Origin of the sequence: Bacillus sp. IS1, from assembly GCF_032461585.1 — a bacterium.
GTDB classification, from domain to species: domain Bacteria; phylum Bacillota; class Bacilli; order Bacillales; family Bacillaceae; genus Bacillus; species Bacillus velezensis.
In genome coordinates this window covers 56,857-112,480 of sequence record NZ_JAWCWR010000001.1, presented here as the reverse complement: position 1 = coordinate 112,480, position 55,624 = coordinate 56,857, and the positions used below count along the sequence as shown (strand labels likewise).

At 48.0% G+C, this 55,624-nt stretch carries 63 protein-coding genes, 1 riboswitch and 1 other annotated feature (2 of these 65 running past the window's edge); of the genes, 13 read left to right on the top strand and 50 right to left on the bottom strand.

What is annotated here, in order from left to right; translation table 11 throughout:
- On the top strand, positions 1-586 hold the end of the coding sequence (locus tag RUW00_RS00635) for an MFS transporter (RefSeq protein ID WP_014417553.1). The gene continues 599 nt to the left of window position 1, outside the view; the window shows 586 of its 1,185 coding nt (coding positions 600-1,185); its start codon lies off the left edge, out of view; its stop codon occupies positions 584-586.
- Between the two features lie 240 nt (positions 587-826).
- A complete protein-coding gene (locus RUW00_RS00630; protein ID WP_315956434.1) occupies positions 827-2,692 on the top strand; it encodes a BclA C-terminal domain-containing protein in 1,866 nt (621 codons plus the stop codon).
- Positions 2,693-2,713: 21 nt separating this feature from the next.
- Here RUW00_RS00630 and RUW00_RS00625 read toward each other — a convergent pair whose 3' ends face one another.
- The 4 genes from RUW00_RS00625 to ohrB all read right to left on the bottom strand — a co-directional run bounded on the left by RUW00_RS00625 (position 2,714) and on the right by ohrB (position 5,461).
- Positions 2,714-3,841 (bottom strand): glycosyltransferase, encoded by a 1,128-nt coding sequence (locus tag RUW00_RS00625; protein ID WP_095061373.1) that lies wholly within the window; start codon positions 3,839-3,841, stop codon positions 2,714-2,716.
- 4 nt (positions 3,842-3,845) lie between these two features.
- Positions 3,846-4,310, bottom strand: coding sequence for a hypothetical protein (locus tag RUW00_RS00620; RefSeq protein ID WP_021493802.1), 465 nt, complete (start codon positions 4,308-4,310; stop codon positions 3,846-3,848).
- A 21-nt stretch (positions 4,311-4,331) separates the two neighbouring features.
- The gene (locus RUW00_RS00615) at positions 4,332-4,910 is read right to left on the bottom strand and encodes an alpha-helical endospore appendage domain-containing protein (RefSeq protein ID WP_280145048.1); all 579 of its coding nucleotides are present in this window, start codon (positions 4,908-4,910) and stop codon (positions 4,332-4,334) included.
- Positions 4,911-5,050: 140 nt separating this feature from the next.
- Positions 5,051-5,461: an organic hydroperoxide resistance protein OhrB gene (gene ohrB, locus RUW00_RS00610; RefSeq protein WP_022553455.1), complete on the bottom strand. Its 411-nt coding sequence runs from the start codon at positions 5,459-5,461 to the stop codon at positions 5,051-5,053.
- Positions 5,462-5,534: 73 nt separating this feature from the next.
- Between ohrB and RUW00_RS00605 the strand changes: the two genes are divergently transcribed.
- Positions 5,535-6,044: a MarR family winged helix-turn-helix transcriptional regulator gene (locus tag RUW00_RS00605; protein ID WP_014417547.1), complete on the top strand. Its 510-nt coding sequence runs from the start codon at positions 5,535-5,537 to the stop codon at positions 6,042-6,044.
- Between the two features lie 27 nt (positions 6,045-6,071).
- On the opposite strand, the gene RUW00_RS00600 is transcribed toward RUW00_RS00605, so the two are convergent.
- The 8 genes from RUW00_RS00600 to RUW00_RS00565 form a co-directional block, all read right to left on the bottom strand.
- On the bottom strand, positions 6,072-6,497 hold the full coding sequence (locus RUW00_RS00600) for an organic hydroperoxide resistance protein (RefSeq protein ID WP_095061377.1): 426 nt from the start codon (positions 6,495-6,497) through the stop codon (positions 6,072-6,074).
- Positions 6,498-6,610: 113 nt separating this feature from the next.
- On the bottom strand, positions 6,611-7,858 hold the full coding sequence (proA, locus tag RUW00_RS00595) for a glutamate-5-semialdehyde dehydrogenase (protein WP_209388157.1): 1,248 nt from the start codon (positions 7,856-7,858) through the stop codon (positions 6,611-6,613).
- A complete protein-coding gene (proB, locus tag RUW00_RS00590) occupies positions 7,855-8,967 on the bottom strand; it encodes a glutamate 5-kinase (protein ID WP_280145438.1) in 1,113 nt (370 codons plus the stop codon). The genes proA and proB overlap by 4 nt, the downstream gene beginning before the upstream one ends.
- A 69-nt stretch (positions 8,968-9,036) precedes the next feature.
- Positions 9,037-9,250: a binding site (T-box leader), on the bottom strand.
- 86 nt (positions 9,251-9,336) lie between these two features.
- On the bottom strand, positions 9,337-10,239 hold the full coding sequence (purU, locus tag RUW00_RS00585) for a formyltetrahydrofolate deformylase (protein ID WP_280145047.1): 903 nt from the start codon (positions 10,237-10,239) through the stop codon (positions 9,337-9,339).
- Between the two features lie 74 nt (positions 10,240-10,313).
- Entirely contained in the window at positions 10,314-10,628 is a 315-nt protein-coding gene (locus tag RUW00_RS00580; protein ID WP_007407235.1) for a DMT family transporter, read from the bottom strand.
- Positions 10,628-10,966 carry a DMT family transporter gene (locus tag RUW00_RS00575; RefSeq protein WP_007407236.1) on the bottom strand — a complete coding sequence of 113 codons (339 nt, stop codon included), beginning with the start codon at positions 10,964-10,966 and terminating at the stop codon, positions 10,628-10,630. The genes RUW00_RS00580 and RUW00_RS00575 overlap by 1 nt, the downstream gene beginning before the upstream one ends.
- A gap of 66 nt (positions 10,967-11,032) precedes the next feature.
- Positions 11,033-11,141, bottom strand: a riboswitch (guanidine-I (ykkC/yxkD leader).
- Positions 11,142-11,153: 12 nt separating this feature from the next.
- Positions 11,154-11,699: a GNAT family N-acetyltransferase gene (locus RUW00_RS00570; RefSeq protein WP_280145046.1), complete on the bottom strand. Its 546-nt coding sequence runs from the start codon at positions 11,697-11,699 to the stop codon at positions 11,154-11,156.
- Between the two features lie 99 nt (positions 11,700-11,798).
- A complete protein-coding gene (locus RUW00_RS00565; protein ID WP_021493808.1) occupies positions 11,799-12,317 on the bottom strand; it encodes an acyl-CoA thioesterase in 519 nt (172 codons plus the stop codon).
- A gap of 189 nt (positions 12,318-12,506) precedes the next feature.
- Between RUW00_RS00565 and RUW00_RS00560 the strand changes: the two genes are divergently transcribed.
- Both RUW00_RS00560 and RUW00_RS00555 read left to right on the top strand, forming a co-directional pair.
- Positions 12,507-13,367, top strand: a complete 861-nt coding sequence (locus RUW00_RS00560; RefSeq protein ID WP_061862113.1) for a dimethylarginine dimethylaminohydrolase family protein — start codon at positions 12,507-12,509, stop codon at positions 13,365-13,367.
- A 70-nt stretch (positions 13,368-13,437) separates the two neighbouring features.
- Positions 13,438-14,487, top strand: a complete 1,050-nt coding sequence (locus RUW00_RS00555) for a lactonase family protein (RefSeq protein ID WP_267542964.1) — start codon at positions 13,438-13,440, stop codon at positions 14,485-14,487.
- 27 nt (positions 14,488-14,514) lie between these two features.
- Here RUW00_RS00555 and RUW00_RS00550 read toward each other — a convergent pair whose 3' ends face one another.
- The 10 genes from RUW00_RS00550 to RUW00_RS00505 all read right to left on the bottom strand — a co-directional run bounded on the left by RUW00_RS00550 (position 14,515) and on the right by RUW00_RS00505 (position 25,572).
- Positions 14,515-15,486 (bottom strand): ABC transporter ATP-binding protein, encoded by a 972-nt coding sequence (locus RUW00_RS00550; protein WP_007610864.1) that lies wholly within the window; start codon positions 15,484-15,486, stop codon positions 14,515-14,517.
- Positions 15,487-15,489: 3 nt separating this feature from the next.
- A complete protein-coding gene (locus RUW00_RS00545; RefSeq protein ID WP_280145044.1) occupies positions 15,490-16,389 on the bottom strand; it encodes a C40 family peptidase in 900 nt (299 codons plus the stop codon).
- Positions 16,386-17,453, bottom strand: a complete 1,068-nt coding sequence (locus RUW00_RS00540; RefSeq protein ID WP_206695487.1) for a dipeptide epimerase — start codon at positions 17,451-17,453, stop codon at positions 16,386-16,388. Before RUW00_RS00540 ends, RUW00_RS00545 begins: the two co-directional genes overlap by 4 nt.
- A gap of 36 nt (positions 17,454-17,489) precedes the next feature.
- Positions 17,490-18,425 (bottom strand): S66 peptidase family protein, encoded by a 936-nt coding sequence (locus RUW00_RS00535; RefSeq protein WP_038457752.1) that lies wholly within the window; start codon positions 18,423-18,425, stop codon positions 17,490-17,492.
- Between the two features lie 87 nt (positions 18,426-18,512).
- Positions 18,513-20,132: a peptide ABC transporter substrate-binding protein gene (locus RUW00_RS00530; protein ID WP_061862112.1), complete on the bottom strand. Its 1,620-nt coding sequence runs from the start codon at positions 20,130-20,132 to the stop codon at positions 18,513-18,515.
- Positions 20,129-21,157 (bottom strand): ABC transporter ATP-binding protein, encoded by a 1,029-nt coding sequence (locus tag RUW00_RS00525; protein ID WP_095271645.1) that lies wholly within the window; start codon positions 21,155-21,157, stop codon positions 20,129-20,131. Before RUW00_RS00525 ends, RUW00_RS00530 begins: the two co-directional genes overlap by 4 nt.
- Positions 21,158-21,162: 5 nt before the next feature.
- On the bottom strand, positions 21,163-22,110 hold the full coding sequence (locus tag RUW00_RS00520) for an ABC transporter permease (protein ID WP_003154782.1): 948 nt from the start codon (positions 22,108-22,110) through the stop codon (positions 21,163-21,165).
- A gap of 5 nt (positions 22,111-22,115) precedes the next feature.
- Positions 22,116-23,042, bottom strand: coding sequence for an ABC transporter permease (locus tag RUW00_RS00515; protein ID WP_007610853.1), 927 nt, complete (start codon positions 23,040-23,042; stop codon positions 22,116-22,118).
- A gap of 14 nt (positions 23,043-23,056) precedes the next feature.
- Positions 23,057-23,881, bottom strand: coding sequence for a M55 family metallopeptidase (locus RUW00_RS00510; protein WP_007407248.1), 825 nt, complete (start codon positions 23,879-23,881; stop codon positions 23,057-23,059).
- Between the two features lie 155 nt (positions 23,882-24,036).
- Entirely contained in the window at positions 24,037-25,572 is a 1,536-nt protein-coding gene (locus RUW00_RS00505) for an MFS transporter (RefSeq protein WP_151140249.1), read from the bottom strand.
- Between the two features lie 288 nt (positions 25,573-25,860).
- On the opposite strand from RUW00_RS00505, the gene htrA reads away from it, so the two are divergent.
- Positions 25,861-27,210, top strand: a complete 1,350-nt coding sequence (htrA, locus tag RUW00_RS00500) for a serine protease HtrA (RefSeq protein WP_176464747.1) — start codon at positions 25,861-25,863, stop codon at positions 27,208-27,210.
- 99 nt (positions 27,211-27,309) lie between these two features.
- Positions 27,310-27,486 (top strand): hypothetical protein, encoded by a 177-nt coding sequence (locus RUW00_RS00495; protein ID WP_014417532.1) that lies wholly within the window; start codon positions 27,310-27,312, stop codon positions 27,484-27,486.
- Between the two features lie 88 nt (positions 27,487-27,574).
- Here RUW00_RS00495 and RUW00_RS00490 read toward each other — a convergent pair whose 3' ends face one another.
- The 3 genes from RUW00_RS00490 to RUW00_RS00480 form a co-directional block, all read right to left on the bottom strand.
- Positions 27,575-28,546, bottom strand: a complete 972-nt coding sequence (locus RUW00_RS00490; RefSeq protein WP_025649641.1) for a glycosyltransferase family 2 protein — start codon at positions 28,544-28,546, stop codon at positions 27,575-27,577.
- A gap of 11 nt (positions 28,547-28,557) precedes the next feature.
- Positions 28,558-30,735 (bottom strand): ArnT family glycosyltransferase, encoded by a 2,178-nt coding sequence (locus RUW00_RS00485; protein ID WP_280145043.1) that lies wholly within the window; start codon positions 30,733-30,735, stop codon positions 28,558-28,560.
- 183 nt (positions 30,736-30,918) lie between these two features.
- Positions 30,919-31,869: a ring-cleaving dioxygenase gene (locus RUW00_RS00480; protein WP_007610844.1), complete on the bottom strand. Its 951-nt coding sequence runs from the start codon at positions 31,867-31,869 to the stop codon at positions 30,919-30,921.
- A 321-nt stretch (positions 31,870-32,190) separates the two neighbouring features.
- Here RUW00_RS00480 and RUW00_RS00475 point away from each other — a divergent pair, with 321 nt between their 5' ends.
- The 6 genes from RUW00_RS00475 to RUW00_RS00450 all read left to right on the top strand — a co-directional run bounded on the left by RUW00_RS00475 (position 32,191) and on the right by RUW00_RS00450 (position 36,665).
- Positions 32,191-33,507: an APC family permease gene (locus tag RUW00_RS00475; RefSeq protein ID WP_007610842.1), complete on the top strand. Its 1,317-nt coding sequence runs from the start codon at positions 32,191-32,193 to the stop codon at positions 33,505-33,507.
- A 285-nt stretch (positions 33,508-33,792) separates the two neighbouring features.
- The gene (locus tag RUW00_RS00470; protein ID WP_003154804.1) at positions 33,793-34,410 is read left to right on the top strand and encodes a DUF47 domain-containing protein; all 618 of its coding nucleotides are present in this window, start codon (positions 33,793-33,795) and stop codon (positions 34,408-34,410) included.
- 12 nt (positions 34,411-34,422) lie between these two features.
- Positions 34,423-35,421 carry an inorganic phosphate transporter gene (locus tag RUW00_RS00465; RefSeq protein ID WP_003154805.1) on the top strand — a complete coding sequence of 333 codons (999 nt, stop codon included), beginning with the start codon at positions 34,423-34,425 and terminating at the stop codon, positions 35,419-35,421.
- Positions 35,422-35,525: 104 nt separating this feature from the next.
- Positions 35,526-36,272 (top strand): type II toxin-antitoxin system SpoIISA family toxin, encoded by a 747-nt coding sequence (locus tag RUW00_RS00460; protein ID WP_007407256.1) that lies wholly within the window; start codon positions 35,526-35,528, stop codon positions 36,270-36,272.
- Positions 36,273-36,443, top strand: a complete 171-nt coding sequence (locus RUW00_RS00455) for a type II toxin-antitoxin system SpoIISB family antitoxin (protein ID WP_003154807.1) — start codon at positions 36,273-36,275, stop codon at positions 36,441-36,443. It begins immediately after the preceding gene.
- A gap of 96 nt (positions 36,444-36,539) precedes the next feature.
- Complete coding sequence (locus RUW00_RS00450; protein WP_003154809.1) at positions 36,540-36,665, top strand: hypothetical protein; 126 nt, start codon at positions 36,540-36,542, stop codon at positions 36,663-36,665.
- Between the two features lie 34 nt (positions 36,666-36,699).
- On the opposite strand, the gene RUW00_RS00445 is transcribed toward RUW00_RS00450, so the two are convergent.
- From RUW00_RS00445 to RUW00_RS00325, 25 genes are all read right to left on the bottom strand, one after another.
- Positions 36,700-37,578 (bottom strand): N-acetylmuramoyl-L-alanine amidase, encoded by an 879-nt coding sequence (locus tag RUW00_RS00445; protein ID WP_007407257.1) that lies wholly within the window; start codon positions 37,576-37,578, stop codon positions 36,700-36,702.
- Between the two features lie 13 nt (positions 37,579-37,591).
- The gene (locus tag RUW00_RS00440; protein WP_003154813.1) at positions 37,592-37,855 is read right to left on the bottom strand and encodes a phage holin; all 264 of its coding nucleotides are present in this window, start codon (positions 37,853-37,855) and stop codon (positions 37,592-37,594) included.
- Positions 37,856-37,868: 13 nt separating this feature from the next.
- Positions 37,869-38,132: a hemolysin XhlA family protein gene (locus RUW00_RS00435; protein WP_003154815.1), complete on the bottom strand. Its 264-nt coding sequence runs from the start codon at positions 38,130-38,132 to the stop codon at positions 37,869-37,871.
- Positions 38,133-38,183: 51 nt separating this feature from the next.
- Complete coding sequence (locus tag RUW00_RS00430; protein WP_095271625.1) at positions 38,184-38,945, bottom strand: phage portal protein; 762 nt, start codon at positions 38,943-38,945, stop codon at positions 38,184-38,186.
- Between the two features lie 56 nt (positions 38,946-39,001).
- Positions 39,002-39,199 carry an XkdX family protein gene (locus RUW00_RS00425; protein WP_007610833.1) on the bottom strand — a complete coding sequence of 66 codons (198 nt, stop codon included), beginning with the start codon at positions 39,197-39,199 and terminating at the stop codon, positions 39,002-39,004.
- A gap of 4 nt (positions 39,200-39,203) precedes the next feature.
- Positions 39,204-39,629: an XkdW family protein gene (locus tag RUW00_RS00420; protein WP_029973065.1), complete on the bottom strand. Its 426-nt coding sequence runs from the start codon at positions 39,627-39,629 to the stop codon at positions 39,204-39,206.
- 12 nt (positions 39,630-39,641) lie between these two features.
- A complete protein-coding gene (locus RUW00_RS00415; protein WP_029973066.1) occupies positions 39,642-41,231 on the bottom strand; it encodes a hypothetical protein in 1,590 nt (529 codons plus the stop codon).
- A 2-nt stretch (positions 41,232-41,233) separates the two neighbouring features.
- Positions 41,234-41,506: a hypothetical protein gene (locus tag RUW00_RS00410; protein WP_003154822.1), complete on the bottom strand. Its 273-nt coding sequence runs from the start codon at positions 41,504-41,506 to the stop codon at positions 41,234-41,236.
- A complete protein-coding gene (locus tag RUW00_RS00405) occupies positions 41,503-42,081 on the bottom strand; it encodes a YmfQ family protein (protein WP_007407262.1) in 579 nt (192 codons plus the stop codon). Before RUW00_RS00405 ends, RUW00_RS00410 begins: the two co-directional genes overlap by 4 nt.
- On the bottom strand, positions 42,065-43,111 hold the full coding sequence (locus tag RUW00_RS00400; RefSeq protein ID WP_072177385.1) for a baseplate J/gp47 family protein: 1,047 nt from the start codon (positions 43,109-43,111) through the stop codon (positions 42,065-42,067). Before RUW00_RS00400 ends, RUW00_RS00405 begins: the two co-directional genes overlap by 17 nt.
- Positions 43,104-43,529, bottom strand: a complete 426-nt coding sequence (locus RUW00_RS00395) for a DUF2634 domain-containing protein (protein WP_003154825.1) — start codon at positions 43,527-43,529, stop codon at positions 43,104-43,106. Before RUW00_RS00395 ends, RUW00_RS00400 begins: the two co-directional genes overlap by 8 nt.
- Before the next feature lie 103 nt (positions 43,530-43,632).
- On the bottom strand, positions 43,633-43,899 hold the full coding sequence (locus RUW00_RS00390) for a DUF2577 domain-containing protein (RefSeq protein ID WP_259425373.1): 267 nt from the start codon (positions 43,897-43,899) through the stop codon (positions 43,633-43,635).
- Positions 43,899-44,876 carry an XkdQ/YqbQ family protein gene (locus tag RUW00_RS00385; protein ID WP_209388143.1) on the bottom strand — a complete coding sequence of 326 codons (978 nt, stop codon included), beginning with the start codon at positions 44,874-44,876 and terminating at the stop codon, positions 43,899-43,901. Before RUW00_RS00385 ends, RUW00_RS00390 begins: the two co-directional genes overlap by 1 nt.
- A 13-nt stretch (positions 44,877-44,889) precedes the next feature.
- Positions 44,890-45,549: a LysM peptidoglycan-binding domain-containing protein gene (locus RUW00_RS00380; protein ID WP_007610816.1), complete on the bottom strand. Its 660-nt coding sequence runs from the start codon at positions 45,547-45,549 to the stop codon at positions 44,890-44,892.
- Entirely contained in the window at positions 45,542-50,668 is a 5,127-nt protein-coding gene (locus RUW00_RS00375; protein ID WP_315956427.1) for a transglycosylase SLT domain-containing protein, read from the bottom strand. The genes RUW00_RS00380 and RUW00_RS00375 overlap by 8 nt, the downstream gene beginning before the upstream one ends.
- The gene (locus RUW00_RS00370) at positions 50,656-50,808 is read right to left on the bottom strand and encodes a hypothetical protein (protein ID WP_015239684.1); all 153 of its coding nucleotides are present in this window, start codon (positions 50,806-50,808) and stop codon (positions 50,656-50,658) included. The genes RUW00_RS00375 and RUW00_RS00370 overlap by 13 nt, the downstream gene beginning before the upstream one ends.
- Positions 50,809-50,849: 41 nt before the next feature.
- Positions 50,850-51,296, bottom strand: coding sequence for a phage tail assembly chaperone (locus tag RUW00_RS00365; RefSeq protein WP_003154836.1), 447 nt, complete (start codon positions 51,294-51,296; stop codon positions 50,850-50,852).
- Between the two features lie 74 nt (positions 51,297-51,370).
- Positions 51,371-51,814: a phage tail tube protein gene (locus RUW00_RS00360; RefSeq protein WP_003154837.1), complete on the bottom strand. Its 444-nt coding sequence runs from the start codon at positions 51,812-51,814 to the stop codon at positions 51,371-51,373.
- Position 51,815: 1 nt separating this feature from the next.
- Complete coding sequence (locus RUW00_RS00355; protein ID WP_007610810.1) at positions 51,816-53,213, bottom strand: phage tail sheath family protein; 1,398 nt, start codon at positions 53,211-53,213, stop codon at positions 51,816-51,818.
- Positions 53,213-53,422, bottom strand: a complete 210-nt coding sequence (locus RUW00_RS00350) for a YqzN/YkzM domain-containing protein (RefSeq protein WP_007610809.1) — start codon at positions 53,420-53,422, stop codon at positions 53,213-53,215. The genes RUW00_RS00355 and RUW00_RS00350 overlap by 1 nt, the downstream gene beginning before the upstream one ends.
- A complete protein-coding gene (locus RUW00_RS00345) occupies positions 53,419-53,865 on the bottom strand; it encodes a phage portal protein (protein WP_095271599.1) in 447 nt (148 codons plus the stop codon). The genes RUW00_RS00350 and RUW00_RS00345 overlap by 4 nt, the downstream gene beginning before the upstream one ends.
- Complete coding sequence (locus RUW00_RS00340; RefSeq protein WP_280145041.1) at positions 53,862-54,365, bottom strand: HK97 gp10 family phage protein; 504 nt, start codon at positions 54,363-54,365, stop codon at positions 53,862-53,864. Before RUW00_RS00340 ends, RUW00_RS00345 begins: the two co-directional genes overlap by 4 nt.
- On the bottom strand, positions 54,362-54,718 hold the full coding sequence (locus RUW00_RS00335; protein ID WP_022553487.1) for a DUF3599 family protein: 357 nt from the start codon (positions 54,716-54,718) through the stop codon (positions 54,362-54,364). The genes RUW00_RS00340 and RUW00_RS00335 overlap by 4 nt, the downstream gene beginning before the upstream one ends.
- Complete coding sequence (yqbG, locus tag RUW00_RS00330) at positions 54,715-55,098, bottom strand: protein YqbG (protein ID WP_021494026.1); 384 nt, start codon at positions 55,096-55,098, stop codon at positions 54,715-54,717. The genes RUW00_RS00335 and yqbG overlap by 4 nt, the downstream gene beginning before the upstream one ends.
- Positions 55,099-55,114: 16 nt before the next feature.
- Positions 55,115-55,624, bottom strand: partial view of a phage major capsid protein gene (locus tag RUW00_RS00325; protein WP_280145040.1) — the 3' portion only. The gene runs 426 nt beyond the window's last position; 510 of the gene's 936 nt are visible here — the last part of the coding sequence; the start codon falls outside the window, past its right edge — the gene reads right to left on this strand; the stop codon is at positions 55,115-55,117.

Below are 55,624 nucleotides of genomic sequence, written 5' to 3'. Positions count from 1 at the left end.
CCGCATCAAATATTTCGGTCTGGTGCTCGCAATCGTTATCTTACTGCAAGCGGCACATGCATCTTACTACAATTACGGTTATCTCTTTTTGCAGGAAATCGATGCGCCCGCATATGCCATCGGAATCATCATCAACATCGCCGTTATCGCGGAGATTATCTTCTTTGCAATCGCTGACCGATACTTTCATCAATTTACGGCAGGCTCTTTGCTCGCCCTGGCGGCGCTTGGTGCTACCGTACGCTGGATACTCGTATTTGCCTTTCCGCATGTCATCATTTTCTGTATTGCGCAGACGCTGCATGCCTGTTCATTCGCGATGGGACACTATGCATTTATGAAATACTTAATTAAAAATATTTCACCCGCGCAAATCCCGAAAGCCCAAGGCATATATTCAGCGCTTGCTCTCAGCTGGAGCACTGCGGTATTTACTATTTTCGGAGGTTTTTTATATGAAATTGAACCCCGGTATGCCTTTATCGGAATGATTGTTTGTACGATCCCATCCATGCTTCTCGCCCTTTTATACAGAAAACTCGAAATGAAAAAGAGAGTTTTTGCAGGAAACGCTCAAGATATGTAGCCATCGCTTTATAGACGATCACATGTCCCGCTGTCATTTTGACCGATTTGCGAATGCTGTGCGATGTATTTTATCTATATTTAAAGTATTTCCTTCATATATGATGAATTTAATGAAGGGAATTCGTTCAGAAACTTGGACAGAGTCAGTGAATATACTGATACAGTACTGCTTACGCTTATTTCGGGGAACTTTGTTCGTAATAAAATGATTTTCAGCCAACTCATAAGGAGGGACATTGTGTCACAGCCTAATTTGCCTAATATCACCCCTGTCGTTACACTTTCCAGAGACGATACCATTAACCTTCTTCTTTCGTCAATTGCTATGGAAGAGCTGGGAATGGCACATATTCTGAATGCGGAAGGGAAAAAAATCCAATACGCGCTCGGAACGATTCCCGGATTAACAGGGCCCCCGTCAAGTCTTGCGGATATTCTGAACTTGAATGAGAGCGTCCGTGATACGCTTGACAGCTTAATGAAACAGGAGCTTCTTCTCGGTTCAAAATTGGACAGTATCTCAAATATCCCTACACTGGCGGGACCGACTGGTGCTACGGGGCCGACGGGACCAGCCGGCGGGCCCGCAGGACCGACGGGAGCAATCGGCCCGGCCGGAGCGACAGGGCCAACCGGACCGACCGGGCCGACGGGGGTCACCGGTGCGGGTCTTCAAGGGATTGTTGCTTTTAATCCGCTGATTGCTCCCACTTATACACCCGGACAGGTTGTATTGTATAACGGAAGCTCCTATGTCGTGAACACAGCTTCGCCGGCAGGGATTCCGGATACGTCTGCCGATTATACGCTTTTAGCTGCCGCAGGATCAACCGGGCCGATCGGACCAACAGGCGCTACAGGAGCCGGATTGACAGGATTGACAGCTTTTGATCCCGCTGCTGCACCTTTTTATACAGCGGGGCAGGTTGTATTGTATGAGGGTGCTTCTTATGTCGTAAATATCAATAACCCTTCAGGCATTCCCGGGACATCGCCGGATTATACACTGCTTGCCGCCGCGGGGCCGACCGGGCCGACAGGGGTCACGGGCGCCGGACTGCAAGGCATCGTACCGTTTGATCCCCTCGCTGCCGCTGCCTATACCGCTGGACAGCCAGTTACTTTCAACGGCAGCTCTTACGTCGCAAACGTAAACAGCCCGGCGGGAACCCCTGGAGCCTCAGCTGACTATACACTTTTAGCTGCGGCGGGAATCACCGGCGCTACTGGCGTTACCGGACCGACTGGATTTACCGGCGCTACTGGCGGCACCGGACCGACCGGATTTACCGGCGCTACTGGCGTTACTGGACCGACCGGAATCACCGGCGCTACTGGCGGCACCGGACCGACCGGATTTACCGGCGCTACTGGCGTTACTGGACCGACCGGAATCACCGGCGCTACTGGCGGCACCGGACCGACTGGATTTACCGGCGCTACTGGCGGCACCGGACCGACCGGAATCACCGGCGCTACTGGCGGCACCGGACCGACCGGGATCACCGGCGCTACTGGCGGCACCGGACCGACCGGATTTACCGGCGCTACTGGCGTTACTGGACCGACCGGAAGCACCGGCGCTACTGGCGGCACCGGACCGACCGGATTTACCGGCGCTACTGGCGGCACCGGACCGACTGGATTTACCGGCGCTACTGGCGGCACCGGACCGACCGGAAGCACCGGAACAAGTCTGACAGCAACTTCCGGCTATGCATGCAATACGGGCGGCGGTGTTGTCGCAGTTATTGTCGGCGGCACGACCATTTCCTTACCGAATGAGCAAAACCTCTCAGCAGATATTACCGCTAATGCCGCAAATACCATATTTACCGTTGCTCCGGCGGGACGTTACTATATCTCCTACCATATTAATTTAACGGCCGGCCTGCTTGTAAGTTCGCGTATTTTAATCAACGGCACTCCTCCTGCAAGTTCGATTATCGCCCCGGTCGCGTCTTTGGCAAACTTTAATAACTCCTTTATTGTGACTTTGCCAGCAGGCAGCACCATCCAGCTTCAGCTGTTCGGATTATTGGGTGCGGCCACATTGCTTGGAGGAAGCGTCGGTGCAGCTTTAAACATTATTCGATTATCTTAATGGAACATGCAAAAAAAAGGATCAGGCGTTTGTCCGCTGATCCTTTTTTAATTGAGACAGAAGCTCTTGCGCGGGTTTAAATTGAGGATTGAACTTCACGGATTTTTTGGCGTAAGCGATGGCCGTCATATCATGGTTTAATTCAGCATGGCATTTTGCCATATAATAAAAAGCTCTGAAATCGGCGGCACCTTTTAAAATTAAGTGATCAGCGTTTTCTCCTTCAACCTGCGTTCCGTTTTCAAATGCTTTGATTGCCGCTCTGTACTTTTCCAAATGATATAATACAAGGCCTTTATAATAATGAAGATTGCTGTAATCAGGATATAGCTTGAGCACTTTTTCAATCCCTTGTTCGGCTTCTTCATACCGTTTGAGCTCAAGCAATATTGTATATTTCAAATAATACAGGAGAGACGGAGGCATTCGTTTTTCGCTTAAAAATTGAAAAATTGAGCCGTTGACAAGATGTAATGCTTTTTCATAGTCTTTTATTCTGTAGCATTCACTTGCCAAATGATAGACAAGCCACGGATCAGGGTTTTCCTCTGAAAGCTCTTCATTTAAAATGCTGATATTCCGTTTATGTTTTTGCTTGATCTTTTCTTCCTGCTCCAAGTAGCCGTAGTGATGAATCACACATGGGAGCGTGAAAAAAGCATTGTTTTCTTCCTCATTGGGAGCCGAGATATTCTCGTGAATTCTGCCTTGATACAAAAGGCCTTTATGATTGCGGAACAGTCTCGGCTGCATGCTTTCAAACGCTTCGTTTTCATCGAGCTGCTTCCCCGTATAATTGATGATTTTCAAAAGGCCCCGGCTCGGTAATCCGTCATGAAGTAGCGAAGTTAAAAAGCGGCCCGTCTCCTGATCGAGCTCTTCATCCGCGTCAAGCACTAAAATCCAATCTCCTTCGGCATGCTGCAGGGCGTAATTTCTGGCCTTTGCGAAATCATTCTCCCATTCGAAATCAAACACTCTTGCCTGAAAGCTTTTGCAGATATCTTTTGTATTATCTTGTGATCCGGTGTCTGCGATGACGATCTCATCAACGATGTCTTGTACACTTGATAAACAACGGGAGATGTATCTCTCCTCGTTTTTCACAATCATGCAAAGAGTCAGTTTACATTCAGCATTTCCGCTCATTTTCTCACCTTTCCCGATTTTGGAGTTGTTGATTGAACCAAGGCCGTTCAGGAGTGCCGTTCATCGTTATGATGACAGGCCGCACCCATCTGACGGCAGGTTCGGCAGTTGATTCTGCATCCCATTCCTGAAGCTGCCTGACAGCCCGCTTCGTAATGGGATGCGCCCGGAATTCGCGCGGGCTTTCAAAAATGAATTTTTTCGTTCGTTCCGTCACTGTCTTCATTTCATGAAAGTGCCGCTCATACATCTGCTTCTGCTCTTCTTCCAGGCTGACCATTAAAAACAGACGGCCGCCAGTTTCCATCTGCCAGCGGCACAATGCGGAGAACAGCCTGATTTCTTCTTTGTAATTTGAATCCCTTCTTTTATCCACGGTCACAGATAATATATTTAACAGCGCAATCGTGAGGCAATGCATGGCTTCAAAAGATGTCTGTTTCGCTTTTGAGATGCTTGGATACGGCATATGCTTCACCTGTCTCTTTTTTTATGAACGCTCCCCGCCTTTTTTCTTCCAACCGCAGTCCTCACAATCCCCGCACTCACAGCAGCCAATGCGGCCGTAAAACAGGCCGTCACACGGATCTTCAGGATGCGGATTCGGAAAGCACGGGTCGCATGGATCTTCCGGATCATCCGGATCACTGGGATCGTCCGGATTCCACGGGTCATCAGGACCGCCCGGATCACTCGGATTACTTGGGTCGTCCGGATTCCACGGGTCATCAGGATCGCCTGGATTACTCGGATTGCTTGGGTCGTCCGGGTCCATACAGGCTTCAGAATCCTGTAAGAAGATAATGTCCTCAAGCTTCGTCTGCAAAAGGAGTTGTGATTTCATGACGGTGCGCAGGAGCCGTTCAGTGCTTCTATTGATTGATGACAATTCCTCCAAGGAGGGATCGCCGGAAGCGCCGAGAAACATTTGAATCCTTTCCGCTTCCGCCTGCAGAATATGGGATAGTCCGATTTCTTCCATAGCCACGGATGAAAGAAGGAGGTTCAGGGTCTCACATCTGGAGAGTGTAATGTCGGGGGTGATGTTCGGTATGTTTGGAAGAGACATCGATTTCTCCCTCTTTTCTCTTGGTGTCATTATGCAAAAGTGCTATATCGTATTCTTATTCCGGGAGAGAAGAGATCATTACTGATGTTTTCGTTAATAAAATATCCCGGATATGAAATCCGGGATATTCGTTCGTTGATTTATTTTAATTCAAGTTTGACGTCTACATTTCCTCTTGTTGCTTTTGAATACGGACAGAACTCGTGAGCGGCGTGCACTAGCTTCTCCGCCGTTTCTTTGTCAAGATCTTTTGTATCAATGACGAGCGTTACGCCGATTTTGTAACCTCCGTCACTCTCATCTTTTAAAAGGCTGACCTGTCCTTCAATTTCAGAGGTCATGTCGATTTTTTGTTTTTGGGCGGCAAGCTCAAGCGCTCCCCCAAAGCAGGCAGCATACCCTGCCGCAAAGAGCTGTTCAGGGTTTGTGCCGGTTTCTCCGTCTTTTTTTGCATTCGGCATGATGATGTCAAAATCCAGCACCCCGTCGTCGGATTTAATATGTCCTGCTCGTCCGCCGACTGCGGTCGCTTTTGAAGTAAATAATGCCATTATTATCAGCCTCCTCATTGTACTTACTGTATATATTGCCCCTGCTCATATTTTTAAACATGAGGAATAGGAAATGGACCGTTTTTCGGCTACAATAGGGGTAACGTTAACAAACAAAGAGTTGGTGAAAGAAGTAATGGCAGAAAAAGATTTTGAACATATGAAACTGGAGAATCAGCTTTGTTTTTTGCTGTACGCAAGCTCAAGGGAAATGACGAAACGGTACAAACCGCTGCTTGATAAGCTCAACGTAACTTATCCCCAGTATTTGGCGCTGCTTTTATTATGGGAGCACGAAGAACTGAATGTGAAACGGATGGGTGAGCTTTTGTACCTGGATTCCGGAACGCTGACACCGATGCTGAAACGGATGGAGCAGCACGGAATCATCATGAGGAAGCGGTCGGCTGAAGACGAGCGATCCGTGACGATCAGGCTCACAGATGAAGGACGGGCCTTGCAGAAAACAGCGGCGGATATTCCCATTGCCATGCTGGAACAGACGGGACGGTCAAAAGAGGAATTAAAGCAGTTAAAGCAGTCGCTTTATGAGGTTTTGAATACGCTGCACGGCAAAAAATAAGGATGCCCCAAATGGGCATCCTTATTTTTATTCTGCTGCCAGAAGCTTCACTTCAATATTTCCCGCTGTCGCTTTTGAATACGGGCAGACACCGTGCGCTTTTTGGATAAGGGCTTCAAGCTCCTGTTTATCAATGCCGGCTGCTTTGACCTCAAGCGTAACGCCTAGTTTATATCCTTGGTCTGCTTCATCTTTCAGCAGACTGACATGCGCAGTGACCTCTGTTTCAATACTCAGACGCTCTTTTCTTGCTACGAGCTGAAGAGCGCTGTCAAAGCAGGCTGAATATCCTGCGGCAAACAGCTGTTCAGGGTTTGTGGCATGCTCGAGCTTTTTTGCTCTTGGCGTTCCCGGCATGGCAACATCAAGATTCAGCACTCCGTCAGAAGACGTGACTTTCCCTTCACGTCCGCCGGCGGCTGATACGGTTGCAGTAAATAATGGTTTTGTCATGTGAATTCACCTCTATTATATTGTGTACAATTTAATCTTACACAATATAATAGAAACCGTCAATCTTTCCGCATAAAAAAAGCCTACCCTTTTTGAAGGATAAGCTTAAAAGATTATACGCGGATTTGTCCGTTTCCTTTGATGATGATTTTTGTAGATGTTAACGCCGGAAGCCCCATCGGCCCTCTCGCGTGAAGCTTTTGCGTGCTGATGCCGATTTCGGCTCCGTATCCGAATTCAAAACCGTCTGTAAACCGGGTTGAAGCATTATGATACACGGCGGCGGCGTCAACGGCGGTCTGGAAGTAAGCCGCATGCTCGGCGTTCTCCGTCAGAATGGCTTCTGAATGGTTTGTGCCGTACTGCTGAATGTGGCGGACCGCCTCCTGTACGTCCTGCACCGTTTTCACACTGAGAATCGGCGCCAGGTACTCCGCTCCCCAATCGGCTTCTTCTGCTTGTTTCGCTTGAGGCTCCAGTCTGCAAATCACCTGGTCTCCTCGGAGCTCCACCCCTTTTGCTGTCAGCTGATTCAGCAGCTTTCGTCCGTGTTCTTCGGCCCATTTTTCATGAATCAAAAGAGATTCAATCGCGTTGCAGACCGAAGGACGCTGTGTTTTGGCATTGATGACGACCTCGCTTGCCATTTGAGGATCTGCTGACTCATCTATGTACACGTGGCAATTGCCCGCTCCGGTTTCTAAAACGGGTACGGTTGATTCCCTGACAACAAGATCAATTAAATTTTTACCGCCGCGCGGGATCAATACATCCAGCCCGTCATTTAATGTAAAGAGCTGTTTGGCGGTTTCTTTGCTTGTATCTTCTATGAGCTGAACAGCATCAATCGGAAGCTTTGACAGCCCCAGTGCGCGTTTCATCACACTGACAAGCGCTATGTTGCTGTGGATGGCGGAAGAACTTCCTCTGAGCACAACCGCGTTTCCGGTTTTCAGGCAGAGTGTCGCCGCGTCTACGGTAACGTTCGGTCTGGCCTCATAGATCATGCCCACTACTCCGAGGGGCACGCGGATTTTTTCAATAGATAATCCATTCTCTTTTTGAATGGTCTCCAGCGATTCACCGACGGGATCTTCAAGACCGATTAGCAGTTCCACGGCGTCCGCTATATCGAGCAGGCGTTTTTCATCAAGAGTCAGCCTGTCAATAATGTCAGGTGTCAGTCCTCTGTTCCGTCCCGCTTCAATATCTTTCTGATTCTCTGTTAAAATCAGCCGGCGTTCATTTCTGAGTCCGTCTGCAATACATTGGAGCGCTTCGTTTTTTTCAGCCGTCGTTTTCATGACCATTTCGGCAGCCGCTTCTTTTGCCAAGGCTGCTTTTTGCAATACTTCACTCATTTGTGTTCCCCCTCGTCAAATAAATTCACCCAATCATCTCTGTGAATCACTTCCACCTGCTTCGTTCCTGAAAGCTGGTCGCTCCGCTTCCCTTTGGCTCCTATAATTTCATCGGATGAGTACTGCGTCTGCCCTTTGCCGATAATGCCGCCGGGCCCTCTGACTTCCACTACGGCCCCTTTCGGAAAACTGCCGCAGACATCGGCGACACCGGCCGGGAGGAGACTTGACCCGTTATGGATCATCGCCTGCTCCGCTCCCCCATCAATGATGATTTCCCCTGATATCGGAGAATGAAACATGATCCATTGCCGTGTATTATTCACTGAGGACAGGTCTTTATCGCCGATATAAGTGCCGTCGCCTTTTCCGTCTAAAATTCCCATCAGTTTTTCCCGTCCGGAGCCGGTTCCGATAAATACCTTCACCCCGAGCGACAATGCGGTCTGGGCGGCGAGAAGTTTTGACTTCATGCCTCCGGTGCCGACCTTTGAGCCTGCTGATCCGGCATACCCGAGCAATTCTGGTGTGATGTCATTCAGATAGTCGAACCGCTTTGCGTCCGGGTTTTCATTCGGATTGGCATCGTACAGCCCGTTAATGTCTGTGAGAATCATTAATTGGTCTGCATGAATCAACCCGCTTACAAGCGCCGACAGCATGTCGTTATCACCGAACGTCAGCTCTTCGACTGATGTGGAATCATTCTCATTAATAATCGGCACGACGCCCCGCTCCAACAGTTCCATTACAGTGGCATAGGCATTTCTGTACCGCTCTCTTTTTGAGAAATCATTTCTTGTTAATAAAATTTGTGCCGGCGTCAGACCGTATCTTTTTAAATGGTCCATATATTGCTGCATTAAAAGCGTCTGGCCGACTGCGGCAGCTGCCTGCTTTCCTTTTATCGTAACGGGTCGCGACGGATAGCCGAGAGCGGAAAAACCCGCTGCCACCGCGCCTGAGGTAATGAGGATCACTTCATGCCCGTTTTCTTTTAATAAAGAAATGGCTTCCGTATGTTCCTTGATTTTTGCTTCATCAATACTTCCGTTACTGTTGGTGAGCGAGCTGCTCCCGATTTTCACAACAATTCTTTGTTTTTTCATCATTTCTCCTCCGTGGCAATCAATCCAAACCGGCTCTCGTCAATAAAAAAAGCCCATTCCGTCCTGAAAAATAAGGACGAAATGGGCTTTCCGTGGTACCACCTTGTTTGAACGCGTTTTTCACGCGTCCCGCTTTCCTGTAACGCCAGGTTATCGCGCCTGAGTTTTCCCCTCAGGACTCCAAGGCAGGTTCGGCAGGTTTCATGCGGCAAAATGTTTCAGCGGGCCATTTTGCTCTCTGTCACAGAAAGTTCTGCGTACTGATCCTCTTCAACGCTCAATGATTTTTTTATATTATGCAAAGAAAACAGGTTCTTGTCAAGACATTTTCATCCATAAAAAACAGCCCGCCTCCCCGGCGGACCGTCATTAATTAAATACGATCGTTTTGTTTCCGTGAACGATGACGCGGTCTTCCAGATGCCATTTTACGGCTCTTGCCAACACGCTCCGCTCAATCGTTCTGCCGATATTCTTCAAATCCTCTGCGTGATCTCTGTGATCGACGCGTTCAATATCCTGTTCAATAATCGGCCCTTCGTCAAGATCGTCCGTCACATAGTGAGAAGTCGCGCCGATTAATTTCACTCCGCGCTCATAAGCCCGTTTATACGGATTAGCGCCGATAAAGGCCGGCAGAAATGAATGGTGGATGTTAATAATCCGATTCGGATGGGCAGATACAAAATCAGACGTCAAAATCTGCATGTAGCGGGCAAGAACGATCACATCAATCTTATACTGCTCCAGCAGCTCAAGCTGGCGCCGCTCCACTTCGGCGCGGATCTCTTTGTTAGCTTTCATGTAATGGAACGGAATATTCAGCGGTTCGACCACTTCTTTGGCCTCTTCGTGGTTGCTGATGACGACCGCAATTTCGGCCATCATATTGCCGCTTTGCCACTCCCAAATCAGTTCATGAAGGCAGTGCAGCTCCTTCGATACAAAGATCGCCACTCGCTTCAGCTCACTTGCCAGAGACAGGCTCCATGTCATGCCGAATGTCTGGGCGATTGAGGCGAACGCTTGCTGTAAATCCTCTTTTTTCTCACGAATGCCCTTGCAGTCGAATTCGATCCTAAGAAAAAACCGTCCGCCTTCAGGGTCAGTCGTATATTGATTTGATTCAATAATGTTTGCGCCATGTTCAAACAAAAACGCCGACACGGCCGATACAATTCCCGGCTGGTCGGGGCAGCTGACAAGCAGGCGCCCTTTTTCCTCATTCCCGCGGCGGTATTCTTTCAGCCGCTGTGTCATATATGAATTCATCTGTTTTAATCCCTCGTATCTTCATAATTCGTAACTTACTAATAGATTATACTGAAGATTTGATAAAAATCAATTTACGAAAGAATTTTCAGCCCTACGGCAGCGCATAAAATAAGCGCAATGAAAAAGATGCGCTTCGCATCCTTCTGCTCGCCGTAGAAAAGAATGCCGGCTAATGCGCCGCCCGCTGTGCCGATACCGGTCCAGATCGCATAGGCCGTGCCCATCGCGATCGTCTCCATCGCATAAGAAAGCAGGGAAAAAGAAGCCGCAAATCCGGCGATAATGAAAAGAATCCATTTGACTTTCTTTTCTTTTTGAAATTGATTCATTAAAATGACCCCGAGCATTTCACAAAGACCCGCGGCTATCAGGCTGATCCAATGCATTACGCCTTCTCCTCCTTCGTCTCAGGCTTATCCTGTGTGACCAGCTTTAATCCGATGACACCGATCAGCAAAACGCCGATCAGTACGATTTTCACCGGATCGGCCTGTTCTTTGAAAAGCAGGATTTCACTGAGCACGGTGCCCGCTGTCCCGAGTCCGGTAAAGACCGCGTATACCGTTCCTACGGGCAGGCTGTCTGTCGCCTTGATTAATAGATAAAAACTGATAATGATTCCCGTAATCGTGCCGCTCCACGCCAGTGCTGAATCAGCATGTTTCAGGCCGGTGACCCATACCACTTCAAATACGGCCGCTATGACCACTAAACCCCATTTCATGTTCTTCACCCTTTCTGTATCCGGACAATACAAAAAAGCCCGGATAGTCGTCTCTCATGAGATTGACTCTCCCGGGCTTTTTTCCCTCCGTGTGCATATGCGGGATATGTCCGCATATGTGTTTTCTCTCGGACCAGGCCATGTATGAACATGCGGAACCCTAGAAAACATGTCTGTTCGTATCATACTACATTTCGCCGAAACGTTCAACGTCAGATGTGATGTCAAAAACCGTCAGCTGCCTCTCCCATTTGGTAACGGTCTCACCGGGCACCATGCCGATTTTTTCCGCGACACGGACGGAGGCAGCGTTTTCCGGATCAATCAGCGCCGCTATGCGTCCGTATTGCTGCATATGAAAACCGTAGTCCAGACAGGCGTTCGCCGCCTCTGTCGCATAGCCGCAGCCCCAGCGGCGGCGGGCAAACATATAGCCGATTTCCATCAAAGTGTTTCCGTTTACCGTTTGCGGAACGATTCCGCATTGACCAAGAAATGCGCCCGTCTCTTTATCCTCTGCGATCCAAAGACTGACGCCGTATCCTTTCGCCAATCGTTTGTTCCAGGCAATCCATTCCTTCGTTTCCCGTCTGCTTTTGAGAGAAGGATAATATTTCATGACCTCTCTGTCGGTAAACAGCCCGTACAAATTTTCTTCATCGTCATCCCGCATAGTCCGCAGACGGATACGCCCGGTTGTCAGGATGGTGTCGGAAGACTTATGTTCCATCATGCACGCCACGTCTCCTTTCCCTGTAATAGATTATGGATCCGGCAGGAAAAGTCCTTTCTCAGCATAAAAAAACCGCTTTTTAAAAAAGCGGTTTGACGATTACCAAGGTTTATCTGTTCCGAGCGCCTCGGCCAGGGCCTTGCTGTGTTTTAAGCGGTTTTTTCGTTCTCCGGCGCGCTGAACTGCCGTATTGTGAAGCATGACTTCTTCCTCGGTTTCCGGCACGATCCGCGGAACGGGTACCGATTTCCCGTTTGAATCAAGCGCGACAAAGGTCAGAAACGACGTTGCCGCAAGCTCGCGTTCGCCCGTCATCAGATGCTCTTTAATGACTTTGACAAACACCTCCATAGACGATGTGCCGACCCATGTGACGTAAGATTCAAGGCATACGGAATCCTGTTGGCCGATGGGGCGCAAAAAATCTACAGAATCCATTGAGGCCGTGACTGTTTCACACCGGCAGTGGCGGGCCGCGGAAATTGAAGCGATATCATCAATGTAGCTCATCAGCTTTCCGCCAAACAGCGTATTGTGATTATTCGTATCAAGCGGAAAAACCCTGCTTGTTTTAACAACCCTTGTTTCTTTGCAAAATCTTGATTCTGGCAACTTCATATTATTTAAACTCCCCTTTGGTGTCTGGTCGTTTTGACTCATTCATCTGTACCCTATTAAACAATACTTTGACCGTTTTGTCTAAAATTTTAAATATTAAGTTGGTTAGATATTCTCTCAGAAATGTTTCATTATTCACCACATCCGGGAATAATAAACGCACATTGAATACCGATAGGAGGATATCACATGGACGTATCCATTCCCAAATCCACGCGGAAACCGGCTTGCCGCAGTGAGTTTGATGCTTTGCAGACAGTCATCTTATGCCGGCCGGAACACATGGCCATCAAGGATATTATTAACGGAACGCAGAAACATTTCAAACAAGAAAATATTAACATACCCGTTGCCCTCAAACAGCATAGTGAGTTTATTGACATTTTAAGATCTCATCAGATTGAAGTCGTCCTGCTGCCTGCCGATCCCGCATTGCCTGAGCAGGTATTCACCCGGGATATCGGATTTGTCTTAGGCGAGACGGCGTTTATTTCAAACATGGCGGCTTCAGTCCGGCAGGGAGAAGAAACCGTGTTTCAAGGCCTGCTTGACAATAAGAAAATCCCTTATACGCGACTGAAAAAAGCGAACATTGAAGGCGGCGACATCTTGATCGCAGACGGCACCGTTTACGCCGGGCTGAGCAAGCGCACGGATAAAGCGGCTGTCCGGGAGCTGCAGGAGGCGCTGCCGGAGATGACGGTTGTGCCGATCCCTCTCAAGGAGGATTTCTTACATTTGGACTGTGTATTTAATATGATCTCGGAAACGGAAGCGCTATACTGCAAAAATGGCTTGCGGCAGAAAGAAATTGATCTTCTCGCCGAACGTTTTGAGATGATAGAAGTGCCTGAAGAAGAGCAATTCACGCTCGGCCCGAATATCCTGTCAATCGGCAATCAGACAATTATCAGCCTGCCGCAGCACCGTCATACGAACCGCGAGCTCAGAAAAAGAGGTTATACGGTCATTGAAACCGAGTTTTCCGAAATTATTAAATCAGGCGGTTCCTTCCGCTGCTGCACCTTGCCGCTTGTCAGAACATCTTAAACATTTACAAGGCAGTTTCCTTCAAGATACGTTAATATAGAGAAGACAAGACTCTAAAGGGGGAAACCGAATGGCTAAGTACATAGGATACGCGGGAACATATACAAAAGGCGGAAGCGAAGGCATTTATTGTTTTGAACTTGATACAGAAGCGAAACGGCTCAGCCGTCCGAAGCTGGCAGCAAAGCTCGGCAACCCGACATACGTCACTCCGAATTCTGATAACAGCATGCTGTATTCCATTGAAAAGGCAGACGGAAAAGGCGGTGTCGCAGCCTATCAGATTCATCAGAACAGCGGGGAATTAACTTTTGTGAACCACCAGCTGATTGAAGGCCCGTCTCCATGCCACGTCAGCATTGATAATAAACATGAATATGTGTTAACCGCTAATTACCACAGCGGAAAAGTGCACGCCTTTCCCGTCAATGAGGACGGAAGTCTGCGGGAGCCGGCTGCCGAAGCCGCTCATACGGGAACAGGTCCTCATGAAAGACAAGAGAAACCGCATACCCATTTCGCAGGCTATACACCTGAGCATAACTACATTGCAGCCGTCGATTTAGGGACGGATACGCTTTATACTTACCAAATGAAAAACGGTTCGCTCACAGAGGTGAAAACTCATTCTTTCGCACCGGGTTCAGGGCCGCGCCATATCGTTTTTCATCCGGCGGAAAAATACGCCTATGTCATGACGGAAATCAGTAATGAAGTCATCGCGCTTGAATACAACCCGACCTTAGGTGAATTCAGAGAGCTGCAGGTCATTTCCGCTTTGCCTGAAGGCTTTACGGACAAATCGCAAGGCAGCGCGATACGCATATCTAAAGACGGCAGATTTCTTTATGCCGCCAACCGCGGACATGACAGCATCGCCATCTATAAGATCAACCAATATTCCGGTGAATTGTCTCTTATTGAATGGGTGCCGACAGAAGGAAACTGGCCGCGTGATTTCGCGTTTGACCCTTCCGAGACATTCCTTGTCGCGTCAAACGAAGAAACGGGAAATCTGGTTTTGTTTGAACGTGATCCGGAAACAGGCAAATTGACTCTGCTTCAATCTGACATTCCGGTTCCGTATCCGGTCTGCGTGTCATTTCTGCATCAGGTTTAATCAAAAAAGAAAGCTGACTTTATATTGTCAGCTTTCTTTTTTGTATAAATGGCAGGCGACAAAACGCCCCGCCTTCACTTCTTCAAGCTCAGGCGTTATCTTACCGCAGAGCTCCATCGCTTCAGGACACCGCGTCCTGAATACACAGCCGCTCGGCGGGTTAAGGGGGCTCGGCAGCTCCCCTTTCAGAATAATCCGTTCACGCTTGTCCTCAAGAAGCGGATCAGGAATCGGGATTGAGGATAAAAGCGCCTTCGTATAAGGGTGAAGCGGTTCCCGGTAAAGCGCAGCGCTTTCTGTAATTTCCATCATGCGGCCCAAATACATCACGCCGATCCGGTCGCTGATATGCTTGACCATTGATAAATCGTGGGCGATAAATAAAAATGTCAGTCCTTTCTCTTTCTGAAGCCTTTTTAAAAGGTTGACGACCTGAGCCTGTACCGACACATCCAGCGCGGAAATCGGCTCATCCGCCACGATAAATTCGGGATGCAGAGAGAGCGCTCTGGCAATCCCGATTCTCTGCCTCTGTCCGCCGCTGAATTCGTGGGGATACCGGCTGCCGAAATCCGGATGGAGCCCGACAGCTTCAAGCAGTTCATCCGCCATCATCAGACGGGCCTTTCTTGTATTGTAAAGATTGTGGATTTCCATCGGCTCCATAATAATTTCCCTTACGGTCAGGCGCGGATTTAACGAGGCGTAAGGGTCTTGGAAAATCATCTGCAGCTTGCGGAAGAAGACCGACCGCTGTTCTGCCGCGGCACGGTGTATATCCGTCCCTTCATATGATACCGAACCGGCCGTCGGGTCATACAGACGGAGAATAACCCTTCCGAGCGTCGATTTACCGCATCCCGATTCTCCGACAAGTCCGAATGTTTCCCCTCTTTTAATGTGAAAACTGACACCGTCGACTGCTTTTACGGCTTTCTTTCTTCCTGCGTCAAAATGCATTTTCAGCCCGCTGACTTCAAGGAGCGGAGATGCCGTCATTTTCTATTCCCCCTTTTCGCTTATACAGCGGCGTACGGTGCATAATTCTTTTTCATAGACGGTTCCTTCCAAAGACAGCACTTCGATTGTTTTCCCCGTTTTCGGGGAGTGCAGCATTCGGTCGTCTCCCAGCGCCAAACCGACATGGTGGATCGCGCCTTTTCCTTCTTCATAGGCGAAAAACAAAAGGTCAGCCGGCCGGATATCGTTTACCGCCGCGCCGCATCCGGCTTTTGCTTGGTCCTTTGCATCACGGGGAAGGGTATAGCCGTTTGCTTTAAATATCGAATACATAAACCCGGAACAGTCAAACCCGAAACCGCTCAGTCCTCCCCATAAATACGGAAGCCCGAGAAACATCATGCCCGTTTCGATGACATCGGCCGCCCGTCCTTCCGTATGCCGGCACTCGTCTGCGTCAGCTTCATTTACGAACCGTTCTCCGAGGGGCGTCAGCACCCGGAAAAAGCCTTTCTCACGTCCTGATGCCGGAAGACGCGTTAAGAAACTTACTTCCAAGTCCGGTTCGCCGTTTGTGTGATATAAAAAAGCTGTCGGTTTGGTAATCCATACGGCGGGGGAAGATGTATGAAAGCCGTCTTTTGAAAGCTGGCTTTTTTTCATCCAGCCCGGATATCCGCGCGCATCCTTGTTTGAAGGCTGGCCGGAAACGGCGACAAAAGCCCATTCCCCTTCCTCTTTGAGAATGATCACTTCTTCCCCGAAAAGCGCTTGCGTTTGGACAAGGTTGTCTGTGCATAATTGCAGCCGCTCTTCATATCCCATAAACGCTAACCATTTTCTGATCTGCGGCGGGTTTTCAAGCATCGGCGCATCATCCGAACGGGGAGATGACGGCAGCGTCCATACGTTGGCTGCCGCCGCTGTAACGGCTGCTCTCATCTTTTCGCCTCCTCTTGTATCGACACACCGGTAATGCCGAGACCCGGTTCGTCGGGAATCGTAATCTGACTGCCGCTGTATGTGATGCCGCCTTGAATCAAATCATCTTTCAGCATAAGCGGCGCATCAAAATCAAACCTTGTCACATTCCGTTTGCCCGCGGCAAAATGAGCCGCGGCGGTGATGCCGAGCTTGGTCTCAATCATGCTGCCGACCATGCATTCCACGCCGCACGTTTCGGCCATCGCATTGATTGTTTCCGCCTGCTTTATGCCGCCCGCTTTCATCAGCTTAATATTAATTAAATCGGCGCTTCTCGTCTGCAGCACGTGAAAGGCCTGACGAGGGGTAAAGACGCTCTCATCCGCCATAATCGGCGTGTCTACGGCATCGGTAACCTGCTTCAGCCCGGCGATATCGTCTTTATGAACAGGCTGCTCGACCAGCTCAATGCCGAGGCCGGCGTCTTCCATCTTTCGGATCGCAGTCACGGCTTCTTTCGGCGTCCAGCCTTGGTTGGCGTCCAATCTCAGTTTGACGTTTCCGCCGACACGTGATCTGATCGCCTGAATCCGGGCAACATCGTCCGATATGTCACCTATGCCGACTTTTATTTTTAAAATATGAAATCCTTTGTTCATATAACGGTCTGCATCCCCCGCCATCTCCTCAGGAGAATTGACGCTGACGGTAAAATCTGTTTCCAGTGTATTCCGATAGCCGCCGAGAAGCCGGTAAAGCGGCTGTCCGTGCATTTGCGCCCATCCGTCATATACAGCCATATCCACCGCGGCTTTTGCGCTTTGATTTCTTTCCAACAGCCGGCTGATATCATACAGAACAGCTTCCGTGCCGAAAAGGCTCCGCCCCAAGAGAACGGGCTTCAGCACATCGTGGACGGCGCTTTCAATACCGGCCGTGCTGTCGCCTGTAATGACAACCGTCGGCGGCGCCTCCCCCCAGCCGGTCAGACCGTTGTCAAAAGTGAGCTTCACAATGACCGATTCAGCATTGTAAACCGTGCGTAAAGCGGTCTTAAACGGCTTTTTCAGCGGCACGGACATCCGTCCCGTTTGAATATCTGTTATCCTCACGCCTGATCACTCCCTTCCGGAAACCCCCGATTCAATCGTTACCGCTTTGGCCGCCGTATCCATAACCGCGCGGGCTCCGATCGGAACGGCGAAGCTCGGTGAACAATGGCCGATTTTAAAGCCTTTAAGCGCGGGCTTCCCTGATTTGACAATGTAATCATTCAGCACTTGCTCTAAGGTAAGGGACTTTTCTTTGTTTTTCGGTTCGCATTGGTGAAAATCACAGACCAGGATTCCGGCTGCGTCTGACAGTTTTCCTGCCATCTTTAATTGATTCAGCATTTTGTCGATTTGATACGGCTCCTCATCAATATCCTCGATAAACAGCAATTTGTCTTTCGTATCAATTTCAAACGGCGTGCCGAGCGTGGACGTAATGAGCGACAGATTGCCGCCCGCAAGCTCTCCCTCGGCCCTTCCGCCTGTCAGCACCTCTAAGGGAGAAATGTCCTCCGTATAGGTGAATTCCGTTTCTGTAAAAAGCTGATGATACGACGCTTTTGTCAGGGGATCAGCGTCTTCAAGCCCGACATCCGTGCTCAGCATCGGGCCGTGAAATGTGACGAGCCCTGTATTTTGATGAATGGCGGTATGTAAAAACGTGATATCACTGTATCCCCAGAAAATTTTCGGATTGCGGCGGATTAAGCCGAAATCGATGTCGGCGGCAATGCGGCCCGTGCCGAATCCTCCGCACGCGCATATCACCGCTTTGACATTCTGATCGCTAAACATGTCATGGAGATCATCGAGACGCGCCCGGTCTTCTCCCGCCAAATAGCCGTGACGGGTCTTCAGCGCCCGGCCGAGTTTCACATGAAGGCCAAGCTCATTCTCTAAAAACAGCAGCGCGGTTTGCAGCGTCCCGCTCTCAGGCGGGCTTGCGGGCGCAATCACACCGACCGTGTCGCCTTTTTGCAGTGCTTTCGGTTTATGGTTCATAACTTTTTCAATCTCCTTTCCGGATTGAAAAGTGAAACACGCCGCTCCTTTAATGGATAAAGAGCGGCATATGTTTCCGCTGTAAGATCAGGACTTTTCCGCCCATTTCAGATCAATGTAACCGACGGGGTGCCGAACAATGCCCTTCACGCCGCTGTTCTGCAGATGCACCTGATTGTAAAAGTAAATCGGAATGATCGGAGCCTCATTCATGAGCAGCTTTTCCGCTTTATGCATGAGCGCAAAACGTTTTTTGGCATCGGCCTCCTGTTTTGCCTGCTTGATGTAGCCGTCGTATGCCGCGCTGCCCCAGCCGGTGCGGTTCATGGAATTATCCGTTTGGAAAGCCTCAAGAAAACTGATCGGATCTGCGTAATCCGGTAAAAATGAGCTTTGAGAGAACTGGAACTTCAGTCCTTTCTGCTCTTCTAAAAAGACGTTCCATTCCATATTGGCGAGCTTAACGTCTATACCGAGCACACTTTTGAGCTTCTGCTGAACCGCTTCCGCTATTTTCTTATGCTCCGGTTTTGTGCTGTATGTCAATGTAACGGCGGGCAGCTTGTCATAATGCTCTTCCGCCATGCCTTTTTCCAGCAGTTTTTTGGCTTCTGATTCATCCGGATTTAATAAACTGCCGCCCGCTTCGCGGAAATCTTTCCCGTCAGGCTGAGTAAATCCCGGGGATACAAAGGCATGTGCCGGTTTTTCACTGTTTTTGGTCACATAATCCGTGATTTCTTTCTGATCAATCGCTGCCGCGAACGCTTTTCTGATCTTTTCATTTTGAAACGGCTCCATTTTTACGTTAAAACGATAGAAATAGAGTCCGGCCTGATCCCACGTGCGGACATTTTTTCCTCCCATCAGCTGCTCGCTCAGCTCTGCCGGCACAAAGGCGGTATCCAAATCCCCCGACTGGAACATCTGATAGTCGGTATTCCGGTCACTGACCATCGCCCATGTGACTTTATCCAGTTTCACCGTCTTTTTATCCCAATACGTCTCGTTTTTGACCATCGTCATGCTGTCGTCATGCTTCCATTCCGTCAGTTTGAACGGCCCGTTGCCGACAAAGGTTTTTGCTTCAGTGAACCATTTCGGATCAGCCTTGGCGACCTTCTCATTAATCGGGAAATACGCCGGATTGGACACGACGCTCAGAAAATAATCCTGCGGTGCCGCCAATGTGACGACAAGCGTTTTTTTATCTTTTGCCGTGATTTTCACGTCTTCTTTTTTGCCTTTTCCGCTGTTAAATTCCTCCCCGCCTTTGATCATATAGCCGAGAAATGCGGAAGATGCGCCCGTTTTCGGATCGAGCATCCGTTTCCAGGCGTACACGAAGTCTTCCGCCGTAACGGGATCGCCATTTGTCCATTCGGCGTTATCACGGATATTGAAGGTATATGTCAGCTTATCAGCGGACACCTTCCAGCTTTCCGCCATGGCCGGTTCGGGTTTATTATCTTTTCCGAGCCTCGTCAATCCTTCCATGATGTTATTCAGCGGCTGCCAGGAAACATTATTAAATCCGATCGGCGGATCAAGTGAGGTCGGCTCATTTTCGTTATTGAGCCGCAGCACCGTTTCACCCCCCTGTTCTTTTGCTTTGCCGGGTTCTGTCCCCGCCTGTTCATTGGCTGTACAGCCCATCAAAGCAAACGAAACAACAGCAATCACACCGATCGCCCATCTCTTTTTCATTTCAATCCCCCTTTTTCCTCTGCTGCCGTCAGCTGCTGCTTCAGCCGCTCTGCACGGTGATCCTGAAGCCAGCAATTAACGATATGGCTTTTGGATGTCACGGTTGTTGCCGGGTATACCTTTTCACAGACGATCATCCTGTCCGGGCAGCGGGCGGCAAACGGGCAGCCCGGCGGCGGATCGAATAAATCAGGCGGCGTCCCGTCAATCGGCGAAAGCTCACTATCCTCCATATCCAGCCGCGGCACTGAACGAAGCAGCCCCTTTGTGTATGGATGAGCCGGACGGTAAAAAATATCATGCCTCGTGCCGATTTCGGCGATTTTCCCCGCATACATGACGGCGACTCTGTCGGCGGTCTGAGCGACGACGCCGAGATCATGCGTGATCAGAATAATAGACACGCCTGTTTTTCTTTGAATCTTCTTAAATAATTCAAGGATTTGTGCTTGAATCGTCACATCAAGAGCCGTTGTCGGTTCATCGGCGATCATAATTTCCGGCTCGCAGATCAGAGCCATCGCGATCACGATCCGCTGCCGCATGCCCCCGCTTAATTGGTGGGGGTACTGCTTCAGGCGGGATTTCGAGTCCGGGATACCGACCAGATCCAGCATGGCGAGAACTTCGGATTCAGCTTGTTTTCTTGTCATGGCGCGGTGTTCCAACAGCGCTTCTGAGAGCTGATCCCCTATGGTCAAAGTCGGATTGAGCGCCGTCATCGGGTCCTGAAAGATCATAGAAATATCGCGCCCCCGGATTCCCCGCATTTCCCGATCCGACATTTGGCAAAGGTCTTTCTGTTTAAATTGTATGCTTCCGGATTCAATCTTTGCCGAATGTTTCGGAAGAAGACCCATCACGGCTTGTGACGTCACGCTTTTTCCGCAGCCCGATTCACCGACGATCGCAAACGTTTCACCTTTATATAAATCGAAGCTGACGCCTCTGACGGCTTTTACAGTGCCTCCGTATGTTGAAAAAGTAACATGCAGATTTTGAACGGAAAGAACTTGCTGCGCCATTTTTCCTACCTCCTCAGTTTCGGGTCTAACGCGTCCTGCAAGCCGTCTCCAAGTACGTTAAACGCGTACATCGTTAAGGAAATGAAAAAAGCGGGAAAAAACAGCCGCCACCAATGGCCTGATAAAATCGCCGGCAGCCCGTCGTTTGCCATGACGCCCCAGCTTGCAAACGGCGCCTGAATGCCGAGTCCGAGAAAACTTAAAAATGATTCCGCAAAAATCGCCGCCGGCACCGTAAGCGTCATTTGGACAATAATGGCTCCCATCGTATTCGGCAGCAGATTTTTCTTAATGATCCGAAATGTTTTCGCTCCAAACGTTTTCGAAGCCAATACGTGTTCATCATGCTTCATCCTCAGCACCTGCCCTCTGACAATCCGCGCCATGCCGACCCATCCCGTCACGGTCAGAGCGACGATAATGGAACTGAGCCCCGGCCCCATCAGCACCATTAACAAAATGACAACGAGCAGATACGGCAATCCGTAGAGAACCTCGATGATTCTCATCATGGCGCTGTCTGTCCGGCCCCCTTTGTATCCGGCGACGCCTCCGTAGATAACGCCGATCAAAAAGTCGATCAGCGCCGCCATCACACCGACAAATAAAGAGATCCTCGCTCCGTACCACGTTCTTGTAAACACGTCCCGGCCAAGTTCATCGGTTCCGAACCAGTGTGAAAAAGACGGCGGAAGATTCTGCTCGGCGAGCGTCTGCCTTGTCACGCTGTGCGGTGATATCAGCGGACCGAACACAGCCGATAGAAACAGGCAGCATAATATCACAAGGCCGGCCATCGCCAATTTGTTCTTTTTAAGCCGCCGCCACGCATCCTGACTGTAAGACAGGCTCGGACGCTTGACCGACTCGGTTTCACCCTTTCTTTCCGCGCCCGGCTGAAACCAGTCATCAGGCACTTCTGTGTGTTTTACCGTTTCTTGCGGGAGATTCATCAGGATCACCCTTTCTTATGAAGTTTTATGCGCGGGTCTAACAGGCCGTATGCCAAATCAACCAGAAACAGCAGGACGATCAGAATCACACTGTAAAATACGGTCGTTCCCATGATGACCGGGTAATCACGCTGATTGATGCTTTCTACGAAATATTTGCCCATTCCCGGTATGGCAAAAATTTTCTCGATGACGAAACTGCCCGTTAAAATACTTGCGGCAAGCGTCCCGAGTACTGTCACAACAGGCATAAGAGCGTTTTTTAATGCGTGTTTGATCACAATTTTGACGGGAGAAAGCCCCTTTGCTTTTGCCGTGCGGATGTAATCCTGAGTCAGCACTTCGGCCATGCTTGATCTTGTCAGCCTCGCGATAATGGCCATGGGACCGACGGCAAGCGCAACAGTCGGCAGGACCATGTGAACGGGACTCGTCCAGGTAGCTGCCGGAAACCATTTCAGATGAACCGCAAATTGCTGAATCAGCAGCGTAGCCATAATAAAATTCGGAATAGAAATCCCGAGCACCGCAAGGCTCATGGCCGCATAATCGAGAAAGCCGCCGCGCCTGAGAGCGGCCATTATGCCGAGCGCGAGTCCTGAAATAACAGCGATGATGATCGCCGTTATCCCAAGCTCAAATGAGACCGGAAACCCGCGTTCAAGCATGGCGTTTACACTGTCTGACGGTTTTTTAATTGAAGGACCGAAATCAAAGGTAAGAATGGATTTTAGATAGATGGCGTATTGAGTGATAAGAGGTTCGTTCAGATGGTAGTAGGATTCGAGATTTCGCTGGACCGCTTCGTTTGTGCCCCGCTCTTCGTTAAAAGGCGAGCCGGGTATCACTTTCATCATGACAAATGTCAGAGTGGTAATGACGAGGACGGTCATAATCATGGCGATAAAACGTTTGATAAAATACCGCAGCAATGCCGTTCACCCCTTTAACAGAATGTTGTTCTCATGGCGAGTTCTGTCATGACGAGCATGGCCTGATAGGCTTCCGGCATGTCTTTTGCCTGAAATTGAACGATTGTCGTTCCCGGGATGATTTCTGTGCCCGGCATTAAATGGGCCCATTCAGCCTGTCCGTAGTTGGCAAATTCAATGCCTAATACAGGTCTTTCAGGCGGAGTCAGCGGTTTGACCTTATCTTTATTTTTGAGCGCATAGGCTGTTTTTTCCGTCAGGAGCCGTCCGGCTTTTTGAGGGGACAGGCATTTGACCGCGGTTCTTGAAATGGTTTGTTTGACGGCGGCAGTCGTCACATTCGGGATCAGCTCCTCCGCTTCTTTTGCGGCGCAATCATCTCCGGCAGCCATGATGACCGGGACATCGTAAAATCCGGCGAGATAGGCATTTAACCCCAGTTCACCGACCGGCTTATCATTTATGTAAAAGTGGCGGACGCCGAATATCATGCTGTGCGACATGACGCCCGGCATCGACGCTCTCGCATGATAGCCGATAAACATCACACCTGAATACGATTCATCAAGCCCCTGCATCATGGAAAACGGCTTGACATCCCCCGTAATCAGCTCTGCCTCAGGGTGAAGTTTTTCCGCGAGCAGATTATTCATCTTTGAGTGGCTGTCATTCACGGTCACTTCCGTGCATCCGTTATTAAACGCTTCTGCGATGCACCAGTTTGCTTCTTCGGTCATCAGAACCCTGCCGCGCTCATAATTGTGCATGCGGGAATTGACAAATGTTTCATCAGGCAGTCCGGAAATCCCTTCCATATCCACAGATAGATACAGTTTCATGTAATGCCTCCTTTTTTACTTAAAATTTCGATATTAAATTATGAATATTCTAACAAATTATATTAAAAAAGGATGAAACATGCAATATACCATTCTGCTATTATGGGAAAAAACAAACCCTTTTCACCGGGAAAAGGGTTTGCTGATAGAAAAAGTTACATACCGTTTTTGCTTATATGATGACGCTGAAACTGTCTGACCGCACTTCTGTATTCACGATCGGGAATGACCTGATGCCTGATCGGTTCAGCCGCCTGCTTACGGACGGCATGCGGTTTATGCGCCAGCTTATGTCCCATGCCGGTCGCATTCATGACAAATGATAAACACACTAAAAGCAAGCTTAAGATGAAAGCAATAAGAAACAAATCGCTGTATGTCCCCATCAGCAGGTCATGCGGCGATTGTGTGCCGCGCGCGCCCCGGAGCATGCCGGAAGCATCTCTTTTCGTAAAATACCCTATTAAAACAGGTGCGCCCATATAAATGAACAGCCTTAAAAACTGAACTGCCGTCATGCGTTTCACCAGTTCCGGAAGCGGTCCGCCCAACGCGGCTCCCATCAGTCCGGCTGCCACAATAAGCCCTGTCCCGGCCGCCAGCATCACGAAAAGCCCCGCAAATAGAATAAGCGGTATATGATGATCCGCCGTCATCCATTGGAAATTCACGAACACCAGTATAACAGAGCCTGTTATGCCGAGCATGCCCGGACCGACTTTATCATATGCTAATGCACTGATGACAGCGGCGATGGCCACGCCTCCCAAAAGGCTCGCATAAAGGAATATCTGTTGAGTTTGTGACATATGATATGCGGTCTGAAGCTCCCCGTGAAATGCAGAAAGACTGACCGCTATGGAAATACTGCCCGCAGCGATCATGAAAACACCCAGAATCGGCTTTGGAATCAGCATAAGTTTAATCGAAATCAGCGCATGTTCGTTTCTGTACTGCATGATCAGCAAGATCAGAAGAATGACGATGCTTCCTCCAAATCCCGCCAATGTCTGCCATGATGAAAAGCCCCATTTCGGCAGATGAATAAATGTATAGGCGGTCAGCACGGCTGATACACCCGCTAACAGAAAACCGATGCCGTCAAATGGAGATTTTTCAGCATTTTTATGAGCGTCATCCCGCAGCCACATATAACTGAAAATGAGGCCGAAAAAAGACAGCAGGCCAAAAATGCCGAACAGCCAATGCCAATGGCCGGCGCTTGCCGCCGCCGTGCCTAAAACGGTCCCCATAATGACGGACCCGTAAAATCCGCCGATTAACACAAATAATGCGTAATTCCGGCGCTCAATCGGAAACGAAAGCACCAGCATCGGGATCATAATCATCAGCATAGTGCCCGCCGCAGCTCCCTGTAAAAAACGGCCCGCGGCGAGCGGGTAAATATCATTTGTCACAGCAGCAAGGAGCGCTCCGATGACACCCGCGGCCATCGAAATCATATAGACAGGCCGGGAGCCGAATCTTTTTCTTAAATACGGCCCCGCCGGCACGAATAAGGCAAATGCCATATTACCGATAATAATCGGATGAAAAGAGTCAAAGTTTTCACCGCCGACCGTCTGCCGGACAAGGCTTTGGACAGCCGAAAGTGCGGTATTCGACATCAGCCCCGGCCCGACCGCCAATACAGCGAGCAGAGAAATAATCCAATGATGTTTTTCTTTCATTTGACAACTCCTTTCTGACTATTTAACAAAGTGAAAAAGCTAACAGATTTCCCCCATTAGCTTGACAGAATTTTTCATATCTTTTCATGTGAAGGATTGAACATAATATCTCATTTATTATTTCAAATCCGATGGAAATTGTCAATATAAAGCGCCTCCGTCCGATTACGCCTTTTTCACAATTTCCCACAATCTTTTCATTATTATCCCACACTTTTTGTTTAAGATGGAGTCAGTAATAATAGGCAAATCATGCTATGATGAAAATAGAGAAACGGAGTGAACATGATGGATAACTATCGTGATGAAAATCGGACAGACCAAAAAGAACAGGAAGTCCTTTTAGTAAAAGAAAACCCGCAGCCGGCCAGATATTCCGCGTCGGACGAGGACAAGAAAAAACGAAGCTTCGGCTGGTTCAGACCGCTTCTCGGCGGAGTGATCGGCGGAGGGCTCGCCCTCGGCATCTATACATTTACGCCGCTTGGAGACCATCAGACTCAAGATACTTCCAATACGGCTCCCGCTCAGGAAACGTCATCGGTAACCGCCAAGCAGACATCTTCTGATTCCGGCAGCAGCAAATCGTCAAACAGCTCATCAGCAAATTCAAGCAGCATTTCGAATATGGTGGAAGACATTTCACCGGCGATCGTCGGAATCACCAATCTGCAGAAGCAGCAAAGCAGTTCCGATTTATTCGGATTCGGATCAAGCTCAGATTCAAACTCAAATTCATCGGGTGAAGATGCGGAAACGGGATCGGGTTCAGGCGTTATTTTTAAGAAAGCAAACGGCAAAGCGTATATCATTACGAATAACCACGTGGTCGAAGGCGCCTCTTCCCTTAAAGTGTCATTATATGACGGCACCGATGTAACAGCTAAACTCGTCGGCAGCGACTCTCTGACAGACTTGGCCGTTTTAGAAATCAGTGATAAACACGTGACAAAAACGGCAAGCTTCGGCAGCTCATCCGCTCTCAGAACGGGTGAATCCGTCATCGCCATCGGTGATCCGCTCGGAAAAGACCTTTCCCGCACCGTCACACAGGGCATCGTGAGCGGCTTAAACAGAACCGTCTCGATCTCTACGTCAGCCGGTGAGTCAAGCATCAACGTCATCCAAACCGATGCCGCCATCAATCCCGGAAACAGCGGCGGACCGCTCTTGAATACAGACGGCAAAATCATCGGCATCAACAGCATGAAAATCAGCGAAAGTGATGTAGAAGGCATCGGCTTTGCTATCCCGAGCAACGATGTAAAACCGATCGCCGAAGAGCTTCTCACGAAAGGACAGGTGGAGCGCCCTTATATCGGCGTGAGCATGATCGACTTGGAACAAGTGCCGCAAAACTATCAGGAAGGCACACTCGGGCTTTTCGGCAAACAGCTGAATAAAGGCGTTTATATTCGCGAAGTGGCGCAGGGCTCACCTGCAGCCAAAGCCGGATTAAAAGCAGAAGACATCATTATCAGCTTAAAAGGGAAAGAAACCGACACGGGCAGCGAACTTCGCAATATTCTCTACAAGAATACGAAAGTCGGCAGCACCGTTGACGTGAAGATTATCAGAAACGGCAAGGAAATGACGAAAAAAATGAAACTGACTCAAAAAGAAGAAACATCTTCTTAACAAAAATCCAAGGCGGCCGCCTTGGATTTTTTATATACGGATGAAACTTTAGGCCTGGATCAGCCGTATGACTTAGTGTACAAAGGAGGATACATACACATGAAACAAACCGGACTTTTGCTGGTCGTTACCGGTCTGATCTTGCTGCAGCTGAGCATTCAGCTTCCTCAGCAAAACGCTGCTTGGGGAATGACGCTTGGTGCAAGCATTTTACTGAACCTTTCGGGAACCGGACTGATCATGCGCTCTCTGCACACGCAGACCGGCCGCAGATGAATAAAAAAAGCCGCGGGACATTCTGTCATCCCGCGGCTTTTATTTCACATAAAAGCACCCTGTCCGCTGGCCGGACAGGGTGCTTCGGTTAAGACATATGCTGGTCCCGATAAATCTTTTCGTTTTTAATGCCGTACGCTTTTTGCACGATATAGAGCGGACGGTCTTTTGCTTCGTCATAAATCCTTCCGATATATTCGCCGATCATTCCGAGCATTAATAGAACGATGCCGCTGAATAACAGCTGTATCACAATCAGAGAGGACCAGCCCGTAATGGTGCTGTTCGTAAACAGCTTCATGTATAAAACGATAAACATATAGAGAAAACCCGCTCCGGACATGATCATTCCCGCATAACTTGCCGCCTTGAGCGGTTTATGAGAGAACGTTGTGATCCCGTCCATGGAAAGCTTCAGCATTTTTTTAAGCGGGTATTTCGTTTCCCCCGCAAGCCGCTCATCTCGTTCATATTCTACAGCAGTCTGCTTAAAGCCAACCCAGCTGACGAGCCCTCTGACAAAAGGATTTTTTTCTTTTAATTTTTTCATCTCATCACAGACTTTTCTGTCCAGCAGGCGGAAATCTCCGGTGTCGAGCGGAATATCAATATCAGTCACGTTCCGCAGCAGCCGGTAAAACATAGAGGCCGTCTGTTTCTTGAAAAAGGTTTCTCCCTTTCGTTTCGTTCTGACGGCGTACACCACATCGTAGCCTTCTTTCCACTGCTCAATCATATCAAGGATTAATTCAGGAGGGTCCTGCAAATCGGCGTCAATGACGACGATTGCATTCCCCTCTGCATAATCCATACCCGCTGTGATCGCGATCTGATGTCCGAAGTTTCTGGAAAAATCAATAATTTTCACTCTCGGATCAATCAGACTTTGCTCTCTTAAAATCTCAATACTGCGGTCTTTGCTTCCATCATTGACAAAGATCAATTCATAATGCTCTTTTGTTTGATCCATCACTTCTTTCAGACGCTGATAGGTTGTCTGAATGACGAGTTCCTCGTTATAAACCGGGACGACTATTGAATATTGAATATGTCTGCTCATGTTTTTTCCTCCTATTCATCAGATTGAAGTTCGTATAGTGAAGCTGATTGATTCATTCCGCCCGGCCCGCCGCTCATTCGGCTGTTTTTACCTGAGGTCTTGCTGCTTTTTTTATCAGCTGCATCACTATTTTTCGTTTTCTGATCTGTGTTTGATTGCCATTTATCTGAAGATACTTTCTTTCCGTTTTTCTCAACCCACTGCACAATATCGTTATTTCCGCCTTTGCCCATTCCGGATGCTAAGAAGTATTTTACTTTCCCTTCTTTTACGAGCTTTTTAAATTGGGCCAGCGTAATGGCCGGGTCAGACCCGCTGTATCCGCCGATCGCCATGACCGCTTTTTTCGTTTTAATAATGTAAGGCGCCGCAGTGTTGGAATCGGTTGTTGCAAATAGATAGTCCGCTCCGGCGTTGTGCTTCTCTAAATAGTTGATCAGTTTTGTATTGACAGATGCGTTATCCATTCCCATGCCTTTTCCGCTTGTTGAAGCGAGCTGAGGGCCTGTTTCAGGCAATGAGCTGTTGCCTCCGTACAGAAGCGGTGTGCTCGCCCAATAAATCGGCATGACCATCAAGACGAGAAGGGCTGCAAGTGAAACATAATAACTGAGCGGTTTTTGGCGCTGTTTGAATACGAACAGAGCGATTGCTGCCACTGCGCCGATAACGCCTATTCCGATGCTCCAGCCTGCGCCGATTTGATCATTGTAGTTTCTGAGGATAAACAGCTCAAATCCGGTTGTCACAAGAATAGCGGCCGGCAATAGCCAAGTTTTCCATCCCGCCTGCTTGCGGTACAGATGAACGAGGGCGACCCATCCCGCACCGACAAGTGCCGCGATCGGAGGCGCCAGCATAATGAGATAATAATGGTGGAAAAATTCTGCGACACTGAAGAATCCGGCAATCGGCACAAGCCACGCTGCCCAAAAGATCGTTTCCTTCTGTTCTGCTGATAATCGTCTTCTTTCTCTCGCCCCGGCGATCAATAAACCGGCCATTCCAAAAATCGCAAACGGCAGGAGCCAGCTGATCTGATCAGATAATTCCGTTTGGAAAAGGCGCAGCGGACCAGGGGTTCCCGTACCGAACATTCCTGAACCTGATTGCATTTTCGAGCCGGTGCCTGCACCGCTTTTTCCTCCGCCGCCGGGACCGCCTCCGCCGCCATCTCCGCCGCTTGGAGGGCCTCCTTGACCGCCGCTTGGCATTTCGCCGCCGCTTGGCATTTTCCCGTTAGATGGAGGTGCCGTCATACTGCCGTTTTGTGATTTGTCTCCGCTTGCTGAACTGCTGCTTGAAGACTGGCCAGGCGGTTTTTGCATTTGTGAAGAACCGCCGGAAGAAGACATCTCTTTCGATGCGTTTCCGTCCGGCCCGCCCTGGCCGCCGCCGGAACTTTGCCCTGTCAGCCGCTGAATCCCGTTATATCCGAAAGCCAATTCCAATACGGAGTTTGTCTGGCTGCTTCCGACATATGGCCTTTTGCTGGCAGGAATATTGTCAACAATGAGCGGCCATGACAATGAAACGGCTGCTAAAACGGCTAACGCGCTTACCAATGAAATGATTTTTTTCTTAATCGTGGTGTTTGCCGCAATCATATAGAACAGCAAGAAGGCCGGCAAAATCATATAAGCCTGAAGCATTTTTGTGTTAAAGCCTGCTCCGACGACAAAAAATGCCGCCAAAAGCCAGATCAGTCTGCCCTTTCTGATCGCTTTAAAGAGAAGCCATGTGGCGAACAAGAGGAAAAAGACCAGTAAAGCATCGACATTGTTCGTCCGCGCGACCGCTACTGCGATCGGTGTACACGCCATGACAAATGAGGCGATGCGCGCCGCCGTTTTTCCGAACGTCGGCTTTATTAATAAGTACATGAATAGAACTGAACCTACACCCGCCAATGCCTGAGGCAGGATGACGCTCCACCCGTGCATACCGAATATCAGCGCGCTGATCGTTTGAATCTGGTATGTAACAGGCGGTTTATCTACCGTGATAAACCCGGCTGCGTCAAATGAAGCGTAAAAGAAATTATGAAAGCTTTGAAGCATACTCGTTACCGCTGCGGTGTAATAAGGATTCACCGTATCGTCATTCCAGATGTTGTACATATTCAAGAATGCGGAAGCGAGTAAAATGAGAATTAAGACTGCGTCTATCTCGCGTTTTTTCATTTTCACCTGTGTTTTCACTCCTTTTGTTTAACTTTGAACAAGTGTAACAACCAAATGTGAAAAATTTATTAATAAACAAAGACAATTATTTTGCCGTTTACAAATAGGTAAAAAGAATGACAAAACGGGTAAAAAAGAAAAAAAAAGATGCCCCCGTCAAGCCGGGAGGCATCTGTCATGATTTCTGATTTACTGAATCGGTTTCAGCCGCGCTTCTATTTCAGAACGGCGGTGTTCGAGATAAGGCGGGAGCGCAACCGTTTTGCCCAGCTCTTCAGGTTTTTCATCAACCATAAATCCCGGACCGTCCGTTGACAATTCAAACAGAATTCCGTTCGGCTCGCGGAAGTACAGCGCTTTGAAATAATAACGCTCTACAATGCCTGAGTTGCTGAAACCTTCTTTCGTAATGATGCGGTGCCATAAAGCAAGCTCCTCTTCATTCTGGACGCGGAAGGCCACATGGTGCACGCTGCCTTTTCCAGGACGCTCGCGCGGAAGATCGTTTCTTTCAATGAGATGGACTTCTGTACGCGCGCCTCCGTTTCCGGATTCGAGCACCGTAACCGTGCCCCGGTCTTCATGCGTTTCTTTCCCGATTTCAGTGAAGCCCAGCACATCGGTTAACACACGCAGCGTCGGTTCTGCATACGGGACGGTCAATTCAACGGGACCAAGACCGCGGAAAGAATATTCTTCCGGTATGCCGCTTTGCTTCACCGCTTCACCGATGTCTTTTCCTTTTTCGTCAGCTGTCAGCACAAGCCGCTGTCCTTCATGATCCTGAAAAGCGAGTGTGTCCCTGCCCGCTATTTTCACGATCTCACTGTGAGAGACCTGATGCTCTTCAAATCGTTTTTTCCAATATTGGAGCGCTTGTGCATCCGGGACACGCAGCCCGATTGAAGAAATACTGTTTGTTCCCGCATGAAACGGCGCAATCCGCGGAATCTCGAAAAACGTCAATTCAGATCCCGGATTGGCTGTTTCATCACCGTAAAACAAATGATACATCGTCGGTTCATCTTGGTTTACGGATTTTTTCACAAGCTTCAGTCCCAGGATATTTCGATAAAAATCTAAATTTTTCTGCGCATCAGCCGTCAATGCTGATACATGGTGTATTCCATTAACTTTCATTATGTTATCCTCCAGTCAATTATCTCGATTTCGAGATATTTATATATACAATTTATGTTATCCGGATCGTAAAGTCAACCCATCTGCTTCACAGACGGTCTGCAGACTGCCGCTCCCTAAATAACGAACTTTTGATATAAAAAAACCATTAATGTTCGCTTTTAAAACGGTATTTTTTCCTTCTCAAAAGCAGAAACCTTTATCTTTTAGGGAAAACAACAAAATCAGAAAATTTATTTTATTCGTGTTTCAGCAATTAGGGTTTACAATATGGAAAATAGTTTTTTCATCATGACGATTTTACATCTGGAGGGAAAGGATATGCAGATTGAAGAGAACGGACTTAAAAAAGAGATCGGCCTTACCATCGCCCTCTCACTTGTTATCGGCACCATCATCGGTTCCGGCGTATTTATGAAACCAGGCGCCGTGCTTGCCTACTCCGGTGATGCGAAAACTGCGCTTATCGCGTGGCTGTTAGGAGGTATTTTGACGCTTGCAGGCGGATTGACCGTTGCGGAAATCGGCACTCAGATTCCGAAAACGGGCGGACTTTATACATATCTCGAAGAAGTGTACGGCGAATTTTGGGGCTTTTTGTGCGGATGGGTTCAAATTATCATTTACGGCCCCGCCATTATCGGAGCAATCGGCTTGTATTTCGGCTCTTTGATGGCGCACTTGTTCAATTGGGATTCCGGCTGGTCTAAATTGATCGGGATTTCAGCCGTTTTGTTTTTAAGCATCATTAATATTATCGGAACGAAATATGGCGGCATCGTCCAGGGAATTACGACTGTCGGCAAATTGATTCCGATTATCTGCATGATCGTGTTCGGCCTTTGGAAAGGCGATCAGCATATTTTTACAGCCGTTACAAGCAGCATGTCGGACATGAATTTCGGCGCTGCCATACTGGCCACCTTGTTTGCTTATGACGGCTGGATTCTGCTTGCGGCACTCGGCGGCGAGATGAAAAATCCGGAAAAGCTGCTCCCGAGAGCGATGACGGGCGGACTGCTGGTCGTCACCGCCATTTATCTTTTCATTAACTTTGCGCTGCTGCACATTCTTCCTGCGACCGACATCGTCAAACTCGGTGAAAATGCGACCGGCACCGCTGCCGGAATGCTGTTTGGCGACATCGGAGGAAAATTGATCAGCGTCGGAATCATCGTCAGCATCTTCGGCTGTTTAAACGGAAAGATTCTCGCTTTTCCGCGTGTCTCGTTTGCGATGGCGGAACGGAAACAGCTGCCGTTTGCCGGACAGATTTCGCGGGTGCATCCGACGTTCCGCACCCCGTGGATTGCCGTATCATTTCAGATCGCGCTGGCCATTATTTTTATGATCGCCAGCAATCCCGATAAGCTGTCTGAAATCTCTATTTTCATGATTTATATTTTTTACGTCATGGCCTTTTTCGCCGTGTTTATCCTCAGAAAAAAAAGCGGCGGAAAACCGCGCGCCTACAGCGTGCCTTTGTATCCGATCATTCCTGTTTTGGCCATCGCGGGTTCACTGTTTGTGCTGATCAGCACGATCATTACAGATACACTGAGCTGCGCGCTGTCCCTCTTGATCGGCCTCGCCGGGCTGCCGCTTTATTTTTGGCTGAAAAACGGCAGAAAAAACTGATAAAAACGGTTCCTTTTACGGGAGCCGTTTTTTTTCTGGCAAAATCACGTGCAAAAGTTGACAGCAAATTCACATCTTTTGTTATACTTTTTAAGCAAGATGTCTGAATTCGAAGTATGTTACGTTTTTTTGGCGAAGTGGGTAACATAAGAAAAACAGGATGAGACACGTTTTTACGAAAAAATCAAGAGGCGTTTTTTTCGACTTTATCTGTTTTTTTTCGACAAAAGGCTATATAATAATTTGATGTGTGCATTGTCTCATTCAAACAATGGAGGGTTTTTAATGATAAAAAGAAAAAAAGATAAGTTCTCACTCCTTTTAACAGAAATCGCAAAAAACATAGACGAAACCGCAGAATACTTTGTCAACTTTAAAGTGACGAACCAGACGACTTTAAAGGAATTTGCCGATACGTTAAAAGAGTTTGAAACAAAAGGAGATAATCATGTTCATGTCATGATTAAAGAGCTGAACAAAGCTTTTATCACTCCCATTGAACGTGAAGACATCCTTGAGCTGACAAACAGCCTCGATGACGTGCTTGACGGGATCGAACATTTTTCAGCAATGATGGAGATTTTCTCGATCACTTCTTCCGATGAGCATATCGATAAGTTCAGCGGATACATCAGAGAGTGCGCGAAGGAAATTTTAATCACGATTGAGCTGCTTGCAGAAAACCGATTGAAGGACATTCACCCTCACGCCATTAAAATTAAGGAATACGAGCACAGCTGTGATAACCTGCACCGTAAATCATTAAAAAATCTGTTCGGCACAGAAACCGATCCGATTAAAGTGATTCAGTACCGCGAGATTTACGAAACGCTTGAGGAAATTGCCGACTCTTGCCAAAGCGTTGCCAATAACCTTGAAACCATTATTATGAAAAACGCGTAACGAGGGGTTATAATGGATACTCTATTACTTTTAACGATATTAATTGTCATATGCGCTTTGGTATTTGACTTCATTAACGGATTTCACGATACCGCAAACGCAATCGCCACCTCAGTTTCGACAAAAGCTCTGAAGCCGCGGCACGCAATCGTCATGGCCGCCATCATGAACTTTCTCGGAGCGATGACATTTACCGGTGTGGCGAAAACCATTACAAAGGACATTGTGAATCCTTATACATTAGACAACGGGTCAGTTGTCATTCTGGCGGCTCTACTCGCCGCAATCGCCTGGAACTTGATCACATGGTATTTCGGCATTCCGAGCAGCTCTTCACATGCGATTATCGGAGCGATCGCCGGTGCGGCCATTGCAGCGTCAGGTTTTGCGACGCTTAATTATAAAGGGTTCATTAAAATTATCGAAGCACTTATTTTATCACCGATCATCGCCTTTGTTCTCGGCTTTATCGTATATTCGATCGTGAAGCTGATTTTTAAAGACAGCAATCTGGCGAAAACAAATAAACGCTTCCGCAGAGTGCAGATTTTGACGGCTGCCATTCAGTCCTATACACACGGAACGAACGACGCGCAAAAAGCGATGGGTATCATTACGATGGCGCTTATGACGGCCAATTTACATAAAAGTGATGCCATTCCTTTTTGGGTGCAGCTCTCTTGTGCCCTGGCAATGGGTCTCGGCACATCCATCGGCGGCTGGAAAATCATTAAAACCGTCGGCGGGAAAATTATGAAAATCCGTCCGGTAAACGGCGTATCTGCCGACTTAACCGGCGCAGCCATTATTTTCGGGGCCACGTTTATTCATCTCCCTGTCAGCACGACACACGTCATTTCGTCTTCCATTCTCGGTGTGGGCGCTTCCCACCGCGTAAAAGGCGTAAACTGGGGAACGGCTAAACGGATGCTCATTACATGGGTCATCACCCTGCCGATTGCAGGTACACTCGGCGCCATCGCCTTTTTCATCTTAGATCTGTTTTTCTGATGACATCCGCTTCTTTACAGAAGCGGTTTTTTTTGTGACAGGAAAATGATGTCATGACATAGAATGAACATAGCAGACCATTTTTCAAATTGTGAGGGATGCTCATGCTTTTGTTTTTTCAGATTATGGTGTGGACGATGGCGGCCGCACTCATTTTATATGTGTACGCATCCTGGCGGTATGAGGCAAAGGTAAAAGAAAAAATGTTTGCCATCCGTAAAACGTGGTATTTACTATTTGTACTGGGCTCCATGGTCTATTGGACATATGATCCTGAATCGCTCTTTGCCGCATGGAGACAATATTTGATTGTTGCCGTCTGCTTTGCCCTTATTGATGCGTTTATCTTTTTGAGCGCGTATATCAAAAAGCTCGCCGGCAATGAATTAGAGACGGATACGCGGGAAATTTTAGAAGAAAATAACGAAATGCTTCACTCCTATCTTGAAAAACTGAAAACCTATCAATATCTGTTGAAAAATGAACCGATCCATGTATATTATGGAAGTACAGAAGCTTATGCGGAAGGCATCAGCAGACTGCTGGCCGCTTATGCCGAAAAAATGAATGTCACGGCTTCCTTGTGCGACTATTCCGCACAATCGGATAAGGACCGCTTGACGGAGCATATGCCTGATGCGGCAGACGTTCAGTCCCGTCTTAACCGTAAAGACGTCTACTATGATCAAAAAGGCAGGCTTGTGCTTATTCCGTTTACAGTCCAGAACCGCCATTACGTGATCAAACTCACGTCGGAAAACCTGTTGACGGAATTCGATTATTTGCTTTTCACATCGCTAACGAGCATTTATGATTTAATGCTGCCAATAGAAGAGGAAGGTGACGGTTAAATGGAGCAGGCATTTCAAAACGGGCAGCCGGAACAAAGAGCGAAACCGTTCAAAATGTTTAAAAAACGTTCAATGACAAGTATCGCAAGTTACCAGGTCAGCCCTCATACCGCCAGAATTTTCAAAGAAAACGAGCGGCTGATTGACAAGTATAAACAAAAAAAAGCTTGATTACACTAAGGACAGGAGACACGGCTCTTGTCCTTATTCCTTTTTTCCTTTTCTTTCATATAATAAAACTAACAAAGAGATGCGACAGGTGATGATGTGAAGAAAATTGTCAGGCGCGTAAAGTTTGTGGATTACGGACGCTTCGGGCTTTCCGCTTATTCGCTGAGGATGCGGGCGAGGAATCTCGGGCTATTGAACCGGTTAAAAAAGAAAAAAGGCTGAATCCCGCAATGTGAACGGGACTCAGCCTTTTTTGTTAAAGCTGCATCAGAATTTTCGCTTTTACAGCGGGACCGTAGACGCCGTCAGACGTCAGTCCGTTTACAGATTGGAAGCGGGCCACGGCATCTGCGGTTTTCGGACCGTAGATACCGTCAATGCCGTTATTGACAGCTCCTTTTTCAGGATAGAAATAAAGCGCGGCGAGCGCGTTTTGCACCTGGTATACCTTTTCACCGGACGTGTACGGCTCTGTCAGCTGAATCACCTCGTCCGGAAGAGAATACAGTGCTTCAACCGGCGGGCTGACGATCAGTACTTGTCCGACTTTAATCAGGTTCGGGTCAGCGATGTTATTCCATTTCTGCAGATCGGCCACGCTGACGCCGAATTTCCGCGCGATCGCTGACAGCGTATCTCCTTTTTGGACGGTATACGTCTGTCTTTCCCCAGAACCGATTCCCGCTTTAAACTCATCCCATGTATCCAACAGTCTTCTCGGACAAAGCTTTCCTGACCAATGCTTGTGCGCAACGACATTTGCAAGCGGGATGCCGTGCGACGTCATTAATGTGCGGATGAGCCATTGGGCGTTTGCCACGGCCTGTGAAAAGTTGCCGTCTGCGTTTTCACAAATTTCAATACCGATGGATTTACGGTTGCCGTCCCCGTTTCCGTCACCGGCATGCCAGCCGTTTTCGTTCAGCGGAAGATGCTGATAAATTTCCGTATCATCGACTGTGAAATGCCAGCTTGTCGGTGTATCGGGATTTTTCACATAGCTTGCGTGACTTTTGGCGTTAGCTCCGACTGCGGTATTGGCTGTATTGTGCACCGTAATGTAAATCGGTGTCATTGCATAGCCTGGGCGGTTATTGTTTCCTGCCGGGATAAAATCCTGTGTGATTTTTACCATATTCTCATCTCTCCTATTTCGATAAATTGTTTATTTTTAATAAAGCCTGCTGTTTTTTCCCTTTTGCTGTAACGTAATTGTTTTTAAACCAGGCGGCGGCAGTCGTTATGATTGTAAAAACGGCCGACCCGGCGGCATACAGCGTATCTGCAAGCTGGCTGACCTGGTCCTCCTGAATATTCAGCGGCGATTTGCCGAACATCAGCAAAGTTTGATTCAATAAAGCAAGCAAAAGAAGCACCGTCCTGACGACCGTGCCTTTGTCCGCGAATTTCATATCGGTTTCCCCCCTACTTTTGCAGCAGATTGTACATGATGGCGATGGCTCCGCCAATGACGCCCGTGCAGATTGCTGTCACGATCGCTCCTGTAATGGTCCGCTTAATCCATGTTGTGTTTTCGTCAATTTTGTTCAGTTTTTCATTCAGCGTCATGATTTGCTGATCCTGCCGGTCGGATACCCGCTCTAATGCGGCCACCCGCTGTTCAAGCACCTTTTGTTCACCTTTGATGCCTGCGAATTCTTTTTGCACCGCTTGTTCATCCAGAAGCACTTCCGCTCCCCCCTCTTACATTGTTCTCACCTCCCTTCGGAAGTTTCATTCTTAAGAAAATGCCGTGCCTTTGACAGAAAGGCTCCCGCCGGAAATGCTTTTGATTTCCATGACGATTTCCTTAAAGCCGGCAATATCAAATAACCACACTTCTTCTGTGCCTGACGTACCGGCGGCTGATGTTCCGTCTTCAGACCTGATTCCTCTGATCGGCACATTTCTTCCCGAGATGGATCTCCCCCAAAACGCGATATGGCCCGACTCAGCCGTGCCGGTGATTTCGACGAGAAGTTTTTTCCAAGCGCCAGCTGAGAAGATGCTTCCCTCGCCCGCCTCTGCTGCATTTTCATGAAAAATCACGTCTGTATATGAAAACGCCATATCACCGCCCGTACCGACAGATTGGTATAAAACAAATTCGGACTGCTTTTGATTTCCATTTTCAAAACGGAACCGGTAATATCTTTTTGTCAGACTGACCCACCCCGAAGCGGTCAGCACTCCGCCTTTGACTGCGACAGAATGTGAAGCCGTCCACGAATTGTTATCCTCGCTCTCTTCGATAAAAAGAGTTCCGCTGCGGTCCGAATAAGCCCACCCCTGTGCTCTGTCTATTAAGACGGCTCCTAAACGGTCTTGTCCGAATTGGCTGTATACTTCAATCGCTTCTAGCGGCGTATTGGTAAGAAGCTCTGTCATTCCGGACAAATCAGCAACCGGTGTGACATAATCGTTTTTGTTACCGCGATAAGCTTTTACTGCGCCGGGTCTGCCAAGTTGATCGGCGGGAAATTCAAATGAATGCTTTTTCATCGGCCGTCCTCCTTTTCTGATTTATTAAAAATGACAAATAAAAAAAGCCGTTCGGCTTATGACACAGCATTTTTATAGTTTTCGTATGTTTCACCCGTTATTTCTTGAAATTCCTCAGGCGTGATATACTTCGCGGCCACACCTTCAGCCAGATCTTCGGCAGAGCAGTCATCATAGCCCATAGCCTGTTTTACCATTTCTATTGAGGCCCACTTATAAAACAAAGCGTAAACCCAAAAGTTAAGTCTCTTCATTTTTTCATTCTCCTTTTACGTTTAATAATTCTAATTTTAAAGATACTAATTGTTCACCTAAAGCTTTATTCAGCATCTCTGTTTTCTCCCTTGCCACCACTTCGGCAGACAATTGTACACCTAAAGCATTTTGAGCTTGTTCTGCTTGTTTTCTCACAAGTTTTTCATCTGCCAGTTGCTGTCCGATTTCTTTCAACTGTTCCACGATGGGATCCGGCTCCACCACATCCTGATACTTGTTTTTTTGATTTTCCTTATATTCTTTATCAGCAGATTCGTTCCAAATTTTATTTACTTCATCAAACTGCGGTCTCCATAAGCCGTCCGGAGGTTTTATGGTTGTTGAGTTTTGCGGCATTGAACTTGATGTACTGTTTAAGATTTCAGGCCTTTGAAAATAAAAATTCTCATCATACAAAAAGACTTGCATATTCATCCCCCATTACAAAGTGAAATTATTATCTATTGAAATCCCTGTAATATTCCCCTCTATTTTGGCGTATTTTCCGTTAATTCTCAGTTCTCCCGTTGGTTCGGCATAATATTTTGTTATCCCGGTTGTTCCAAAGAGTGGGGCAGCCATTGATTTCTGTGTTGAAGGGTGAGCTTCAGAAGGAAGTACAGCGAAAATGCTGTCGAAATCTGGAGGAACCACTTCACCACGAGTGAATACCTGGTTGCCCCACACTGCATACTGAGGATTTCTTGCGCCAGCCTTATGCCCATTAATTAGTGTTAAATCATACCAGGTCATTTTATTAAATTCTTCTTCAGTAAATAGACGTTTCCACCCCTTAAAAACACCGTCTGTATGAACAGTCGCAATCCATACATTATTATCGTAACTTCTCCAAGCCAAAATCGACTTTCTACCTGACTCACTCTCAATCACATCATAGTTAAAAAAGGAATTATCATTTTCAACCGGATTGTTTTTCAGCTGAGCACCCATTCCATAATAAAATCCCGAGCTCAGTGCCAGTATGTCTGATCCGCTTTCTAAGCGTGTCCGTTTCCCATCATCCTTTGTCAATTTCGCCAACTGGCCGCCGTTCCATTTGTCTCTTTCGATAGGACTTATATGAATTGATGAATCTATCGCATGTGCATCGACCTTTGACTGCGCTCCAGCTATGGATTCAATTGGATACCAATTGATTGCTGTTTGATTAGAGTTATAGTAAAACCACCATGCGTTACCCTTTACGTCTACAGCATAACCATTACCTATTCCCGGCTGCCCCACTAACTGCATACCGCGCAGACTCGTATTTGACGGGTTGTCTGTTACTGCATTGGTTCCGTAAAATGTTACAGAACCAACGTCTTTTAACGAGTCATAAAACGAGCCGGAAGTTAAATTGATTTTTTGGGTGCCATTATCGGCGGTGATTTTAAACAGCTGGCCTGCGTTCCATGTATCCTTCTCAGCTTTCGTTACATGGATATCAGTCTGCTTTGTGTGGGCATCGACTTTTTTTTGGGCGCCTTCCGAAGTTTCTAACTGAACCCAATCAGTCCAGCCGGAAGCTTTAAGGGTTTTTCTCCATGTGCCGCCTTCATAATCCATCGCCAGAGCCTCACCATAAGACTTGAATCCGATATATAAACCTCTGGCGGATAGCGGGGGAGTATGAACTCCCGTGTTATTTGTGTAAAAGAAAAAAGATTGATTAAGCTGATCTACAATTTGATGAAAATCCAAGCCATCTTGTATACTTATTAAATATTTCCCTGAATCATCCGTCAGCTTTGTTAATTGCCCGTTATTCCACTTCTGGCGCTCTTCCTTCGTCACATGCCGGTCCAGATCTTGATTGTGCCGGTCGAAATCTTTTTTTGCTGCCTGCTGGACATTGTCCACGTTTCCGAGACCGATTTGGGCCTTTGTCGTTTTGTGCGGGTTGTTCATGTCGTTTTTATGGGCCGCCAGATCCGTGTGGGCGTCTTTTATGCCTTTTTCCCAGCGGTTGACGTCATCTTCGTTAATCGGATCGTCCGGAAGCCAGTCTGTTTTTTCTTCGTAAGCCATCGTTACACCACCTCAAAGGTAAATCTTAAATCAAGCGTTCTGTTATTGCTGAGATCTAAATTTGTTTTTCGTTCTGTGATGACGCTTCCTGTTTCGTCAAGCATCTGCACGGTTTCAATGTGTTTGACGTCTTCTTCCCTGCGTGTGAGAACGGTGACTGCGGCATCTTTTACGGAAATGTCCGCAATCGGAGTTTCTTTGCCGTTTAACAGCACTTTTGTGATCCTGTTTTTCAGATCGGCTGCGGCACGCTGTCTGTAAGCGGCTGATATCATGGTAAGACCACCTCGTTATTGTTGAGTGTGACGGAATAACCGACCTTCAGTTCACTGACTTTTCGGTATCTCCGATTGTTGAGAATGACCCGGTCTTTGATTTCCAGTGTTTCGTTTAATGCGGCTCTCAGTGTATACGCCAAATGAGCGGGTTTGATTTTTTCAAGCGTTTCAATCAGCTCGTTCATGTGCTGCAGGTCATCAAGCCCGATATCGGCATAAAAACGATACTGCCCCGGAAACATCCGAACGTAAGCTGACGGATGTTTTAAAAAACGGTTTAGCGCCTGCTCGATCGCTTGATGTGTGATGGGCGGAATATTCGACATCTTCGAAATCAGCCTGAGCCGTCTCATATCCTCCGTGTCACCTGATTCCCGCGGTATTTTTAATATTTTTTCCCAGCGGTCAAGCCCCCACGTCGCCGTCGTGATAAAGAGCTGATCTGTCAAATCGAAAATATCGTTATTCTGCCGCTCAAACTCAGGAGCTTCCGCCTCAAGCAGCTGTGCCATCTCTTTTAATCGGGTTAAAAACGGCGGGAGGTACGCCGTCATCTCATCGAGTCTGCTCAAGGATTGTCACCTCTTTGAGTTTAGGAATTTCCACGTCACTGAGCACGAGGTTTTCCGCCGCACCGTTCATTTTGATATCGGCGTAGTCACTGACGGATGCCGAGTTATAAACGATGTTGTTAATTTGTGATAAACGGACGGTGTTTTCTTCGAAGGCCATTTTCTTAAATAAATTCAGGACGCCTTTTTCAATCTCCGCTTTTACGTCATCGATCGAGCTGTTCAGCTCAGGCAGCACGGAAGCGGAGATTTCGATTTCCTTCCATACGGCGCTTTCCACCGTTACTGCCGCTCCGATCGGCGCCTGTCCTTCTCCCTGCTCTTCGTCCGGATCAATATAATCCTTTACTTTCTTGATCAGAATATCTGATGCCGGTTCCAAATTCGCATTTGTGATGACAACCTTCACCGTTCCGGCTCCGTTCCAAAGCGGGAAGATTTTCGCCCTGCCGACGCCGTCAACCTCTTCGGCCCATTGTTTATAATGCTGTTTATTTGCGCTGACTGCCTCCCGGCGGACACGGGTAAAATAGCGCGCCCTTAAGCTGTTGTCGTCTTCTTCCTCACGGCCGGGAATTAATATATCGCGCATGACTGCTTTCTCAAGCCCGGGTATCGTATCAAGCGGCAGCAGGTTCTGCCCTGAAATGCCGGCATTGCCCGCTTCACCGGCTGTTTCACATTCAAGCGTTCCATCCCCCGTATATTGAAAATACAGGTTATCAACGAAGAAACGGGAGCCTGGCGGAATGGTGATGCCCGCTGTGAATTCTCCGGCTCTGACCGCTTTTGTGGCAGGTGTTCGTTCAATTCCCGCTTCAGCAGCACGCCTGTCCAGAAATTCTCCCTGAGCCGTATCGGAAAACACGAGCTCCAGCACGGTATCAAGCCAAATATAAGACTTTGCGAGCTCAGCGGCCGCAGGCGCGAGCGCATTGTAAATGACGCTGCCTTCTCTCGTATCAATATCCGCCGTAACGCGCGCCAGCATTCTGTCCATAATGTCGTCAAACGTCTGAGCTTCAAACATCCTCACCCAGCACCTCCTCTATCTCAAGCATGCCCTCATCAGTTTCAACGGTAAAAGAGACGATGAAGGCATCATCTTTTTTCTCAATCTCAAAATTGGTAACGGCCAAAATACGGTCATCATACAGCAAGGCTTCTTCTATCAGTCTTGGAATCTCCATTTTTTTATAAGCATCCGTCGTGTTCTGATCTGAAAGCACTTCCTGAAGTTCGTTTCCGATATCATGACTGAAAACCGAATATGAATACCGTTCTGTGTGAAGAGCGATATAGACGAATTGTCTGATTGCGTCCAGTCCGTTTATCAGTTCATTGGTAATCCGGTTGTTTTCAAAATCAATTCGGTAGGTTTGTGAAGTCTCAACGGCCTCACTCGCATCCTCCAAATCTTCAAATTCGATTTCCGGTGTCAGGGCCATTGCACCCGCTCCTTTTAGATTTGATCATGTAAAAAAGCCCTCTTCGGATGATGAAGCGGCTTTAATAGGCTGATATTCTCGTACATTTCCGTCCGGATGCCGGTTAAATTTTGTCCAGTACAAAGAAAGACTGTCCTCCTGTTAAAGCGGCGGTCATCACCCGATCTCCCGCCTGGAGCTGATCCTCTTCTCCGGATCTCAGCCGCTTCGGCAAAATAAGTGCATCAGACGGAATCAAAAGTTTGTCGTGATCTTTCAGTTTCAGCTCGAGCGGCGAAACGGAGGTCACTTCGGCCGGCATCAGCTCCACCGGCGCTTCGGCGTCAACCGCTCCGACGGCTAAATGTTTAATGGCATCACTTAATCTCATCAGGATGTCCCCTCCGGAAGTGAATTTTTCTCCGTGACGTCAATCGTCATGGTATGTTTTGTTCCTTGGAATTCATGGCGGTCCGTATCTACATAATAGGTTTTCTTCAGCCCGATTTCCGGAATTGAGATATAGACCGGCAATCCGCTTTCCAACCCAGGAATACCGATCGCCTGTATATTTTTCAGCTCTTTCTTAACGCCTTTTTTCTCAGCCTGCTTCACTTTTGCGCGCTGTTTCAGCTGGGCTTCATTAATGTCGTCAGAAACCGTTTCGGTATACTGCAAAACGCCGAATGTTTTCATGCCCGCGCTGTCTGACGCGGAAGCCTTCACGGTTTTATTGTCTTTTTGCAGCCGCATGACGACACGGGTTGCGGTGTCATCAATTGAGGTGCTGTATTGATACCCTGTGATATTAACTCCTGTTTCCAGCACCCATATGTCAGACGGCTCCGGCCATTCACGCAAGCCGAGCCTGCCTTTTTCTGAATAGAGCTGATAATTGCGCCCCGTCTGGCTTTTTGTCTGCTTTAAAGCTTTTAGCATCATATCGTAAAGGCTTGTATCATTTTTAAAAACGAGTGATTTAATGGTATGGCCTGTGTTGGCAATGGATGTGACGGGAATTTGAAAATCGCTGGCGATCCTTTTTAATATTTGATCGGCGCGCTTGTTGGAAAACACGTAAACGTCCTGGTTTTTCACAAGGTATTGAAGCATATCGTATGCGGTGAAGGCGACGGTATGCTCATCGGGCGTTCTTGCAAAAACAACGCCGCGGAACAGCTCTTTTCCGTTCCATTTGAACAAAACCGTGTCCCCTTCTGATACGCCGTAATACGTCTGGCTGCCCTGCTTTACGACAATCTTCGCTTCGATGGAGCGGGGCGCCTGATATCTGTGTCCTTCCAGCGTGACGCTTTCTGTGACAAGCTCGAGCCACTCCGTTTCTTTTATGACAAATAGTTCAATCATCTTTTCACCCGTTTCATTGCGGTATCTTCAGCTTCTGCCCCGGGAAGATCCAATGCCCCGGCTGCCGGATATTCCGTTTGCTGCGCTTAATCATGGCGGTTTTATTCGCGTTCCAGATTTTCCGCCACTCCGTGTGTTTTCCGTAAAACTTGCCGGCGATGTCCCAAAGCGTATCCCCTTTTTTGACGGTATATGTTTTGGGTGAAGCTTTGGACGGGCGCTTCGCTTTCGTTTTTTTCTTTTGTTTGATTTTTCTTGGCGAAGCGGTTTTATATTCTTTCAGTACGATATCAAAATTCCGGTCGCCGATTTCATTGTCACCTTCGCTGTAATTAAAGCTTTCAATGCTGCATGTGACATTGATTTTTGTCCCTGTAATCAAAAACTGAACGGGTTTTTTCGCTTTCATCCATGCTTCAATGGCTGAAATGGCTTTTTCCGGCGAAGGGATGCTTTGATATTCGGCAATCGGGCTGTACCGTTTCGGAAAAAAAGAAGAGAACGAAATTTCTTTCGCTCCCGGTTCTTCGATAAACGTCACCTCTCCAAGTCCGGTGACTTTCACGGAATCATTCTGCACGCTGTTTGCGATATCAATCGCTTCAGGGAGAACGGGAAGCCGGAGCTTGTCCTTTCCCTGAGACAGCCAAAATTCGTAAACAGATTTAGTCAAAAGCAACGGCCCCCTTTGCTCCGGTATAAATGTCTTTTTGCAGTTCATCAATCAGCGCCTGTTTGATTTTGGCGGCGAGGCTGTCGGCGTCCTGTCCGTTATGGAAATGCTGATCGCCGCTGAATTCGATTTTAATTTCTTTTGTTCCCGTTTTTTGAACGGTTTGTCCGCCGCCTTTAACGGCTGCGGAAACCGTGCCGGCTGAAAGCGCCGCCGGTTCCGTCTGTGACGGGTCGGACACTTCCATGCCGAGCGCTTGAGCCGCTTTTTGCAGCAGATAACGGCCGCGGATGCCCCGCTCTTCAGGGATGATCCACTCCCGTTTGTTCCCTTCGCCGACACGGGCGATCTGCTCCTTGGTAATCAGACCCCCATTGGCATAACCGACGTAAGGGCCTCCATGAGCCATACTTTTAATCCCGGGGACATTGCTGATCGAGCCGTATCGGCTTTTAATATAGCCGATAGCGGCAGCGGCGTTATGAATTGGATTTCTGATATCATTCATGCCCGGCGCTTTGTGATCTTCAAAGGTGCTCGGAATCGTCTGCATAAGCCCCTGTGACGGGTGTCCGGCTTTGGCGTTGCTGTCCCATAGATTAATGGAATTAGGGTTGCCGCCTGACTCATGCTGTGCGATCGTCATTAATCCCGGAAGCCAGCTGATCGGCGTATTGGTTGCTTTCATTGCGGCCAAAAGCCACTCTTTGACGCTTCCTCCCGCTGCACCCATGCCGGAAAAGGCTGCTGCAAGCGAGCCTGCCTGTTTTTCGGCGTATTTTTTCACGTCAACTGAGCCGAGCCCTTTGACGACGCCGACTGAAGCAAAGCGTCCGAGACTCATCATGACACGGGAAGGAGAGTGAATATCAAGCTCTTCCCTGAATGCGTCCTCGACTTTTTTGGCCATTTCTTTGGCAGCCTGTTTGACTTCGCTTCCTTTTGCAGTCATCCCTGATACGAAGTGTCCGATCAGGCCTGACCCCCAGCCGTTCGCGGAATCTCTTGATTGCACAAACGGTTTATTGATATGTGTGCTTACGTATTGCGACGTTCCCGTATCTTTTGCATTCTGTCCGGCCGAATATCCTTTCACCGTTGCGGCGCCCCATGATGACGATTGATTAACCGCCGATTGATAAGGTGTTTTCACCTTTGTTTTTAAAAATGAATCGGTGCCCGTCGGCGAAGTATTCTGACCTTTGGCATAGCCCGCAACGACTTGCTTTCCGTAACCGGATGAAGACGAAATGAGGGCATTGAACGGCGTTCCGATGTTTTTTTCCTTCCAGCCGTCCATATCCACCGCTTTTTTGCTGATTCCGCTGTCAAAGCCTTCAGTAAACTGTTTGCCGAGTGATGAAGCCGTACCGCCAAGTCCGAATGCCTCTACAGACGCCGCGGCCGATACAGATGCGGAAGAAGAAACACCGCCCGCTCCCGCCGGCACAGCAGAAGACTGAGCCGAAGCCGCGCCCATATCATCGACAACACGCATGCCGAGCTTAGACGCAGCTTGTGAAAGCAGCATCTTCCCGCGGCCGCGATTGTTGTCGACGGGGATGACAAATTCTTTACCGGCTTCACCGATCCAGGAAATGGTCGGCTTTGTAATGTAGCCGCCCGTGGCGTTTTTGTCCGTTTTTTTCTTTTTATCTCCGCCGCCTCCTGTGACAAAGTTCATTATGCCTGAAATCATTTTGCCGCCGGTTTTATCCCAAATCTTTTTCACCCAGTCGAATGCTGCAGAAAAAGCATCTGATATGGCTGTTCCCACTTTTACAAGAGGTTCTTTTATATGTTTCTCAAACCAGCCGCTTAACCCTTTCCATATACCCTTTACCGTATCTAAAGCAGTCTGGAAAGCATCTGATATTCCTTTACCGACATTTTTCACCATGTCTTTCACCGGATTCCAGACAGTATCCATGAACCAGCCGGAAACCGTACTGAAAACGGATTTAATTTTATCCCAAGCACCTGTGATTTTACTCCAAATGGACGTCGCCACTCCGACGACAGCCGATTTTACGGGCTCCCACACCGTGCTCATAAACCAGCCGGATACTGTGCTGAAGACACCTTGAATCGTCGTCCACGCATTCACGATATTTGACCAGATGCTGGTCGCCACTCCGACGACAGCCGATGAAACCGGCGTCCATACATTTTCCATGAACCAGGATGACACCGTGCTGAAAATCCCTTGAATCGTCGTCCACGCATTCACGATATTTGACCAGATGCTTGTCGCCACTCCGACGACAGCTGATGAAACCGGCGTCCATACATTTTCCATGAACCAGGATGAAACGCTTCCCCAAGTATCTTGTATTGTTGTCCAAGCACTTTGCGCCGCTTTGGAAATATCATTCCACGTGTCTTTCAAAGCCCCTGAATCAAAGGCCTCTCCCAAGCTGGAACCGCCTAAACTGCCGGCGATGCCGCCTACCGCGCCGCCGATTAATGTGCCCACTCCGGGAACAACGCTGCCGATTGCCGCTCCGGCCGCGGCTCCGGCAAGACCGCCGCCTGCTGAGCCGACCTTCTCTCCTGCATTATCTTTATTGATGCCGGCTAAATCAGTAAGTGATAACAATTCACCTATGCCGGGAATTCCTTTAGCGGCACCTTTTAACCCTTTCAAACCGCCTTTTAGCGCCTTTGAATCTCCTAAGCCTTTCAAAAGCGCGCCGATGCCTTTACCTGCCCCTTTTGTTTTCGGCGTGTTTACGGATGCCTGTTTGCTTCCCTTTGCGGATGAACCTCGTTTTGAAGATTTATTCCGCTCTTCGACTTTACTGCTTTTACCCCTCGTCACTCCGGTACAGCAGCAGCAGCCCCCCAAAGCCCCGCCGGTTTTTTTGGCTGACTTTCCTGAAGATTTTGGCGCTGTTACCGTGCGCTGTGAACCCTTTGTCAGATCAGGACGCTTCGGGCTGTTGGTGCCGCCGGCAGAAAGGCCGCCCTTACTCTTTTCTTTTTTCGTGCCGCCGCCTAATAATCCGCCGATATTGAGTTTGCCTAATTTTTCAGCGATTCCTGAAAATATTTTTTCTATTAATTCCCCGGCTTTTTCGATGATTTTGTCCGGGCTGAATTTCTCAAATTTCTTGGCAATCTTGCTTACAATTTTATCAACAAATGCCTCGGCTTTTTCGATGATCGCATCAGGACTGAATTTGCCGAACTTTTTATCAATGCCTCCGAACAGTGAGGATGTAAACTGCTCCACTTTTTCCAAAATCTTATCCGGATTGAGAAAATCGAATTTCTCAGAAATTCGGTCAATCGTGTCATTTACAAATTGTTCGGCGCGGTCGATTAGCTTATCAGGACTGAATTTACCGACAACGTCGTCGACTTTCTTCATAAACGAATCAGTAAAATGATCCAGCTCTTTCAATATGGTCTCCGGACTGAATTTGCTGACAACGTCATCTATCTTTTTCATAAATGAATCAGTGAATTTATCCAGTTCTTTCAATATGGCTTCCGGACTGAATTTACTCACGACCCCGTCTACCTTTTTCATAAACGAATCAGCGAATTTGTCCAGCTCTGCTAAAATTGTCTCAGGGCTGAATTTACTTGCGATCTCATCTACTTTTCCCATGAATGAGGTCGTGAACTTGTCCAGCTCTGCTAAGATTGTTGCCGGACTGAATTTGCTTGCGATTTCGTCCACTTTCCCCATGAATGAGGTCGTGAACTTGTCCAGTTCGGTTAATATCGTTGCCGGGCTGAATTTGCTCGCGATTTCGTCTACTTTTCCCATGAATGATGTCGTGAACTTGTCCAGTTCGGTTAATATCGTCTCCGGGCTGAATTTGCTCGCGATTTCGTCTATTTTTCCCATGAATGACGTTGTGAACTTGTCCAGCTCTGCTAAAATCGTCTCAGGGCTGAATTTGCTTGCGATCTCATCTACTTTTCCCATGAATGAGGTCGTGAACTTGTCCAGTTCGGCTAATATCGTCTCAGGGCTGAATTTGCTCGCGATTTCGTCCACTTTCCCCATGAATGAGGTCGTGAACTTGTCCAGCTCTGCTAAAATCGTCTCAGGGCTGAATTTGCTCGCGATTTCGTCCACTTTTCCCATGAATGACATTGTGAACTTATCCAGTTCGGTTAATATCGTCTCCGGGCTGAATTTGCTCGCGATTTCGTCTACTTTCCCCATGAATGACGTTGTGAACTTGTCCAGTTCGGCTAAAATCGTCTCAGGGCTGAATTTGCTCGCGATTTCGTCCGCTTTCCCCATGAATGAGGTCGTGAACTTGTCCAGCTCTGCTAAAATCGTCTCAGGGCTGAATTTGCTTGCGATTTCATCCGCTTTCTTCATAAAGTTTGCAGCGAATTTATCCAGTTCCGCTATGATTGTTTCCGGATAAAATTTGGATGCGATGTCATTGACTTTTTTCATGAAGGTGTCTGCAATGGAGTCAAGCATTGAAAAATCGTTTTTCGGCGAAGCAGGAGCAGCAGATGCAGAAGCTTTTCCGACGTCCGGCATATTCTTTTGCATTGCAGCCAGCTGTGCTGTCACCTTTTCGTTTAACGATAATTGAATGACATTGTTTTTTCCCGTCAGCGAATCAATGCCCGCTGAAATTCGGCCGACTGTTTTCATGACGTGATCTATGACGCGTATAGTGACAGAGTACCCGTTCTTTAACGCAGATTGCATATAGCGTTTGATGCGTTCCATGGCAGGGGTCACTTCGTCTGACGCATACAGTGAAACGGTAAATCCTTTAAAACCTGCAGCCAGATCCCGCAATCTCTCTAATGCCGCTGTCGCGCTGTCTTTTGCTCCTATTTTAATGGTTAAAGACGCAGGCAGACCCGCTAATTGGGTTTGCACCTTTTGAATGACGGCACTGGCTCCGTCTTCAGCTGAAATAGAGATCATTTGTGCGCCCAGCTTTCTTTTCATAGAGCGCTGGATGCGGTCAATTGTTCTTAAAACAGATTTACTCTCTTTGCGTATATCAATTTCACTTTGGCGTTTTGTCATTTTCCTGTATTTCTCAAGCGCTCTGAAGCCATTTTGGATTTTCCTTATTTTCTTTGAAACCCGATCTTCCAATTCAAAACGGGCGGTCAGCTTTGCCATGATGTCGCTCCCCCTTTCTTCGCTTGTTTTTCAAGAATGTCCAGCTTGTAACCGATTAAACCGTACAACAGCGCCTTAAAATGTCTCGGTGCTTCATATAACTCTTTCAGTTCTGATGGAGAATAATGAAGCTCATGCATCGCGTAATAGAGATACACGGCTTCCTTATTCCCATCTTTTATCAGTTTTTTGCTTCTTGCTCCAGATCTTCTAATTCATCTTCAAAACCGTTGATCTCAATCGCTTTATTCAGCCAATTTGCATACTCACCGCCGACTGAAAGCACGCGTTTTGCCACCTCGACCGGATCTGCCGTTTTGTAAGCGTCGCGGAGCTCCTTAGACCGGAAATCAGGGTAAATCGTAGATTCAACCGCGATCCGCGCATAGAAGCGCTGGCTGTCTAAGTCTTTTACGCGGCCTCTGCCTTTCACATTTTTATATGTCGTGCTTTCCTTCTCCAGTTCGTCAATGCGCTCAGTCGTAATGGCTTTAAAAATAAAAGGCACGATGTTTCCTTTTTTATCGACAAAACGCTTTGAAAGCGGAACCCGAATCTCCTCAGCCTCGACTGTTTTACCCGGCATAAAAAATGACAGATCATATACTTGTTCGTTTTTTTCGCTCATGATGAAAACTCCCTTACTTTTTTTTATAAAAAACAGGCCTGTAAAAAGGCCTGTTTCACTCATACCGATCTTAATTAAAACGTTTCAGAAAGCTTTTCCGGCACATCGAAATCTTCAAAGGTAAACGGCACTTCTTCTTCGAGTGCTTCTGAGTCTACGTCCAGTCCGGCGATTTTTGCAGAATCAAAGTTGACGTCATACAGAGTGACGCGTTCTGTTCCGCGGCCCGATGATTTGTCATCAAGTACGGCTTGCAGCGTAAAATACGGGTCGCTGCCTTTTTTGACGTAATCCATCATAAGGACGGCGAATTTGGATGTGACCTTATAGAATGTTGCCGTGCCCGTTCCGTTGGCGCCTGTTGTTTTATGTCCCGTCATGCGGCGGCCCATGATGTTTACTTCTGATTTGTTTTTTTCCACGTTTGCTTCAAACGTTTTAATATGCGCCATCTCTTCTCCGTCAAGAAATAAACGGCCTTCTTTTCCTGAAATCGTGTTTTGCGCTTTTAATGCCATCTTAGTTTACCTCCACGTTAAAGTAGAATTTTTCTGCCGCATCCACAGGCTGTACGGCGAGATCGATTAAAAAGCCGTCGCGGTCTTCATTCAGCCCGATTGTAATGTCTTTGTCTGAATCAAAATTTGCGATGCCGCCCGCATCCTGAAGCGTAGTCAAATATTGAATGATCATCGTTTTGACGAATTGAAGGCCGTCATTTGTCGCAGGAAGATCGCTGCCCGTGCCTTTTTTCGATTTAATTAAGGCTTTCAGTTCACGTGTCAAATCGTTATTCACCGCATCAAGCACACGGACGATTTTGTTTTTCGCGAACTTTTTGTTTTTCTCTGCCGTAAATGTCACCAATGAGTTGATATCTTTTTCAACGCTGACTGACTTATCACGGGCATCATAAGAGAAAAGGAATTCACCTTTAGAAAGACGTTCGATCACTTCATCATGAGTCAGGCGGTGCAGCACATCGACGGCGCCTTCGTATTCAACGAATGTTAAGGATTGATTAAATGCGGCGCTGGCACTTGCGCCTGCCACCCAGGCGGTCGCATCTTCAGCTTTAATCTCGGTTCCGTCTTCCAGCAGCACACCTTCAGTAACATTGATAATGCCTTCATAATCTCCGCTGTAATGGGCGGTCACCCCTTGCACTTTCTGTCCCTGCGCATCGCGAAGGCGTTTAATGAATGCGGCAAATGTCGCTTTCAGCTGATCGTTTTCCGCGACAGGAAGAGCGATGACATCGAAATTCTCCGTTTCAGCCGCAGCTAAAAAATCCGTATAGTCTGAGTTGACCGGTGCTTTATCAGTTCCTCCCGCAAGACGGATGCCTGCCTGCGGGTTTAACGTTTCCCCGGATTCTTCTTCAGTGCCTGTCAGCGGGATGGAAGCCGACAGTTCGCCCGTTCCCGTGAATGTGACATAGCCGTTTGCTTTTAATTCTTCGGCTTTTTTCACCGTTTGTTTGTCAACTTCCGCTTCATCCATGTAAGTGGTCACATCGAAAGCGGTCTGATCAAGGACGTTTTCACTGATGCGGATGATGATGTCATTTCCTTTTGACCCGCCGTACAAAGCGGTTGCTTTAACACCTTGCGAAAGATCGGCGCTCGCTCTGATTCCCTCTGTCAGACGGTACATCAAAACGGTTTTTGCTTTCTTTTTCGCCTCACGAAGCAGAATCAGTGACGGATCTTCAATACTGAGCCCCACTTTTTTATTCAAATCTTCAATGCTTGAAATGGAAACGAATGTTTTCGCTTCCCCCCAACCGGATGCGACGGGGAGGGCGACAATCCCGCGTTCACCGATCGATACCCGCTCCTGGGCGGTTGTTTTAAAGTTAAAATAGATTCCGGCACGTTCTTTTTCTTTTCCTTGCGTAAATGTTCCGCCGTTCATTATTGCATGACCTCCTTGGTTAAAAATGCTTCAATGTAAGACTTGGCTTGCGCTTTTGTCATTTGTTTTTGCTTCACGCCGAATAAAGCCCCCTGGAGAATCTCAGGTTTTACGCCGAAAAGCTCCTTCGCGTGCTTTGTTAAATCCGCCGTGTCATAAAGAACCGCTCGTTCCGCCGCTGCGGCGTTTTTCTTTTTATGTTGTTTCATTTTTGTTTCACCCCGCTGTTAATGTCCACATCCCGCAGTGCGGGAGATGTTTGTTTCTGATAGTAGTAGCGGCTCGTCCAGCGGATTGTGATCACTGCCTCGCCTTTGTCTCCGACTCTTGTTTCGATACGGCTGATGCGGACGAAATCACCGGTATCCTCCCCTGATTCCGTTAGCAGCGGAATCAGCTGTCTTGATTCTCTCACCGCATCGGCGATCCGGTCGGCTGCATAGAGCGCCTGCACCGAGTCGGCATGGAACAGCTTCACATTCAGACTGTACGTTTTCCTGTAAGTGGAGACTGTGTCATTTTCGTCAAAAACAAATGGGGACGGAATGTATAGTGACGGCACCTGAAATTGTTCAGGCAGTTCATTTTCATATACGGGCACGCCGCACTGCTGATACAAAAAAGCGGCGATTGAACCGGTTTCGCGATTCATCCGATATCTCCCCCCAACGTGTTAAGCCACTGATCGAAACGCTTGTCCAGCGATTCGGCGAAGAGTGTTTCATACAAAAGAAGGGCTTTGTCCCAAAACCCATTCCCGCTGATCCACTGTTTTTTGAGCGCCATTCCCGTTGAAGCTGACGGATCATAGATGAACCGGGAGCCTTGAAAATACCCGGGCACCCATCTGACATTTTCATCTGAGACGGTCCAATGTCCGTCGTTTATGAATGAGGCGTACTCTGCATTGGTGCCGATTTCAAGGGTCAGTCCCCCGTTTTCAATGATCCATATATGATCCTGCGCTCCTTTTCGGAAAGAAGACAGCAGGCTTTCTGTATCAATCCCTCCCGAATGAATAAGCTCCTCCCGTACCAAGTCGAGAAAATCCTTCCCTGACTGCTCCAGCCATTCGCCTGCCTGTCGGGCAAATTCTCCGGATGATGCCTTTTGCAGCGACCGATTCCATTGTTCAAGGTTTTTTATGCTCATAGTCTGTCATCTCTCACAGCGATAACCTCCCAATGGTGCTGTCTTGCTTTCTTCGGCATTTCCAGAATATACGCCTGTCCTTCCCAAATGATTTTGTCATTGACACGCACAACGGCCTCTTTCGGAAAATGAACGAGAAACCGCTGATATACCTTATGATCAGGATCAAGCTGAATAAGCTGCTGCTGTTTTTCAACAAACAGACACGGCACGTCTTCAGCATCGGGAACTTCCCGATAAGAAAAGACAGGCTGGAGCTTTTCGGCGGGAATCCCGAAGCGTCCGGCCTTCGGAACTGACACCGTCTCATGATAAATATCGCATCTGTCAGTGAGCAGCCGTTCGTAGCTCATAACGGTCTCACCTTTGCGTTTGCAGAAACCGGGGAATAACCCGGCGCGATATATTCACAGAGAAGATGGCGCACAGCCGGTTTTCTGATCCCGCCTTCACCTGCCACCGTATAGGAATAGTCACCTATCTTTTCAGATTGATAGGCGGAAGCGGCTGCTTCATTCTGGTTGATCAGCGCAAAATATTGAGAAAGCTTTAATAACGCAAGCTTAATCTTTTCGGGAAGCGGTGAGTAAATAGGGTCAGTGAACGAATGCCCCGCCATTCTGGCCGCTTCCGCCTCCGCCTCCAGAATGTCCTGTATAAGAAGCGGCTCCGGCCTGTTTTTGACTTGATCATAAACTGAATATGAAACAACGTCAGACGGCTGAATTAACATAACTGCCACCCCCGTCTTATTCTTTAACGTTTACGATTTTGGCGCTTGCATCTTCTTCTTCAAATTTGCTGTCAAGTTTAGCCGTCAGTACGATAATAAATTTGCGGCTGCGAATATCTTTATCTACTTCGATTCGGATATTCCGTGAAAAACCGAGAATGATATTTTTCGGGTGAGTCAAAATGATGTCAGACGCATCGTACTGGGAGTCACCTTCTCCGACCGAGTACGGCTGCAGATTGGACACTCCTTTGACCGGAACGCCGAATGCTGAAGACAAACCGCCCTGCACCGCAAGATCCCCCAGATTGGTCTGACGGTCAGCCACACGGTCTTTCCATTCAATCTCCATGCCTTGAGATGTGTAAAATCTGAATTCCTGAGGCAGGCGCAAATATTTTGCCGGAATGGCTTTTAAGCCCTTTTTAAATGTGGCTCTGGACAGCTCTTCCCCGTTTCCGTCAATGACGTGAGATACAGTCTGCTTACGGATTCCGTCAAGCTGTGCCAAGTACGGATCAGAAGA

Excerpts from the sequence above, each read along its gene's own strand:
- RUW00_RS00625 (WP_095061373.1), bottom strand. The coding sequence starts at position 3,841 with ATGAGCGGAAATGCTGAATGTAAACTGACTCTTTGCATGATTGTGAAA.
- RUW00_RS00620 (WP_021493802.1), bottom strand. The coding sequence starts at position 4,310 with ATGCCGTATCCAAGCATCTCAAAAGCGAAACAGACATCTTTTGAAGCC.
- RUW00_RS00615 (WP_280145048.1), bottom strand. The coding sequence starts at position 4,910 with ATGTCTCTTCCAAACATACCGAACATCACCCCCGACATTACACTCTCC.
- ohrB (WP_022553455.1), bottom strand. The coding sequence starts at position 5,461 with ATGGCATTATTTACTTCAAAAGCGACCGCAGTCGGCGGACGAGCAGGA.
- RUW00_RS00605 (WP_014417547.1), top strand. The coding sequence starts at position 5,535 with ATGGACCGTTTTTCGGCTACAATAGGGGTAACGTTAACAAACAAAGAG.
- RUW00_RS00600 (WP_095061377.1), bottom strand. The coding sequence starts at position 6,497 with ATGACAAAACCATTATTTACTGCAACCGTATCAGCCGCCGGCGGACGT.
- proA (WP_209388157.1), bottom strand. The coding sequence starts at position 7,858 with ATGAGTGAAGTATTGCAAAAAGCAGCCTTGGCAAAAGAAGCGGCTGCC.
- proB (WP_280145438.1), bottom strand. The coding sequence starts at position 8,967 with ATGAAAAAACAAAGAATTGTTGTGAAAATCGGGAGCAGCTCGCTCACC.
- purU (WP_280145047.1), bottom strand. The coding sequence starts at position 10,239 with ATGAATTCATATATGACACAGCGGCTGAAAGAATACCGCCGCGGGAAT.
- RUW00_RS00580 (WP_007407235.1), bottom strand. The coding sequence starts at position 10,628 with ATGCATTGGATCAGCCTGATAGCCGCGGGTCTTTGTGAAATGCTCGGG.
- RUW00_RS00575 (WP_007407236.1), bottom strand. The coding sequence starts at position 10,966 with ATGAAATGGGGTTTAGTGGTCATAGCGGCCGTATTTGAAGTGGTATGG.
- RUW00_RS00570 (WP_280145046.1), bottom strand. The coding sequence starts at position 11,699 with ATGATGGAACATAAGTCTTCCGACACCATCCTGACAACCGGGCGTATC.
- RUW00_RS00565 (WP_021493808.1), bottom strand. The coding sequence starts at position 12,317 with ATGAAGTTGCCAGAATCAAGATTTTGCAAAGAAACAAGGGTTGTTAAA.
- RUW00_RS00560 (WP_061862113.1), top strand. The coding sequence starts at position 12,507 with ATGGACGTATCCATTCCCAAATCCACGCGGAAACCGGCTTGCCGCAGT.
- RUW00_RS00555 (WP_267542964.1), top strand. The coding sequence starts at position 13,438 with ATGGCTAAGTACATAGGATACGCGGGAACATATACAAAAGGCGGAAGC.
- RUW00_RS00550 (WP_007610864.1), bottom strand. The coding sequence starts at position 15,486 with ATGACGGCATCTCCGCTCCTTGAAGTCAGCGGGCTGAAAATGCATTTT.
- RUW00_RS00545 (WP_280145044.1), bottom strand. The coding sequence starts at position 16,389 with ATGAGAGCAGCCGTTACAGCGGCGGCAGCCAACGTATGGACGCTGCCG.
- RUW00_RS00540 (WP_206695487.1), bottom strand. The coding sequence starts at position 17,453 with ATGTCCGTGCCGCTGAAAAAGCCGTTTAAGACCGCTTTACGCACGGTT.
- RUW00_RS00535 (WP_038457752.1), bottom strand. The coding sequence starts at position 18,425 with ATGAACCATAAACCGAAAGCACTGCAAAAAGGCGACACGGTCGGTGTG.
- RUW00_RS00530 (WP_061862112.1), bottom strand. The coding sequence starts at position 20,132 with ATGAAAAAGAGATGGGCGATCGGTGTGATTGCTGTTGTTTCGTTTGCT.
- RUW00_RS00525 (WP_095271645.1), bottom strand. The coding sequence starts at position 21,157 with ATGGCGCAGCAAGTTCTTTCCGTTCAAAATCTGCATGTTACTTTTTCA.
- RUW00_RS00520 (WP_003154782.1), bottom strand. The coding sequence starts at position 22,110 with ATGAATCTCCCGCAAGAAACGGTAAAACACACAGAAGTGCCTGATGAC.
- RUW00_RS00510 (WP_007407248.1), bottom strand. The coding sequence starts at position 23,881 with ATGAAACTGTATCTATCTGTGGATATGGAAGGGATTTCCGGACTGCCT.
- RUW00_RS00505 (WP_151140249.1), bottom strand. The coding sequence starts at position 25,572 with ATGAAAGAAAAACATCATTGGATTATTTCTCTGCTCGCTGTATTGGCG.
- htrA (WP_176464747.1), top strand. The coding sequence starts at position 25,861 with ATGGATAACTATCGTGATGAAAATCGGACAGACCAAAAAGAACAGGAA.
- RUW00_RS00495 (WP_014417532.1), top strand. The coding sequence starts at position 27,310 with ATGAAACAAACCGGACTTTTGCTGGTCGTTACCGGTCTGATCTTGCTG.
- RUW00_RS00490 (WP_025649641.1), bottom strand. The coding sequence starts at position 28,546 with ATGAGCAGACATATTCAATATTCAATAGTCGTCCCGGTTTATAACGAG.
- RUW00_RS00480 (WP_007610844.1), bottom strand. The coding sequence starts at position 31,869 with ATGAAAGTTAATGGAATACACCATGTATCAGCATTGACGGCTGATGCG.
- RUW00_RS00475 (WP_007610842.1), top strand. The coding sequence starts at position 32,191 with ATGCAGATTGAAGAGAACGGACTTAAAAAAGAGATCGGCCTTACCATC.
- RUW00_RS00470 (WP_003154804.1), top strand. The coding sequence starts at position 33,793 with ATGATAAAAAGAAAAAAAGATAAGTTCTCACTCCTTTTAACAGAAATC.
- RUW00_RS00465 (WP_003154805.1), top strand. The coding sequence starts at position 34,423 with ATGGATACTCTATTACTTTTAACGATATTAATTGTCATATGCGCTTTG.
- RUW00_RS00460 (WP_007407256.1), top strand. The coding sequence starts at position 35,526 with ATGCTTTTGTTTTTTCAGATTATGGTGTGGACGATGGCGGCCGCACTC.
- RUW00_RS00455 (WP_003154807.1), top strand. The coding sequence starts at position 36,273 with ATGGAGCAGGCATTTCAAAACGGGCAGCCGGAACAAAGAGCGAAACCG.
- RUW00_RS00445 (WP_007407257.1), bottom strand. The coding sequence starts at position 37,578 with ATGGTAAAAATCACACAGGATTTTATCCCGGCAGGAAACAATAACCGC.
- RUW00_RS00440 (WP_003154813.1), bottom strand. The coding sequence starts at position 37,855 with ATGAAATTCGCGGACAAAGGCACGGTCGTCAGGACGGTGCTTCTTTTG.
- RUW00_RS00430 (WP_095271625.1), bottom strand. The coding sequence starts at position 38,945 with ATGAAAAAGCATTCATTTGAATTTCCCGCCGATCAACTTGGCAGACCC.
- RUW00_RS00425 (WP_007610833.1), bottom strand. The coding sequence starts at position 39,199 with ATGAAGAGACTTAACTTTTGGGTTTACGCTTTGTTTTATAAGTGGGCC.
- RUW00_RS00420 (WP_029973065.1), bottom strand. The coding sequence starts at position 39,629 with ATGCAAGTCTTTTTGTATGATGAGAATTTTTATTTTCAAAGGCCTGAA.
- RUW00_RS00415 (WP_029973066.1), bottom strand. The coding sequence starts at position 41,231 with ATGGCTTACGAAGAAAAAACAGACTGGCTTCCGGACGATCCGATTAAC.
- RUW00_RS00410 (WP_003154822.1), bottom strand. The coding sequence starts at position 41,506 with ATGATATCAGCCGCTTACAGACAGCGTGCCGCAGCCGATCTGAAAAAC.
- RUW00_RS00400 (WP_072177385.1), bottom strand. The coding sequence starts at position 43,111 with ATGTTTGAAGCTCAGACGTTTGACGACATTATGGACAGAATGCTGGCG.
- RUW00_RS00395 (WP_003154825.1), bottom strand. The coding sequence starts at position 43,529 with ATGGCCCTGACACCGGAAATCGAATTTGAAGATTTGGAGGATGCGAGT.
- RUW00_RS00390 (WP_259425373.1), bottom strand. The coding sequence starts at position 43,899 with ATGAGATTAAGTGATGCCATTAAACATTTAGCCGTCGGAGCGGTTGAC.
- RUW00_RS00385 (WP_209388143.1), bottom strand. The coding sequence starts at position 44,876 with ATGATTGAACTATTTGTCATAAAAGAAACGGAGTGGCTCGAGCTTGTC.
- RUW00_RS00375 (WP_315956427.1), bottom strand. The coding sequence starts at position 50,668 with ATGGCAAAGCTGACCGCCCGTTTTGAATTGGAAGATCGGGTTTCAAAG.
- RUW00_RS00370 (WP_015239684.1), bottom strand. The coding sequence starts at position 50,808 with ATGCATGAGCTTCATTATTCTCCATCAGAACTGAAAGAGTTATATGAA.
- RUW00_RS00365 (WP_003154836.1), bottom strand. The coding sequence starts at position 51,296 with ATGAGCGAAAAAAACGAACAAGTATATGATCTGTCATTTTTTATGCCG.
- RUW00_RS00360 (WP_003154837.1), bottom strand. The coding sequence starts at position 51,814 with ATGGCATTAAAAGCGCAAAACACGATTTCAGGAAAAGAAGGCCGTTTA.
- RUW00_RS00355 (WP_007610810.1), bottom strand. The coding sequence starts at position 53,213 with ATGAACGGCGGAACATTTACGCAAGGAAAAGAAAAAGAACGTGCCGGA.
- RUW00_RS00350 (WP_007610809.1), bottom strand. The coding sequence starts at position 53,422 with ATGAAACAACATAAAAAGAAAAACGCCGCAGCGGCGGAACGAGCGGTT.
- RUW00_RS00345 (WP_095271599.1), bottom strand. The coding sequence starts at position 53,865 with ATGAATCGCGAAACCGGTTCAATCGCCGCTTTTTTGTATCAGCAGTGC.
- RUW00_RS00340 (WP_280145041.1), bottom strand. The coding sequence starts at position 54,365 with ATGAGCATAAAAAACCTTGAACAATGGAATCGGTCGCTGCAAAAGGCA.
- RUW00_RS00335 (WP_022553487.1), bottom strand. The coding sequence starts at position 54,718 with ATGAGCTACGAACGGCTGCTCACTGACAGATGCGATATTTATCATGAG.
- yqbG (WP_021494026.1), bottom strand. The coding sequence starts at position 55,098 with ATGTTAATTCAGCCGTCTGACGTTGTTTCATATTCAGTTTATGATCAA.